Origin of the sequence: Exiguobacterium sp. s145, from assembly GCF_018618835.1 — a bacterium.
In the GTDB taxonomy this organism is placed as follows: domain Bacteria; phylum Bacillota; class Bacilli; order Exiguobacteriales; family Exiguobacteriaceae; genus Exiguobacterium_A; species Exiguobacterium_A artemiae.
Window position 1 is genome coordinate 115344 of sequence record NZ_JACSMV010000003.1, and the last position, 41700, is coordinate 157043.

A 41700-nucleotide genomic window follows, 5' to 3' on the forward strand; every position below is an offset into this window, starting at 1 on the left:
TCGGTAAATGCCGGAATACAGATCAAATCCATGCCTGCCGGTGCGACAAACCCTCTTGCGATTGCCACCGCTTTAACGGATTGATTGAGAGCACCTGCTCCGATTGCCTGAATCTCGACAGAACCTTTCTCTCGAAGTACACCTGCGAGCGCTCCTGCGACCGCATTCGGATTCGATTTAGCTGATACTTTCAGGACGTCCATGCATGTACCTCCCAATCAAAAATCAAAGCTCAATCAAAGAAAATCGATTGATCCGTCAAATGGATGCGTTCAATCTTCGTTGCTTTTTTTGATACATCATTAATATGAATCAAGACTCCATTTAATTGTTCCCGTCCTTCAGCAACTTCAAACCGGGTTGGGAGCTGTGTTTTAAATTTTCGTAACACATCTTCTTTACGCATACCGAGAACACCGTCGAGCGGTCCTGTCATGCCGACGTCGGTGATGTAAGCCGTTCCGCCTTCAAGAATCCGTTCGTCCGCTGTCTGGACGTGGGTATGCGTTCCGACGACTGCTTGGACACGTCCTGCCAAGTGGTAACCCATCGCGATTTTTTCACTCGTCGCTTCTGCGTGGACGTCAACGAAAATCGCATCGACTTCCCCTTCGACTTCCGCAATCAGCTCATCGACTGTCCGGAACGGATCGCCGAGCGGCGGCAGGAAGACGGTCCCTTGCACGTTGATGACGGCAATTTTTTTGTTGCCGACTTTTAACACCATCATGCCGCGGCCGGGTGTTCCTTCCGGATAGTTCGCCGGGCGGACGATCCGGTCCGCATCGTCGATCCAATCAAAGATATCCCGGTTGTCAAACGTATGATTCCCCATCGTCACGCCGTGGAATCCGAGTTCAAGCAATTGATGGTAGATGGATTTCGTGATTCCCCGGCCATGTGCGGCATTCTCGCCGTTGACGAGCATGACCGTCGGATTATATTTCGATTTAATACGTGCCGTGAATTGCTGTAAGATATGACGTCCTGGTGCCCCGACGACATCTCCGATAAATAAGATCTTCATGAAACATTCCTCCAGTAATTAAAAAAAGTGGCGGTCGCCCGCCACTTTGCTTATTTTGCGTATTCGACTGCTCGTGTTTCCCGAATGACCGTAACTTTGATATGACCCGGATAATCGAGTTCTTCTTCGATTTTTTTCCGGATATCGCTTGCCATCTTATGGGCAAGGACATCGTCGACGACATCAGGACGAACGATGATCCGGACTTCGCGACCTGCTTGAATCGCAAATGACTTCTCAACACCGTCGAATGATTCCGAGATTTCTTCCAGGCGTTCAAGACGCCGGATATAACTCTCGAGTGTTTCTTGACGTGCACCCGGACGAGCGGCTGATAAAGCATCCGCTGCCGCAACCAGGACGGAAATGACAGATGTCGCTTCCGTATCCCCGTGGTGGGAAGCAATCGCATTGATGACGGTTGGATGTTCTTTGTACTTCGTACCAAGTTCCACTCCGATTTCAACGTGACTTCCTTCCACTTCGTGGTCAATCGCTTTCCCGATATCGTGGAGGAGACCGGCGCGTTTCGCAAGTGTTACATCTTCACCGAGCTCTGCTGCCATCATACCGGCAAGATGAGCGACTTCGAGTGAGTGGAACAATACGTTTTGACCGTAACTTGTCCGATACTTCAAGCGGCCGAGAATTTTGACGAGATCCGGATGAATCCCGTGAATCCCGACATCATATGTCGCTTCTTCACCGATTTCACGAATCCGTTCGTCGACTTCCCGACGTGATTTGTCGACCATCTCTTCAATTCGTGCCGGGTGAATCCGGCCATCTTGAACGAGTTTTTCAAGGGCCATCTTCGCCACTTCGCGGCGAATCGGATCAAATCCGGACAAGATGACCGCTTCCGGTGTGTCATCGATGATTAAATCGATACCCGTTAACGTTTCGAGGGTCCGGATGTTACGACCTTCACGACCGATGATCCGGCCTTTCATCTCGTCATTCGGCAAGTTGACGACCGAAACCGTCGTCTCTGCGATATGTTCCGCGGCGAACCGTTGAATCGCAAGTGAAAGGATGTTGCGTGCTTTTTTGTCTGCTTCTTCTTTTGCTTTTTGTTCGATTTCTTTTTGAAGAATGGCTGCATCGTGCATGGCAGCTTGTTTCGTCTCATCCATGATGATAGCTCTAGCTTCGTCTTGCGAAAGATTCGCAACACGTACGAGCTCTTGGCGTCCCTGTTCATACAGGTCCTCTACTTTGCGTTCTAACTCTTCAGCTTGATGCTTCCGTTTTGCGATCTCTGCATCACGCGTATTGATTTGTTCTTCCTTGCGGTCGATGGAATCAACACGGCGATCGAGTGTCTCTTCTTTTTGGAGCAATCGTCCTTCTTGTTTCGTTAACTCTTGACGACGTTCACGAAGCTCTTTTTCGACTTCATTCCGAAGTTTAAAGGCTTCATCTTTCGCTTCGAGCAATGCTTCTTTTTTCGTTGCTTCCGCTGATACTTGTGCACGTTCCACGATTTTCGTCGCTTCTGTTTCCGCGCCTTGAATCTTTGCTTCTGCAATCGATTTCCGCAAGAAGTAGCCTACGATGAATGCGATCAGTATTGCGAGGAGAAGTATGACAATCCAAGTTGTTGTACCCATGGGTTCACCTCCCCTTTACAAGGTGTTTCTTAGTTCATTTCGGTTATTCATCGAAGCTGTCTAAAAAACGTACATCTATATTGTAAGGATAGCACTCGTTCATTGTCAACGAACGGGCGGGAAAGAATTCCTATGTTTTCCTCTTTTCAACAAAAAAAGAGCAGAATCTGAATCGATTCCACTCTCTTTCGACTTATTCTGCAAACAGATCTTCGTCTTGACCTTCTTCAAAGTCAACCGGTTCTTTCCGGTCGACGAGACCGTGATGTTCACGAATCAATCGTTCGACCTCATCCGCAACATCCGGATGTTCGATCATGTATTGTTTCGCATTTTCACGTCCTTGACCAAGACGCTCTGAATTGTATGAATACCAAGCACCACTTTTTTGGACGATATCGAGATCTGTTCCAAGATCAATCAGCTCGCCGAATTTAGAGATTCCTTGTCCGTACATGATGTCGACTTCCGCTTGTTTGAATGGCGGAGCGATCTTGTTTTTAACGACTTTCAGTTTCGTCCGGTTTCCGACGATGTCTGTTCCGTTTTTAAGTGCTTCTGCACGACGGACTTCAAGACGGACCGATGAATAGAATTTCAAGGCACGTCCACCTGGAGTCGTTTCCGGGTTACCGAACATGACACCGATTTTTTCACGAATCTGGTTGATGAAGATGACGATTGTTTTGGATTTGTTTGTCGCACCGGACAATTTACGCAACGCCTGACTCATCAAACGAGCCTGGAGACCCATGTGCGAGTCACCCATTTCGCCTTCGATCTCGGCTTTCGGGACAAGTGCCGCTACTGAGTCGACGACGAGGATATCAACAGCACCAGAACGGACTAATGCCTCTGCGATTTCAAGCGCCTGCTCCCCTGTATCCGGTTGTGATAACAGTAATTCATCGATGTTGACACCGAGTTTGCTGGCATAAGCCGGATCAAGTGCGTGCTCGGCATCGATGAATGCCGCCTGTCCGCCTTGTTTTTGGACTTCAGCAATCGCATGAAGCGAAACTGTCGTTTTACCGGAAGATTCCGGCCCATAGACTTCGATTACCCGTCCACGTGGATATCCACCTGCACCGAGTGCTATATCTAATGTGATAGATCCAGAAGAGATTACGGATACTCTCTGATCTGCACTTTCACCTAGTTTCATGATTGAACCTTTACCAAATTGTTTCTCAATCTGACGTAATGCCATTTCAAGTGCTGCTTTACGATCACTCACGTAGCAGGCCTCCTTTTATTTATCTTACTGAGATTATTGTACTTCTTTTGAGACCGAATAACAAGCATTTTACGAACATTTATTCGCATAGTTGAAAGAAATCATTTTTTGTTCATTTCGTCCGCCAGGCTGATATTTTGAAGGAGCATGAAGTAAGCATCCTTGACGGAACGCAATCTAATCATACCACGGTCGAAGGCCGGATACGTCAGCTCAAGTACTTCCGTACCGCCTGAATGTGCTAACGCACAGTAGACCGTTCCGACCGCTTGACCACTGTTACTCGTGGGACCAGCTTCACCGGTCAGGGCGATGGCAAGATCCGTCTGATAGAGTTTGCGTGCTCCTTCCGCCATGGCAACGGCAACGTCCCCGCTGACGGCAGTCTGTTCGTCAAGCAATGTCTGCGGTACTCCGAGGACGTTCACTTTTGCTGCATCCGCGTAAACGACAGCGCTGCCTCGGAAGACGTCACTCGCGCCTTGAATGTCGGTCAGACCGCTTGCAAAGGCTCCTCCGGTCAACGACTCCGCTGCTGACAACGTCAAACCGGCTTCCCGGCACCGGTCGAGGACGACTTCGGGTAAACTCGTTTCGCCATAACCGTAAAAATGGCTGCCGACTTCGGCAAGGACTTGTTGTTCCAGCGCATCGAGCATGTCGAGGGCGACTTGTTCGTCAAGCGCCTTCGCCGTCAGACGAAGACGGACTTCCGCCAATTCGGCGTACGGGGCGACGGAAGGATTGCGGGCTGTCCGGATGAGATCCGCCAACCGGTCGTTTAATGCCGACTCTCCGATGCCGAAGAAACGTAATGTTCTGGATTTAATCGTTTCCTTGCCTAACAAGTGATCGAAGTGGTCGGCAATGATTCGCTTCATTTCCCGGGGGACACCCGGCAACAGGATGTATTGATGATCCGGCGTCTGAACGGACATACCCGGTGCAAGTCCGGCCTGATTCGTCAGCACATCGGCTTGATCGATGACAAGGGCCTGTTTTCTTTCATTCTCCGTCATTGTACGTCCCCGTGTTTTTAAAAATGCCTCAATCCGGTCGTAAGCCGGCTGATCCACATGAAGCGTCCGGCCGAGCAGTTCCGCTACGACCTCTTTCGTCAAGTCATCTTCCGTCGGTCCAAGTCCTCCGGTAATGACAATCAGTTCCGCCCGCTCCTGAGCCCGCGTAACAACTTCGACCATCCGTTCCCGGTTATCTCCGACGACCGTATGATAATGCACGTCAATACCACATGTCGCAAGCCACTCTGATAAATACTGGGCATTCGTGTTGGCAATTTCCCCTAACAACAATTCACTTCCGACAGCAATGATTTCTGCTTTCATTTTACATCCCCGCTTTCTTGACTATACGAAAAGACTGTTCGGGTTGACGAACAGTCTTGTTTGATCCAATTTACATGGATTTCGTAATTAACTTAATATTTTTTGAGAAATACTCGACTCCTGAATAAATTGTTAAGACCAACGCCAACCACATCGTGATTTCCGCAAAAGGAATGTTCAGTAAGGCAAATCCGATGTCATGCAGTAAAAAGGCGATGATTGATGTCAACTGGACCCAGGTCTTTGCTTTGCCGGAATTTCCGGCGGCCAGGACAATCCCCTCATCTGAAGCGACGAGACGGAGACCTGTCACGGCGAATTCACGGCATAAGATGATGACGACGACCCAAGCGGCGACGAATTCAAGTTCGACTAAATAGACGAGTGCTGCAGCGACAAGCATCTTGTCGGCGAGTGGATCCATGAATTTACCGAAGTTCGTGACCAGTTTGTTTTTCCGGGCAATATACCCGTCGAGCCAATCGGTGATGGCGGCGACGGAAAAGATCATCGCGGCGACGAAGTGGGAAACCGGCAGTTCTGCTCCTAAGACATCCCACTGTCCCCAGTCTGGATTGATGGCTAAGACGGCAACGAACACGGGAATTAGTAACACGCGTAAGACCGTCAATTGATTGGGCAAGTTCATTCTCGTATCCCTCCTTTTCGGGTTATGTATGCCAGCAGGGCTGACATGAAGAAGACACGCCTTATGGCGTGGCCACTTTCTTCAGATAAATATTTTGAACGAGGAGGGAGCGGTTAAGCTTAAGCTCCTGATTGTTGACGAGAATCCGGTCGATTCCTTTGATGGAACCGATCCGAATCCGAATCACGTCCGTTTTGGCATTTTTGACGACGATAGGATTTGGGTCTGACGCATTGATATGGTCAGGCGCGAGTGCTTGTCCTTCTAAAGACGTGTCCCGTACACCCACAAACGGTGACGGCGAAGCATCTTTTTTAATCCGGATCGATACACTCATTGTACCATCTGCCGGTACTTCATAGGTGATGTCTTGACCGACTGTCGTTTTGACAGCCAACGGTTTCTTCGTTTCTTTTTTAACAGGTTCTTCTTTTTTCGCCGGTTCTTCTTTCGGCTCTTCCGCTGCCGGTGCATCGGCTTCCTCACTTGGTGCGTCACCTTCGTCAATCGTGACCTCACTTTGTTTCGGCGTCGCCGTTTTTGTCCCGTCACCGTCCTGGAATGCCTGGAATCCGTAATACAAGGCAACCCCGATTGCAAAAATCAAGGCAATGATGATGATATTCGGAATCCAGCGTTTGGCGACACTTTTCTTCGGTGCCGTTGATTTGGAATACGTGGCCCGGCGAGACAGCTCAACAACAGGTTGTGCTTCCGGTTCCGGGAGGTCACGTTTGTAGGTCGCAAATACTTCGTCGACATCAAGACCAAGTGCTTCTGCATACGTCTTAATGAAGGCACGGGCGTAAAATGCGCCCGGTAATTGTTTGTAATCGCCTTCTTCAATGGCGAGAATATAACGTTTTTGAATTTTTGTCGTGCTTTGAATTTGTTCGAGCGAGATGCCTAACGTTTCCCGCTGCTCCTTTAAGTAGGTTCCGAGCTCAGTCATCGGTAACACACCTTCCATTTTCAATACTTATTCGAAATTGAACCAGTCGTTCCCGCCATGGGCACGAGGTGGTTCGGTGACAATGATTTCTTCTGTCGAGTTGCGTAATTCAATGATGTAATCAAAATCATCCCACGTGTATTCGCTCGATTTAACAAAAGCATCTGGGTGTTCGACGATTTTCGTAGCCGGAAGTCGCATGACTTCACGTAAAATCTGCCAATGCCGTTCGTCGAAATGGCGCTGTGAGACGAGCGCATCGATGATATAAACATAATCGCCTGTCCGTTCATCATCGAACAATGAAGTCCGGACGGTTTGTTTGATTAACGTCGATGAAAGAAATAACCATTTTTTATTGGCACTTACACTCGCCGCTACGATGGATTCGGTTTTCCCGACACGCGGCATGCCGCGAACACCAATCAACAGGTGTCCGTCTTGTTTACAGAGTTCAGCCATGAAATCGACGAGAATCCCTAAATCCTCGCGGACAAAACGAAACGTCTTGATCTCACCGCTGCTGTGGTCGATATAACGACCGTGTCGGATGGCGATCCGGTCACGAAGCTTCGGTTTACGAAGCTTAATCACATCGATAGTCGTCATCGTCTTTAAGATGGCGGCAAGCCGCGGGATTTGATCCGGTTGCTTCGTTTGAAGCAACATGCCCCGACGCTGGTGATCGACACCGTTAATCGTGACAATCGAAATATGTAGCATCCCCATGAGTGACGCGATGTCCCCTAATATCCCGGGACGGTTGACGTTCAGTTCGTACTCCAGATACCACTGTTCGAATTCACTCACGCGCCCAGCCTCCTCTTCAAATCGATTATCCATCCCTCATGTTAAATGATTTTTTGAAAAATGAAAAGCATTCCCCTAAGCAAATTTCACCGGACTACATCCAGCCGCCGTCAATTTTAAGAACGGCACCGTTCATATATGCTGCGTCCTGCCCCATTAAATAGGTGATGGCGGATGCGACTTCCTCGACTCGTCCGAAACGGCCGGCCGGAATTTCAGCCAATGCCAAGTCCCGGTCTTCCGCCGAAAAGACGGCATTCATCGGGGTCTCGATCCAGCCCGGAGTCACCGCATTCACGCGTCCGTTCATCGCACCAAGCTCTTTGCTGAACGACTTGACGAACCCGAGCTGTGCCGCCTTGCAGGTCGAATAGACGACTTCACCGGCCGCACCAAATTCACCTAACACACTGCTGACGACAACGATCGAAAGCGATGCTGAAAAAGCTTTTCGGCTCGTTAAGGTCTGGGCAATCCGGATCAGGGATTCGACATGCAACGTCATCATCGATTCCACCGAGGAACGGGATTGATCGACGAGCAGCCCGCTGAAGCTGGTCCCGGCGATATGAACAAATCCTTCCACGGACGGTAATCTCTCACAGAATGCCGTCAAGTTCTCCCGGTCAGACAGATTGCCTGTGACGATCTCCGTCGTCACAGGCAACTGTCGTATCATCTGTTCGAGCTCATGCTGTTTCCGGTGGGTGTGAAGGATCAAATCGTGTCCTTCAGCCGCCAATCGTAAGACCGTTGCCCAGCCGATTGCTCCGCTGGCTCCCGTAATTAAAATCCGCATCGGTCAAGCGTACGGTTTAACGATTGAAATCGCACGATTTTCAAGCGCAAACAATTCATCGAACCGGGCTTCGATTTCTTCTTTGGTGATCGAGGCAATCAATGTCGGTAACGTAAACAGATTCGTCCCGGCAAGAGCGTGGCGTGAGAATTGATTGGCGATGAATTCCGGCGAGTTCAGCGACCGCAGGAATTTTCCTTGCATCATGTTGCGTTTGCGGACGACTTCCGTTTCCTCGAACTCGGGCCGGACCGCTAATAATTTTTCGTAGGCCGCGATAAAGCGGTCCGGATCTTCCGTTTCCATTCCGAACGTCGCGAACGCAAATTCTTCCTCACTCGAGTAATCGAAGCTGAACGTATCGTCAATCAAGCCGTCTTCATACAGTTCGAGATACGTGGAGGACGTTTGGTCGAACAACAGATGCAACAGCAGTTCACTTGTCAGTTCGCGGCGCAGCTGTTCCTGTCCGCCGAGGGAACTGTCTTTATAACCGATCAGGACTTTTGGTGTCTTGACGTCGAGTTCGAGTTCAACCCGTTTTTTTGCGACTTCTTGCGGTTCCGTACCGTAATCACGTTCGATGGCCGGACGATCCGTATAATCTTTTTTCGCTTGGTTCGCTTTGATCAAGGCCAGCGTCTCGGCCGGATCGATATTCCCGACGACGAACAGGACCATATTCGATGGATGATAGAACGTCCGGTAACACGTATACAGGTCGTCCGCCGTAATTTGATCAATCGATTCCGGAGTACCGGCAATATCGATCCGGACCGGATGTTTCGCGTACATCGATTCAATCAAACCGAAGAATAAACGCCATCCCGGATTATCCTGATACATCTGGATTTCCTGTGTGATGATGCCTTTTTCTTTTTCGACACTCTCTTCCGTGAAATACGGATCCTGGACGAAGTCAATCAGCGTCTCAAGATTTTGTTCAATCAACGAAGTCGCCGAGAACAAATAAGCGGTCCGAGAGAACGATGTGAACGCATTTGCCGAGGCACCGAGGCGCCCGAACTCCTGGAAGACATCCCCTTGCTCCGACTCAAACATCTTGTGCTCAAGGAAATGGGCGATACCGTCCGGGACATTGACCCATTGGCCATCCTTTTTAAAACGGTTATCGATTGATCCGTAACGCGTCGTAAAAGTCGCATATGTTTTTTCATACCCTTTTTTCTGAAGCAAATACACCGCAAGCCCGTTATCGAGCTGTTCAAAAAATACGGTTTCGTCTGTATCGTGATACGTCAACTGTTCCATTATTCTTCACCTCGCAATAGATAAACTGCCTCGAGTTCAATAGTTGCTGCCAAGCGGACGACGTCCTCACGCGTTGCCGTCTCAATGATGTGAATCTCATCCTCAAGCGTCAATCCGCGCATCTTCGATCCATTTAACCAGCCGATCAATTGTCCCGGCTGATCAAGGATTTGCCGGCGGGCATTGATGAGCATCGCTTTCGTCTGCGTCAGTTCCTCATCCGTGAACTGTCCGGCTTTAAGATCCCTTAATTGTTCGCCGATAATCGTCTCGGCACGTTCCGCCTGCTTCGTTTCGACCCCGGCATAAACGTAAAGCGCACTGTTCAGGGCCGCATAACGTGATGCTGCATAGTAGGCAAGACTCTCTTTCTCACGGACATTCATGAACAGTTTCGAATGCGGGAATCCGCCGAACAGACCGTTGACGATTTGCAGCCGAATCGAATCGACGGACGTCGGATCGACACTGACCCGGTAACCTAAATGCAATTTTCCTTGTTTGATCGGTTGCGTCTCGGACGAACGTTTGACGCCCGCGACCTGTTTTTGGGCCGGAATATAGTGACTGGCTTTTTCATCATGGGAAGGTAAGAACGACAAGGCATCTTCCATCTCATCTTGCGTGACATGACCGACGACAAAGACATCGATCCGGTCCTGTTCGACCATCGAACGATATGTATCACGTAAGGAAACCGGTGTGATTTGTTCGAGTGCTTCGAGTGTACCGAGTGAGGATAACGATACCGCTTCTCCCGGTGCCATCAGTTCGAGCAACCGTTGCTGGGCAAAACGCATTTTGTCATCGTATAACGAACTGATCCGCAACGCATGCAACCGTTTTTCTTGTTTGACGAATTGTTCCCGGAATCCGCCCTCTGTCAAATCCGGATAAAAAATCATCTGTTCCAGTAAATCGAGCGCTTCCTCGAGCAACGTCTCATGACGTACTAGATCCCCGCGGACGACATCCAACTGGAACGAGATGACGTGTTCTTCCCCGAATTTCGAGGCATCGGCGTACAGACCTGCATCATATAAGGTTTCAAGCGGTTCACGCAACGCTTTCATCGACGGATAGGCCGCTGTCGACTTCTCCATGATATACGGTAACAGAGCACGGCTCGTCAGCGTTTTTTCTTCGAGTGGTGCTGAAAACGTCACGAGGACCGTCGTCGTCTTGAATTTATCGGTCGGAACGAGATGAAAAGTCGTTCCTTGTTTGTTCCACGTTTGAAATGACTGACTCATGCTTCTTCATCCTTTCGTTTAAACACATGGGCACTGCGTAAATATTCGATATCCGCTTTTTCATTGACCGCATTTTCGTAACGGGCCGCCGTAAAGAAGAAATCACTTAGACGGTTGATGAATGGTAACAAATGATGTGCCTGTTCGACATCAATCATCGCCCGTTCGACACGCCGGCAGACCGTCCGCGCCACGTGCAGGCAGGCTGCGGCTTCCGTGCCACCCGGTAAGATGAATTTATCGAGCGGCGGAGACAGTTCCGTCAGACTGTCAATCCAACTTTCCAAATCTTCCGTCGCCGTTAGGCTCAGACGGGATGCTTTCGGTTCAACATACATCAAGTCACTCCCGCAATCGAACAAAACGTGCTGAATGACCGTCAATTGTTCCTTAACCTCGATGGATGTCGCTTTTGTGCGGGCCAGTCCGACAAAACTGTTCAGTTCGTCAAGCTCCCCCATCAGCGTAATCCGGACATCATTTTTTTTGACGCGTCCCCCGACGAGCGACGTGTCTCCCTCATCACCTGATTTAGTATAGATTTTCAATCGACTCACTCCTATAGCGAAAGGAAGCGAATCATAAAGTTCGCTTCCTTTGTTTTTTTGGTAATTGAATTCGGAAAACGGATCCTTTGCCCAGCTCACTTTCGACCTGAACTTCCCCATCATGCGACCGAACGACGTTTGCGACAATCGCAAGACCGATTCCGGTTCCCGTCTTGCCGCGTGTCCGGGCCTTGTCCGCCTTGTAAAAACGGTCAAAGACGAACGGGACATCTTCTTCCGGAATACCGTCCCCTGAATCAATTACAGATAAAGATATAGTTTCCCTATCTTCCGTGATTTCAATCTTGATTTTCCCATCTTCTGTATACCGCAACGCATTTCCAAGCAGGTTCGTCATCACCTGATCCATTTGGTCTGGATCAGCTTCAAACTGAACGTCGGGACCGGTTACTTCAAACGAAACCCGCTTTTCAAGCCCCATCTGCTTAAACTTCTTGACCATCCGTTTAGCGAACGGAACGGCATCGATCGGTTCAATCCGCTTTTCCTGATACCCGGCTTCCATCCGTGCCAGATCCAGTAAATCGTTGACAAGACGGGATAGGCGTTGCGACTCGTCATAAATGATTGACGCAAACTCTTTTGTCGCCTCGTCACTTTCCGTCATGCCGTCGACGATCGCTTCCGAATAACCTTGCAGCATGACGAGCGGCGTCCGCAGTTCATGACTAACGTTTGCGACGAAGTCAGCCCGCATCTTCTCCAGTTGCTGGGCTTCCGTCATATCGCGCAGGACAGCAACGGCTCCGATTTGTTCTTCCTGCTCAAGTAGCGGACTGACGATGATGATGTAAAAGCGGCCTTCCCGTTCAAAGGAAACCGTCATTTCTTTTTCTTTACGCATGACCGTCTGGAATAATTCAATCAACTCGTCCGGAACTGGACCACCCGCAAGGAACGCTTCCGCCGGCGGATTGGTCGCCAGTAACTCCCCTGATTCCGAGAAGGTCAAGACACCGTCCGCCATACATCTTAGGATGGACGACAGCAAATGACGTTCCTTATCAAGATCCGTGACATACTGATTGAGTTGACTGCTCATTTCGTTAAATGCCAGCGCCAAATCACCAATTTCATCGCGCGAACGCTGGGTCAGGCTTTGATCAAACTTTCCTTCCCCCGCTTCGACGACCGCCTGGCGAATCGTCCGGAGCGGTGCCGTAATACGGGTCGACAGGAAGAATGCAAAAACGGTCGTTCCGATGATCGCGAGCAACACACACAGCTGAATGATTTGTCGTGCCCCTTCATTCGCCTGTTCGATGTTCGTCAATTGTTCAATCAAATACATCGTCCCGCTACCGCTTTCCGTAATGAACGGAGCACGGTAAGCAAGTGCCGCTTTCCCGTTAAACGTTTCATAGTTCCCAATCGCCGTTTCCCCTTCTTCGCCGTCAACGGCTTTCCAGTTTTGACGTTCGAGCTCCTTGATGATCCGCTTGGCTTTTGCTTCCGAGATATTCGTCTCGACCGTATTGTCCTTCGACGTCGCAATCAAGGTCGCGCCGTAAATATCGGTAATCTCGATCGCGGTCGCCGATCCTTCTTCCAGTCCGCTGTGGGCTTGAAAGACGGTTTCGACCTGCTGACCGAGTTTCGCAAGATGACCGCGTTCCTGTTCGATATGAAACGAATTGAAAAATTCGAGTAATAAAATCGTCAAGGCAATCAAGACGACGGAAACGAGCAATAAAATCGTCCCCCACAATTTAATGACGACGCTCTGTAACCATTTCATCGTCAGGCGGGATTATTCTCGAACTTGTATCCGACACCCCAAACCGTCGTGATCATTTGGGCAGCATTCGGAGACAGACGGTTCAGTTTTTCACGCAGTCGCTTGACATGCGTATCGACCGTCCGTAAATCGCCGAAAAATTCATAGTTCCAGACTTCTTTTAATAACTGTTCCCGCGAAAAGACTTTATCTGTCTGCTTGGCAAGGAAATACAGCAATTCATACTCTTTTGGTGTCAGATTGACTTCCTGCGATTCAACCGTGACGCGGTGGGCATCATTGTCGATCGTCAAGTGCGGGAAGACGATGACATCTTTTGTTTTCGCATCCGTGTGCAGGAATTTCGTAGCACTTGCCCGTCGCAGAATGGCTTTGACGCGGAGCACGACTTCCCGCGGACTGAACGGTTTGACGATATAATCGTCCGCGCCCATTTCAAAACCGTGGACCCGGTTCGTCTCTTCCCCTTTTGCCGTCAGCATGACGATCGGTGTCGCTTTCGTTTTACGCAGTTCTTCACAGACCTGCATGCCATCAAGCTTCGGCATCATCAAATCAAGTAGAATCACATCATATTCTGTTTCAAGTGCCATCTCGAGAGCCGTCTCTCCGTTGTCGGCTTCTTCAATCGTAAAGTTCTCACGTTCGAGATACATTTTTAATAAACGCCGAATCCGTTCTTCATCATCGACGACTAAAATACGCGCTTCTTCTGACATCAGTTGATTCCTCCCATGAACTAATCTGTCTGACTCTATCCTACTACTCTCCTAGTATACTATGAAACAAAAGAAATAGCGTCTCTGACCGCGGAAATCGGTCGCGTCTGCTGAAAAAAGGATGGACAACGGAATTCATCTTCCGTCGTCCATCCTTAAATGATTATTCTACTATTCGGTTTCGTTGCTTACGCGTAAGAGTGAAGTCCGGCAACGACCAAGTTGACGAAGACGAGGTTGAACATGATGACGGCAAATCCGCCGACACATAACCACGCTGATTTTTTACCGATCCAGCCGCGCTGAATCCGCATGTGGAGATAGAAAACGTAAAACAGCATCGTGATCAAAGCCCATACTTCTTTCGGGTCCCAACCCCAGTAACGGCTCCAGGCCATCTGTGCCCAGATCATCGCGAAGATCAATCCACCGAGAATGAAGACCGGCAACCCGATTGCAATCGCACGGTAGCTGATTTCATCCGCCGTCTCAAGATCAATTTTACGGGCAATCGGTTTGAGGCTTTCAGCCAACCGTTTCCGGAGAATGACGAAGCGGAGCAGAATGTACAGCACCAATCCACCGATCAACGACCATAAGACCGTATTGACTTTGTTGGCATTAAGGAAGTTCGGTAATTCAATGACAGCACCTGAGCCGGAAATGATTTTTCCGTTTTCAGGACCGGTCAGAACCGGCATCGTATACTCATGTTGCATCGTCGCTCCGTTTTTCGCGACGTATTCAATCGTCGAGTTCGTTCCGAGTCCGTTGAACAACAATCCGACCAGGATATAACCGACGACACAGACGAGTGAGAACATGACGACTTCAAGCCACGTCCGTGTTTTCGATTCTTTGTTGAAGTCGGTCGCATGGATCAGGTACAACAGTCCGGTCGCAAAGCTGACCGCAAGGATTCCTTCTCCGAGCGCTGCCGTCGTCACGTGGATTTTCAACCAGACACTTTGAAGTGCCGGAATCAACGGTTGGACTTCGTCCGGGAACATCGACGCATAGGCGATGACAAGCAAGGCAACCGGCATCGCCACAAGTCCGAGGACGTTGTTGCGGTAAATACCATAAACGATCAGGAAGCCAAGTACCATCATCATTCCAAAGAATGTCGTGTACTCATATAAATTCGACACCGGTACGTGCCCGGCACCAGCCCAGCGTGTGAAGAAGTAGCCGAGTTGCGCTGCAAATCCGACGATGGCGAGTGAAAAGGCAATTTTCCCGGAACGGCTTGGTCCCTTTTTACCGCTTGTTGCGACGGCAAAGAACCCGGTACTGATCAGATATAAGATAAAAGACGTCAGCAGTAAATTACCGCTTAAACTAAGCAGGTTCATTTCATTTCCCCCTCTTCCCGCAACTTCTGGCGGTCTTCCAGTTGCGGAAGTCCCACTTCAGTCAAGGCGAGATTGACTTCTTTTTGAAGTCCAAGTGCATTTTTATTCGTAAATCCGGCAATGTTAATCTGCCCGTTCCGTTCTTTTAACCAAAGTCTGCGGTGCGGCCAGTACATACCGAGTAACAGCCCGACCATGAAGATCATACCGCCGGCAAACAGGAATGGAAGCGTCAAATCTTTTTTGATCCGGACGCCGGAAATGTTCGACAGTTCTGTACCGGCGAAGCCCATCTTGTATTGGTTCTCATCGCCGCCGACATTCAGTTTAATCCCGATCAGACTGCGCTCACCTTTCGGATGTTCCGGTGATTTGATCGTAAAGACAAATGCCGGATTGACCGGACGCGACGAGTTCGTCGTCGGTTTTCCGTCTTTAACGACAAAGTCCGGCAGGAAGTCTTTTAGTTCGACATCATACCCGTTCTTTAATTTGTAAGTTTCCTGCGGGTTACGCAAGTCGACTTTAATCGTATCGACGACTTTGCCTGTTTTTTGATTCTCGATATTAAAGGACATCGTCTTGAACTCCGGATCCGCTGCATATTGTTCCTGGAAAACTTGATAGTTTCCGAACTCGAACGGCTGGTTGACGGCGGTCTCACCGGATTTAACTTTTTCAAGTTTCGGTTTGAAGTCTTCCGTCATTCCGGTTTTTTTATACAACGTCATCTGGGTATCATAGTTTTTCGGAACACTTCCGCCGGCGCGTTTCAACGCTTCTCTGAATTTCTCAGGCTCTTTTGCCGGATCGTAAAACTCAATGTTAAACGAGTTGTTTTCGAGATAATACTTGTTGTCCGTCGCTTCGACCGGCAGCGTTTCGCCTTCACGAATCCACATCAGCTCGTCTTCGTGCATCCCAGGAACAATCCGTAGCATCGCTCCACCAAAGAACAAGACAAGCCCGATATGATTGATGTATGGACCCCAGCGGCCGAAACGTTGTTTCTCCGCAAGCAGTGCGCCGTCTTGTCGGCGGATCTTATACCCTTTTTTCTTCAGCAACGGTTCAATGGCATCAATCTGTTTAACCGTCCCAGTCGCTTCAGCGCCAAATCGCTGACCGCCCATAAAACGGTCGGACTGGATGACCGGTTGTTTCTTCAGCGCGCGATACAGCGGGAAGAAACGGTCGATCGATACGATGATGATGGATAACAGTAATAATGTGATTAAGCCGATATACCACCAGGATTCAAATAAATTATGGAAACCGAGGGCATAATAAATTTCACCGGCCGTTCCATATTCCTTCCCGTAAAACTCTTCCGGCGGAACTGCTTGCGGAATGTACATTTCCTGCGGGAAGATGGTTCCGACGCCGCTTGCGATGATGATTAAGCCGATCAGCCATAAGCCGACTTTGACGGATGAAAAGAACGTCCATGTCCGGTCGATCCACGATTGATTTTTTCGTTTTGAACGAAGCTCGGCTTCCTCATAACGCATATCCAGTTGCTTATACTCCTGCTGCATCATAAATTCCCCCTCGATGCGTTACTCGTTTGCTTTTTTAATCATTTCTTCTAACTTCGCCTGGTCAATCTCACCTTCATACTTTTCAACGACCTTACCTTCTTTGTTGATGATGAATGTCACCGGCAGGTTGTAGATTCCGTATGCTTTCTCAACGGCACTGTTCGTGTCCATCAAGACCGGATAATCGGTTCCCCCGATTTCCTTGATGAAACTCGATACGCGGACCGGCGTCTCACCGACGTTGACGGCTGCAAAATTAACACCTTCTTTTTGCATCATCTTGTAGTTGTCGTTGATCAACGGCATTTCTTTTTTACACGGTTCACAGAATGTACCCCAAAAATTGAGTAAAAGTCCTTTGCCTTTGTACTCGTCCATCGTATGTTGTTTTTCTCCATACAAATCAACAAGTGCAAATTCCGGCGCATCATCTCCGGCCAGGACTCGACCGTCCTTATCGCGTGTCGCCTGATCGACAAACTGCATGATGACGACCGCACCGGCGAATAATACCATCGTCATGATCATTAACCGCCAAAATGAACGTTTTTTCTTCTTTTGCTTCGCGGCTGCTAGCCGCTCATCCGGGTTCTGATTCGTTTTTTTCATGTTGCACCGCCTCCAACCATATTGTACTTGAAATCGCTTAATTGTTGACAGAATGTGAAATACGTTAATCGTTTTGTCACAAACAAAGAAAACTCAACCCGCAGGCTGAGCTTCTCGCTTTACAAATTAACGTTTTTTTGTGTTCTTACGTCTTTTCGTAGGGGCAGCTACCGGATCCGCCAGCTCACGCAATTGATTGACTTCTTTTTTCGAAAGTTCACGCCAGTCGCCTGATGTTAATCCAGCAAGCGTCAGGAAACCAAACTGTTCCCGCTTCAACTTGATGACCTCTGCGCCGAGTGTTTCGACCATTTGTCGGACTTGGCGGTTATGGCCTTCATAGATGACCATTTCTAAAATTGCCGTATTCTTTTTCTTATCGATATCACGCATCTCGACGCGTGCTTTACCGGTTTTGAATCCGTCCGGTAAGACAACACCTTTTTCGAGACCTTTGACATGATAGTAATCCGGCACGCCTTTGATTTTGACGATATAACGTTTCGGTACTTTGTATTTCGGGTGAAGCAAGAGATTCGAAAACTCACCGTCGTTCGTCAGGAGCAGCAAACCGCTTGTGTTGTAATCGAGACGGCCGACCGGGAATACACGGTGACCCGGTGGGACGAGATCAACGACCGTTTTACGGCCTTTGTCATCTTCCACCGTCGAAACGACACCTGTTGGTTTATACAGCATGTAGTAGACGTGTTCTTCCCGTTCGAGTTTGACGCCGTCGACTTCAACTTCCGCACGTCCGCCGACTTTCGTCCCAAGTTCCGTGATGACTTTCCCGTTGACTTTGACGCGTCCTTCTGTGATCAGTTCTTCTGCCTTGCGTCGCGATGCGACACCGGCTTGGGCAATAATTTTTTGTAGACGTTCCATTAATTTATTCTCTCCTCTAATGACGGTTCATTCCGGAAAAACAAATCCCCATCCGCTTCGAGTGTTTCTTCAAACTCGAGCGGCGGCAACTCTTCGATACTGTTCAGTCCGAAGTGATCCAAAAAATGATCCGTCGTTTTATACAATTTAGCACGCCCGACGCCTTTCGCGCGTCCGGCTTCATCAATTAATCCTTTTGCACTTAACGTGTGGATGACACGCTCCGTCTTGACACCGCGAATGACTTCGATGTCCGCCCGGGTAACCGGCTGTTTATAGGCGATGATGACGAGTGTTTCCATCGCTGCGCGTGACAGGCTGTCTTCTGCCAGCGATCCAGCATATGCCTGCACATACGGCGACATCTCTTTGCGGGTGACCATTTTGAACACACCACCGGATTCGACGATTTGCAACACCCGTTCCTCCGCTTCAAATGTCGTCTGGAGTGCATGTAACTGTTCCCGGGCCGCTGCCTCACTGATTTCAAGAACTTGACTCAGACCACGCGGATCGATTCCATCGTCTCCGACGACGAATAATAAACTTTCAATGATTCGCTCATACGCCAATCTGATTCTCCTCCTTCACTAAGGCACGCAACAGGATATCGTCGCTCATTTGCTCACAGGCGACGACACGTTGTTTGACAAGTTCAAGTACAGCCAGGAAACTAACGACCAATTCTTCGACGGTCGGTTGTTCCGTGAAGAAACCAAAAAATGTCGTCCCTTCATTGGCAAAAACATATTCCGAAACATGAATCATCTGTTGTTCAAGCGTCCGTTCTTCCCGTTTAACGGTTTTCGAACGCCGTACTTTCCAGGCGACGCGTTGACGCATTTTCTCATAGGCACGCAACAAGTCGCTAAAAGACAAGTTCCCGCTAAAATCTTGATTGTCCGGATCGAGATACGTCATCAAGTCTTCCGGCTGTTTTGAAAACAGTTCCAGCCGTGCTTCTTCCTTTTCTTTTAAAACAAGCGCCGCTTCTTTGTATGCTTTATATTCAATCAGTTGCTGAATCAACCCTTCACGTGTCGGATCCTCTTCAAAATCCGGAACGTCTTCGAAATCCGTCTGTTCGACAGGTAACAGTTGTTTACTTTTTAATTGCAGGAGCGTCGCTGCCATGACCAGATATTCACTCGCCACATCAAGTTCGAGATGTTGCATGGCCCGGATATAGGACACATACTGATCCGTCACGATCGAAACGGAAATGTCATACAAATCAATCTCCAGCTTACCAATCAAATGCAACAACAAATCCAACGGGCCTTCAAACGCATCCATCTTTACACTGTATGATTCCATGATTCTCCCTGCCCATCAACGTTTTTTGCGCCTTAGTATACCACACATCACCTGATTTCGACTATGCTATATTAAAAGGAAAGGAGATCAATCCATGCATCCGATTGAACAATTTGCATTTGAATTCAATGTCCAACAAGACTATTTCGAATGCCACGAAGTACTCGAAGAACTGTGGCAGGCCGGTCAACGACAAGATGAATCCCTCGTCGCATTGATTCAGCTCGCCGTTGCCCGCTACCATCATCGCCGGGGAAATGTATCCGGGGCGATGCGGACCTATCCGAAAGCTTTCCGAAAACTCGAACGCCATGCCGGATCACTCGCCGGTCAAGGAATCGATATCCCACGCCTGCTCGCTTTACAACCATTGTTCATGCAACCCGACTATACGCATATTCCGTTGCCGCTCGCAGATGGTCTCGAACAACGGGTCAACAGTCTGCCGATTGAACCGGTGCAGGATTTATCGTTCTTGCGGCATAAACATCTGTTGCGCGACCGTCAGGATGTCATCACGGCACGACAGACGGCTCTTGCGGCACGCCAAAAAAAATGAAAAACCGGTCCGTAACTTACATGGACCGGTTTTTATTGATTTTTCCACTTTTCAACAAGTCGACTCGTTTCGTCCGTTGCACCCGTAATTTCCATCCGCAGCATTTTTTCGGCTGCATCCAGTAAGATATACGACATCCGTTCTCCGCGGAACGATGGCGACAAGGCGATATGTTTCAATTCAGCGTGGCCATCCACTAATTGAAATCCGATAATGCCGATAAAATCTTCATCCTGCTTATAGAGATACAACTGTTGATTTTCATCTTGTTCATAGGTTTGAACCGTTTCAAGCAAATACTTCGGATCCTTCACTTCACACGAAAAAGCGATTAACCCCATCGCGGTCCGTTCATTCAACTTTTTATATTTTACTAGCATCTGATTCTACACCTTCCTAGTTTCAACAACTCTCAGGAACATGATCAACTGAGACTTGTTTATTCTACACCTTCTCGGCTCGAATTGCTTCATTTTTCGTGAAATCAAGTAAAAAGACGGCTTGATCCATTTGAAATCCCACCGTCTTTCCCTTACTTCGCAAACGCGACCCCCCTGTCACGAAACAGGGAGGCGGGCTCTGACATTATGCGCTTTTACCGACTGTCTGATTACTTCGATCCTTCGAGGACGCGGATGAATTCCCGCATGTAATCTGGCAAATCGGGCGGACGGCGGCTCGAGATAATATGTCCGTCGACGACGACGGGTTCATCATGCCACGTTGCGCCGGCATTCGTCATATCGTCCTTGATTCCCGGTGTGCTTGTGACGTTGATGCCTTTTAAGACACCGGCTGAAATCAAGACCCATCCGGCATGACAGATTTGACCGATCGGCTGTTTCGTTTCGTTAAAATGACGGACCATCGTGAGGACCGAGTCAAACCGGCGCAGTAAATCCGGTGACCAGCCGCCCGGAACAAGAATCGCATCGTAATCGGCCGGATTGATTTCGTCAAACGTTTTATCCGACACAATCGGAACACCGTATTTTCCGATGTATTTTTCACCGGCTTTCTCGCCGACAATGTCGACCGTCGCCCCTTCTTCGCGTAACCGGTGGACCGGGTACCACAGTTCTAAATCCTCAAAGTCGTTACTGACGAGTTGAATAATCTTTTTTCCTGCTAACCGCATCATAAATCGCTCCTTCATTTTTCAGTTCTTGTTGTCAATTCCCGTATTGGGCGAAAAAAAAACTTCCCTTCTTTAATCAAAGAAGGGAAGAAATCACTTACGCTTCAACGCGAATTTCTTTAATGCCAGCGCCTTGTTTCATTTTTGTCGCATGTTCAAGACCTGATGTCACTTGTCCGAAGACTGTGTGAACGCCGTCGAGATGCGGTTGCGGCTCGTGAACGACGAAGAATTGGCTTGACCCTGTGTTACGACCTGCGTGCGCCATTGAAAGCGAACCGGCTTTATGCTTGTGCGGGTAAGATGTTGATGTTTCACACGGAATTGTTTCACCTGATCCGCCTGTACCGTTTCCGATCGGGCATCCGCCTTGTGAGACGAAACCAGGAATGACACGGTGGAAGTTCAATCCATCGTAGAAGTTCGAGTTCGCAAGGTTCTCGAAGTTTTCTGTTGTGATCGGTGCATCGTCGTTAAACAATTCGAACTCAATTTTATTACCGTCTTCCAGTAAGATATATCCTGTTTTTTGCATGTGTATACCAACCTTTCGCGCTTTTCAGCTGTGGTGTTCGCCGCGGCATCCGCGGCTCCGTTACCTAGTGTATCAAATCTTCGTAAAAAACGCAGGTTTTTTACTCACTTCACTGCGGATTCGAGAATTTCAATCACGACACTTTCACCCGCACTGACCGCTGCCTGAATCCCGTTCGGTAACGGGAAGACCGGATCGGTATGCCCGAAGTCCGCATTAAGCACAATCGGGAAGTCATAACCGCGGGTCGCCCGCAACAGAATGTCCTTCAGCGGGAATTCCGGATCAAACTCGACTTTACTGTGAAAACGTCCGACGACGATCCCAGAAATCTTGTCATACGCTCCGAGATGACGGAGTTGCGTAAAGTACCGGTCAATCGTCTCCGGCGTTTCACTTTCGTCGTCTTCAAGCATCAGAACCGCCCCGTCAAGCGACGGCATGTACGGTGTCCCGGCAAGCAGCAGCAGTGTCCCGAGATTGCCGGCAACGATTGGTCCCGTCCCTTCACCTGTACGGGCAACGACATAGCCGTCATTCGCGACGTGTGTTCGTCTCCGGTCATCATTGACGTCCCAACGCAGACCTTCATCCGTCCATTCATCCGACGCTTCGATTGGACCGATCGGATCCGTCTGCATCAACGTTCTTTCAAACCATTCTTTTGTATAGTCATCGAGACCATGCAGTTGGCCAAATTGCGGTAAAATCGCCGGTCCGACAAATGTCGTCAAACCGGTTTTCGTCTGGATGCCGGACAACAGAGCCGTAATATCGCTGTATCCCATAAAAATTTTCGGATTAGCTCGAATCAAATCGTAATCGAGTTCATCAAGCAGTTGATGCGAGTTGAAGCCGCCGATGGTCGCAAAAATCGCTTTGACATCCGGATTTTTGAATGCCATATGCAGGTCTTGAAGCCGTTCCCCGATCGTACCCGCCGTATGACTGTGAACCGCTGTCGCATTCGGCATTAAAAGGACCTTAAAACCCATCCGTTCCAGTGTTTCAATCCCCCGTTGCAGACGACGCGGTACATAAGCTGCGACCGCAGAAGCCGGCGAAACAATCGCAATCGTATCGCCGACTTTTAATTGAGCTAGTTTCATCTGTGTTCCCCCCTTACATTCTTCATTTCACTATAACAAAAAACAACCGACTGGGAAAGGAACCCAGACGGTTGTAAGAAAAAACCTTATTGAATGACAGCGTGGACAAGCGGACGTGCTTCCGGTTTTGTCTCGCTGATGTGATACGCGTGATCCATTTTCTCGATGGCTTGATCGAGTGTTTCTTTGTTCGAACGGAGTGTCGCGATGACATCACCGACTTCGACTTTATCGCCGACTTTTTTGAACAGGGTAACACTTGCTGCGTGATCGATGACATCGGTCTTCGTTGCACGACCGGCACCGAGGATCATGGCTGCGACACCGACTTCATCCGCGATGATTTCCGAAACGTATCCTGCTTTCGATGCGACGAAATCTTTTTCGAATTTCGTTTCGAGTGCTTTTGTCATATCGTCGACGAGTGACGCATCGCCGCCTTGTGCCGCGATGAATTTCTTGAATACGTCAAGTGCTGCTCCGTTCGCGAGACGTGTCTCGAGATCCGCGTACGCTTCGTCAAACGTCGGGTAGAATTCCCCGAGGACTGCCATGTGTGACGCAATCGTCAAGGCGATGACTTTCAAGTCACGGACATCTTTTCCTTGCAGGACTTCAATCGCTTCCTTGACTTCGTTCGCATTTCCGATTTCATTTCCGAGCGGCTGATCCATGTCCGTAATGACGGCAATCGTCTTCCGGTTCACACTTTTACCGATCGACACCATTTCTGTCGCGAGTGCTTTCGCGTCTTCAAATGATTTCATGAACGCGCCTGAACCTGTTTTCACGTCGAGGACGATACTGTCAGCACCGGCTGCGATTTTTTTCGACATGATTGAGCTTGCAATCAACGGAATCGAGTTGACCGTTGCTGTCACATCACGTAATGCGTAGAGTTTTTTGTCGGCAGGTGTCAGGTTGCCTGTCTGACCGATGATGGCCATCTTGATGTCGTTGACTTGAGAAACGAATGCTTCTTCCGACAATTCCACATCAAATCCAGGGAACGCTTCGAGCTTGTCGATCGTTCCGCCTGTGTGACCAAGACCGCGTCCGCTCATTTTCGCGACAGGAATTCCGATTGACGCGACGAGTGGTGCAACGATCAGACTGATTTTATCGCCGACGCCGCCTGTTGAGTGTTTGTCGACTTTTTTACCGTGGATACGGGACAAGTCGATGACGTCACCCGACTCGACCATCGCCATCGTTAAATCCGCGATTTCACGGTCTGACATGCCTTGATAGAAAATCGCCATCGACATTGCTGACATCTGATAATCTGGAATATCGCCGTTCGTGAAGCCTTCAACCATTGCTTTAATATCAGCAGTCTGTAATTCGCCGCCGTCTCGTTTTGTTGCAATCAAATCTACCATACGCATAATAAGTTCCTCCTCATGGGGTCGTTCGTATTTTTCATCAGTTTTTGATGCTTACATTTTTTTAATCGAACCACGGACAAGTGACAGGAAGTGGGCGCGGACGCGTTCCGTCGTCTCGATGACTTCATCGTGATGAAGCGGTTGATCGAGAATTCCGGCTGCCATGTTCGAGACGCACGAAATTCCGAGCACGCGCATATCTGAGTGACGGGCCACGATGACTTCAGGCACTGTCGACATCCCGACGACGTCTCCGCCGAGTAAACGGGCAAGTTTCACTTCTGCCGGTGTTTCGTATGTCGGACCTGTATTGCCGAAGTAGACGCCTTGACGGACGTTGATGCCGAGTTCGTCAGCCGTTTCCTGTGCAAGACGCAGCAATTCCGCGTCATACGGTTTTGACATATCCGGGAAACGCGGACCCATCTCATCGACATTTTTGCCGATCAGCGGGTTTGTCCCGAAGAAGTTGATGTGATCCGTGATCAACATCAGATCCCCCGGCTCAAATGCTTCGTTACAAGCACCGGCTGCGTTTGTGACGATCAGTGTTTCGACACCGATTGCTTTCATGACTCGGACCGGGAATGTCACCATCTCCATCGAGTAGCCTTCATAGAAGTGGAAACGTCCTTGCATCGCAACAACCTGTTTGCCTTCCAGCGTACCGAAGACGAGTTGTCCGGCATGGCCTTCCACTGTCGAGACCGGGAAGTTCGGGATATCACTGTATGGAATCGCAATCGGATTTTCGATGTCGTCAGCGAGGACACCGAGTCCAGAACCGAGAATCAAACCGATTTCTGGTTTCGCCTGCATTTTGCTTTCTAAATACGTACGTGTTTCATTCCAGTTGACTGTCATCTGAATCGCTCCCTTAAAATTAAAGTTCTGACAAGAAACTCTTTCCGTGTGCCGGCATCTTCACGTTGAAGTTATCGGCAACCGTCGCTCCGAGATCGGCAAACGTTGAACGGATACCGAGATCTTTCGCAGCTCCGCTTTTCGAATAGACCAACAGCGGGACGTATTCACGCGTATGATCAGTTCCAGGATGGACCGGATCATTTCCGTGGTCTGCCGTGATGATCAACAGATCATCCTCTTGCAGGCGTTCAAAGACTTCCAGCAAGCGGGCATCGAATTCTTCCAGCGCCTGACCGTATCCTTGAGGATCACGACGGTGACCGAACAACGCATCGAAATCGACGAGGTTCAGGAAGCAGAGTCCTGTAAAGTCACGATCGAGTTGCTTCACGAGTTGATCCATACCGTCCATGTTTGATTTTGTCCGAATCGCGTCTGTCACACCCTCACCATCGAAGATATCCGCAATTTTACCGAGCGAGATGACATCGAGTCCGGCTGTTTCCAGTTCGTTCATGACAGTCCGGTCAAACGGTTTCAGCGCATAGTCGTGACGGTTCGACGTCCGGACCCATGCTCCTTGCTCGCCGAGGAACGGACGGGCGATGATCCGGCCGAGCATGTAAGGGTCGTCGCGGGTAATATCACGTGCATATTCACAAATCCGGTACAGTTCTTCGAGCGGCACGACTTCTTCGTGTGCAGCGATTTGCAGAACCGAGTCAGCAGATGTATAGACGATCAATGCGCCGGTATCGACGTGTTCCTGTCCGAGTTCATCGAGGATTTCTGTTCCGGATGCCGGTTTGTTCCCGATGATTTTCCGTCCCGAGAATGTTTCCAGGCGACCAATCAAATCTTCCGGGAATTTCTCAAACACGCGGAACGGCGTATCAATCCGCAAACCCATGATTTCCCAGTGGCCTGTCATCGTATCTTTACCGGCCGAGACTTCTTCCATCTTCCCGAAAGAAGCAATCGGTGCAGCATCTGCAGATACACCTTGAACCGGTTCGATATGCGACAAACCAAGCTGAGCGAGATGCGGCATATTCAGACCATTCCGCTGTTCTGCGATATGTCCCAGTGTATGCGCACCAAGATCACCGAATTGTTCTGCATCCGGTGCTTCTCCGATTCCTACAGAATCCATGACGACTAAAAATACACGTTTGAATGATTGAGCCATATTAAAATTCCTCCTATATGCTTATTGCTTATTACTAAAATAAATCCCGTTTGAATTTTCCCGTAAACGGACTAGACAAAACACCCTATTTGTCTGAAGTCAGACCTTTTGATGTTAAAACCATCACGCACGTGGATGATGGTTCTTATAGACATCATGTAGTCTGGCTTTATTGACATGGGTATACATTTGCGTCGTCGATAAATCGGCATGTCCCAACATTTCCTGAACGACACGTAAATCGGCTCCGTTCTCGAGAAGGTGGGTCGCAAACGAATGACGCAAGACGTGGGGCGTGATGTCTTTTTCAATTCCCGCTTCTTTCGCCCGGCGTTTGATCATCTTCCAGAAACCCTGACGCGATAACCGATCGCCGCGACTGTTGAGGAACACATAATCCGTTTGCCGTCCTCCGAGACTGTTCCGGGCCAGCTCAAGATAAACCGAGACGCTGTCGATCGCCGTCTGACTGATCGGAATAATCCGGGTTTTGTTACCCTTTCCAAGACAGGACAAGTAACCGAGTTCAAGTTGCAAATCACTCAGCGTCAGTTGTAACAATTCACTGACACGCATACCGGTTCCGTACAGCAATTCAAGCATCGCTGCATCACGCCGGACGAGCGGGTCATTTCCGACGACTGAGTCAAGCAGTCGGACGATATCGGTTTGACTCCAAACCACCGGCAGTTTTTTATCCGGCTTCGGTAAATCAAGATGACGCGACGGGTCGTGACGGACGATTTGACGTTCCACCAAAAACTGATGAAACGATCGAATCGAGCTCGTCGACCGCCGAACCGTCGACCGTGATTTTTGCGCCTGTAACAAGGATTCAATATGAAGGACGATCTGGTGGCGGGTGACTTCTTCCGCTGACGAAATCCCCTGCTGTTCAAGCGTCGTCAAATACTGGTTTAAATCATTTCGATAAGCAGCTGCCGTGTTCGCTGACATCTGCCGTTCAATTACTAAATAGTCGATAAATGTCTCCAGTTGTTGCCTCACTGAACTCATCCTCTATCATTAAGAAATCGCTTACTTTCCCATCATATCAAAGGTGTAAACCGTTGTGAAGAGGTCTGACCTATATTTTTCAAAAAGAAAAACCGCCCTCTTTTAGATGAGGACAGTCAGACGGTTTGTGTTTGTGATTGCTCCAGTGCTTCACGTGCATGCCGCTCCTGGCATACCCGGCATACACCATGGAACGTCAAACGGTGATCCTTGATTTTAAATTGGAAACGCGTGACGACTTCTTTTTCGACTTCTTCTAACATATCATCCAAAATTTCCTCGACGGATCCGCATTCGATACAGACGAGATGATGATGCGAGTGACTCGCACCTTCCTGCCGTAAATCAAATCGGGATACGCCGTCTCCGAAGTTGACTTTATCAACGACTTCAAGCTCCGTTAATAATTCAAGTGTCCGGTAGACCGTTGCAAGTCCGATGTCTGAGTTTTTTTCTTTGACCAATAAAAAGACATTTTCCGCACTTAAATGGTCCGACTCATGTTCCAGTAAGATCCGTACGGTCGCTTCACGTTGGGGAGTCAGCTTATATCCTTTACCGCTCAGCTGTTTTTTAATGCGTTCAACACGACTTTCCATCATAGCGCCCCCTTTGGTCGAAACTGATGGTTTTATCATAGCCGATAATCTGTGGTTTTTCAAATTAAAATGATTATCAACTGAAAATCATTCGCTTTAGAATGATTTTAATGTACGAATGTGCCAATGCTGAATCGCCATGATCGTTTTCGCATCGACAATCGTCCCATTCGCTACAAGTTCAAGCGCCCGTTCAAGTGTCAACGTCTGGTTTTCCAAAAACTCATCTGCATCCAGCTGACGCTCTCCCGCAGTCAAACCGCCTGCTTCATAAATATGTACGCGTTCGCTGCAAAAACCAGGAGCTCCGTAAAAATCAAACACGTGGTTCAGCTCAGTTGCCGTGTATCCCGTTTCTTCTTTCAGTTCACGCCCTGCGCACTCTTCCGGATTTTCCCCTTTTTCCAACTTTCCGGCCGGGATTTCAATTGACAATTGCTCGAACGCTTTCCGGTATTGCTCAACGACCAACAAATCTCCTTTTTCATCAAACGCGATGATGGCGACTGCACCGTTGTGATAGACCAGTTCGCGAATCGACGTATTACCGTTCGGCAGACTGACGACATGTTTCTCAACGTTAAATACTTTTCCTTCATAAATAACTTCGCGCTCTAGTGTTTTTTCTTCCATCCTGAACACCTCTTCTAATCGGATTTCTTCTCTTTCACAGTATGCCTGTTTTTTGATTCTTGATGCAAGTCTGTTTCTTTTCTATTGCAATGCCCATTCCGTACAAATCCACCCGGGAACATCGTGGATCAAATATGCTAAACTGATACACAGTAGCACCAGTCGAAAGAAATGAGGGATTGATATGACATTAGGTTTAGGTACGATGACGATTTTAAAACGCGGTCAAGAGGAAGCAGCCGAAATTCTCCGGACAGCGCTCGACGAAGGAATCGTTCACTTCGATACGGCGGATGTCTATGCCAACGGCGCAGTCGAGTCATTGATTGGACAGACATTTTCACCGGAAGACCGCAGCCGGATCTTTTTAGCTTCAAAAGGCGGCAACCGGATGAATGACACCGGGACAGGCTGGACGTGGGACCCGAGTTACGACTACCTGAAAAAAGCATGTTTTGAGAGTCTGAACCGTCTCGAAACACCGTATCTCGATCTCTATTATGTCCATGGCGGAACGATGGAAGACGATCTGGATGCCTCGATTCGTGCCATGAAAGACTTGCGGGAAGAAGGACGCATTAAAGAATATGGAATTTCGTCCCTCCGTCCGAACGTCATCAATTATTGGCTTGACCACAGTGACTTCAGTTATTTGATGACACCGTATTCGCTGCTCGACCGCCGGATCGAGGAGTTATTGCCGCGGCTGCAAGAACGTAACATCAAACTCGTCGCCCGCGGACCGCTCGCGAAAGGTCTTCTGACGACGGAAAGCATGTCACGTCTTCAATCGGTTGACCGGTTTGAACAATATGACAAGGAGCAGCTGGAACACGTCCTGTCGACGTTACAGGATTATCCGCTCCCTGCAATGGCTCTGCAGGCCGTTGATCAACAAGCCGATATCGTGTTGCCCGGCGCATCGAGCGTGTCGCAACTGCAGGCGAATCTGCAGGCGATGCGGGAACCGTTGACTGCTGAACAGATCGCACATGTTTTGTCGCTTCTGCCGATTCATACGTACACAGAACACCGGTGAGGTTTGAATATTTTATCGGAAGGGAAACTTCTTCTTTGTAACGTTATTACAGAGGAGGAGTTTTTATCATGTCAAAAATTTTAATCGTATCTACAAGTGCTGACGATATGAACGGTCACAAAACCGGTTTATGGTTCGAGGAGTTTGCTGCTCCATACAACCTGTTTAAAGAAGCCGGTCATGATGTCACGGTCGTTTCGGTCAAAGGCGGCGACGTACCGATTGATAAAGCTTCAATGGTTAAAGAAATCCTGCCTAAATTCCAGGAAGCACGCCGTGCCCTGCACGATACGACGCCACTCGCAGACGTCGATCCTGCTTCATTTGACGCTGTTTACTTCCCGGGCGGCCACGGAGCAGTCGTCGACTTCCCGAACAACCCGCTCGTTGCCGGTGCCATCGAAGCGATGGTCCGAAAAGACGGCGTCGTCGCGTCAGTCTGCCACGGACCTGCTGCCTTTGCGCATGTCACGATTGACGGTAAACCGTTCGTATCAGGTCGTCAAATCAACGGCTTCACGGACGAAGAAGAAAAATCAACAGGACTCGAAGACAAAGTTCCGTTCTTGCTTGAAACTACATTACGCGGTGAAGGGGCAACCTTCCTGACTTCAGATGCCGGAAAAGAATTCGCTGTCATCGATGGTAATGTTGTCACAGGTCAAAACCCTGCTTCAAGTGAAGCCGTCGCTAAGCTTGTCATTGCTAAGCTCGCAATCGTCTAACTTAATCCTGCAAGCAACAAACCCCTTTTCGGTACAGATACCGAAAAGGGGTTTTTGTTGTTTTCACTTTACGGTAAAACCCGTTCATACGCTGCGATTTCACGACTCAGTTCTTCAAGCTTCTGTTTTTGTGTTTCGTACTGTGGCGAAAGCTTGAGATGCTCCTGCTCTAAACTCGTTTGTTCCGCCGGAGTGAAGGCACGGGGAACAATCCGTTCCCGACGGTACCACCGTTTCGGAATAATCGTCGGTTGCGGACCCGATTTCAAAAGCTGATCGACTTGATCGTAGGCTGAACGAACTTCTTCAAACTGATCTTTGACAGACGGATGTTCCTGACGCAATTGTTCGAGACGTGTCGCGACGAACGGTTGCGACTTCAACACCAGCTGTTGTTTAATCGATTGTTTCAGAATCTGTTTGACTTGTGACCGTTGCACATCTGATTCAGCTTCGTCTGCTACGATTTCAAGGTTCAACTCTCCCGCTTCATCTAAAATCTGTTCCATTTCCTCAAACGACAACCAGACCAACTGTTGCGTGACAAACCGGTCAATTACTCCGGATTCTTCATAGTAGTCACCGATTTCTCCGCCTAATTTTAATTCTGCGACAGCGTAATGGACTTGATGTTCAATCATCTCATCCGTGACTTCATCCAACCATTCTTCATAATCCGTAAATACACTCACGTTCGTAGTCCTCCTCTAATCCCGTTACAATTCATTTACTGTACCATATCGTCTGTCTCAAATGCTCTTTTGACGACGCAAAAAAACAATCCCCTGTTTTGACAAAGGATTGATGATATCACCGTATGGTTCAGACATTCGCCTGACTTTTCTTTATTTCTTCCATCGCCCAGTCACACCAGTCGAGATAATTCAGCATCATGCGTAAGCCGTATTCACTCGTCAAGGTTTCCCCGAGCGTTGCCCCGTTTTCTAAATGATCTTTCCGCCAGACCTTCATCATATCGACGGCAAACTGGTGATGCCGCTTCGATTCTTCCAAATACAAAATCGCTTCATCCGGCGGCAACAGATGCAGCAAGGACACCCGCATCAAGTTTTCATCTTTCATCTTCGGCTTGAACTCACTTGGCGCACGCAACCAGGCGACAAGTGCCGTTTGACCTTCTTCCGTAATCGAATAAACCTTTTTATCGGGTAAGTCTTCTTGGACGATGTACACACTGGTCACAAGCTGATCTTCTTCCATTTTCAACAATTCACGGTAAATTTGTGTATGATGCGCCGTCCAAAAATGGGTCATCTGCTTTTTGAACGTCGTACTTAAATCATATCCGGTCGCTTCTCCCTGAGTTAGCAGTCCGAGCAATGCAAATCGTAACGCCACTGGCTGCACCTTCTTTCATCAAATGTATATATTGTTAATTATCTCAAAGAAATGCCCATTATGCTACTTTTTGCCTAGCTTTACCGTAAAAAAACGAAAGGACCGTCGCATAAAAATGCATGACAGCCCTTTCGTTATGTCTGTTGGACACGATATGCTTGAATTCCTTCATTCACACGTCTAAAGTAGGCAGACGGATGCGGGACGAATTGATCGCGGCGGATGATTTCTTGATCCACGGTCTGAAACGTTTCTGCTGTCTCGTCTGCCAGCCGGGCAAACTCGGAAAATGGTAAGGCAATCAATCGACTGACTTCTTCTGTTTGCAACACGTAACGTTCGAGCGGCATCGATTCATCCGTCAGGAACAGATGGACACGTTCACGATCTTTTAAGTCCCCGAGTATCAACTCTTCCAAGAAGACGCCCAGTGGAAACAGTTGCTCAAACTGCCGGACGAGACCGATCTCTTCTTCGAGTTCGCGGATTCCGTCCCTCGGCGTCTCACCTGCGAGCAAATGTCCGGCAGCCGTGATATCAATCAGCCCCGGGAAATCTTTTTTCTGTTTCGCCCGTTGTTGTAAGATCACGTGGCCTTCCTCATGATTGATGACAAAACAATGAAACGTCTCATGCCACAATCCCTCTTGGTGGATTTTCTTACGGGTTGCCGGATACAGCGGTTGACCGGTGGAATCAACGACCATCAACTGTTCTGATTCGCTCATCGCAACACCTTCGAAGCTTGATAAAACCGCTCGCCGACCGTATACAATTCAGCAATCAAAAAGAGGATCGCAATCCAGATGATGGCGCTTGGAAACAGTAACATCGCAGTCAAAAAAAGAAATCCTTCCGTCCGTTCGACAAGACCCGGTTGATACTGGAATGACTTAAATCCATAATTTTCGCTGACCGCTCCAATCGCAAGAAACATCGTCATACCAATTACGAATGAGGCGACGAGTAATAAAATGACGACTTGCGTCTCCGGAAAACGTAAGGCAATTCCGATCAGAACGGATAATTCCACAATCCGGTCGAGCACTAAATCGAGAATCGTCCCGATCGGTGTCGTTTTTTCCCGGCGTGCCATCGTTCCATCGACGACATCGAGTGCTCCGGACAGCCATAATAATAAAATTGCAATTCCCGTCATATCGTTATACACAAAGAAACCGGTCGAGGCACCGATGATGCCGGAAATGATGGTGACCTGGTTGGCGGAAAGCCCCATCTTCTTTAATAAGGTCGCCATCTGCTCAAAAAGGGGCTGGACGACTCTTCTCGCGCGTGTATCTAACATGCTACCCCTCCTTCCTCACAAGATAAGCTGTCACGTTTTCGAGGAACGTCTCTATCGTTTGAACAACAAGACGCTCACCTGTCTCGCGTTCGACTTCATAAAAACGAACACCGTACTGCGTCAGCTCTTTCGTAATCGTAACATGTTCCTGTAATCCATTCGTCGGTCTTAAGACCAACTTCACTTCCGATAAAGGATACCAATCACCGTCCAGGTACACGCCGTCTCCGAAAAACGGACTTTTTTCCGCCAATTTAACCGGATGTCCCTGATCAATGATTTGTCCTTGTTCCATTACGTAGACATAATCCGCCATCGCCATCGCTTCCTCACGGTCGTGCGTCACAAGTAACGTCGTCACGCCTTCGGCGACCGTCAAGCGCCGGATTAGCGTCCGCAGTTCGCGGCGGCGTGGTAAATCGAGACTCGAGAACGGTTCGTCGAGCAACAGAAAATTCGGACCGCTGGCCAACGCCCGGGCAAGGCTGGCCCGTTGTTGTTCTCCACCGGACAGTTCATGGACAAAAGCATCTGCCCGTCCGGCTAATCCGACTTTCTCCAACCATTGTTGCAAATCCCCATGATGACCTTTTGCCATACCAAGACGGATATTTTGACCGACCGTCAAATGAGGAAACAGTAACGGACGTTGAAACAACATTGTCACACCCCGTTGATTCGGAGCGGCATGTGTCATATCGATCTCTCCGAAACGGATGGTTCCGTCCGATACTTTCTCAAGACCTGCAATCAATCGCAGCAGTGTTGTTTTCCCGCTTCCGCTCGGACCGACCAAAGCGACACATTGCCCCGACGTAATGCGTAAATCAACGCCCTGCAAGACTTGTTTCTGACCAAATCGTTTATTGACGTGCTGAATCGTAACGTCCATCTAACAGCCTCCGAACTAATCGCACCCATGCTTCGAGCAGCATGAGTTGCACAAAATAAATCAAAAACGGTAAAACAAGCAGCCAGATCGTCGCTTCTTTCGCTGCAATCAAAGAATTTCCGGAATACAGCGGAAACGCTTCAAGCGCAATCATTTGAACGACACCGCCTCCGATCAGGGTGACGAGTGCATATTGGCTCAAGGCAATGACCGTTACGAGCAGAGTGACGGATTGGATGGCAGAACGCATCATCGGGCCTGTCAAAAAAACAAATCGTTTTATACGGCTCGGTTCAATCAACACCATCTGTTCCATCATCTGTTCCCCCAGTGCCTGAAACGCATTCGTATAGATCCGAATCGTATACGGTAACGTTGGCAGCAGTAAAACCAGCAACACTCCGACAAATTGATCGGCAAGTCCTAACCGGATCCAGGTCAGATAAAGACCAAACGACAATAACAAAACCGGTAAAAAGAGCGGTAAACTGATCAATAGTTCCATCGAGCGGATGAGTAGTCCCGCGCGAAACGCAATTGCCTTTCCAGTAATATAGCCGATCGAATGATTGAGCAGCGTCAAGGCAACAATCATCGAAATCGTCGTTGCCAAGGTTTCAAACAACCGCGGATTCCAAGTCCAGGTGGACGGAATCAATCCGAACAACGGAACGAGGATCAGGAATCCTGTCACTCCTGTTATGATCCGTCTCCTCATTCGATCCGCCCCTTACTGATCCGTTCCGTTAACGGACGAATCATTCGTGTGAACAGCAATAACAGCAAAAACAGAAGGCCGGTCAAGAGGACACTGATGGCAAAGGCTTCCGGTTGACGCGACAAATCGCCCTGCGTATACAAATCAAACGTATAGACACCAATCAGCTTCGGATACGTCACACCGAGCAATGCCGGGACTTCGTAAGCAAACAAGGTGAAGGCAAAAACGATAAAGGCTGCTTCCAGAACAGGAAACAGTAAAAATACCCCTTTTCCGTGCCAAAACCGTTTTATCCGTGACAAACCGAGCATCAATCCCAGTTCTTCATAGCGATGGTCGAGACGCCGATAGACCGGCAGTAAATAGAAAAAGACAAACGGTATTTCCTTGTAGAGATACGTCAAGATGATACTAAATTGATTCACCTCGTGCGGACCAATGACCGGGAAATCACTCAGGTAAAGAATGGCTAGATAGGCTGCACCAAGATGGGGCAAAAATAACGGGACGGCCAGAATTTGCGCAGCCCATCCCGTCTGTTTCGCAAAAAATCCGGCCAATCCTGCCCCGATCAATACAGCCAGTGCGGTACTGCTGACTGCGACATAGAGACTGATGCCGACACTTTCCAAAAATACCGGATCTGCGGACAATTGCTTGTAATCTCCCCAAGTCGTCATCGAAAGACTGATGAACAGACCGTATCCGACCATGCCGACAATCAGCAGCGTTGCAGGCCAGGCATTACCGCGCCACACGTTCCGGCCAGTCTTTCCGAATCATATCAAAGATGGCCGGATCCAGTTCAGCACGGACTTTCCCCTCAAATGCCGCCGGTTTCGGCGTCGATTCCGCTGCCGGAACCTCTTCAAACGCCTGCTGTTCCTTCTGGCTTACCATCGTCAAATCGAGGCTCGTCCCGTCTCCCCAGTAAGTGCCGTCGAATTTCTTAAGTTGGGCGTCCGGTGACAATAACGTGTTAATCGTAACGAGTGCTCCATTCGGATTCGGTGCGTTAAACGGAATCGACAGGAAGTGGGTCGATGCGATGGAACCGTCTTTTAAGATCAGCGGACGTGTTTCTTTCGGGAATGTCCCTGACTTCACTTCCTGTTCCGCCCGTCGTTCGTTAAAGCCCATCGTGAAGGCGACACTTCCTTTGGCATACAGTTGGTCCAGCTGAGCGAGCGTCTTCGGATACGTTTTGCCTTCTTTCCATAAATAAGGCTTCAATTCGTTTAAATACGCCCATGTTTTCTTAAAGTCCGCTTTCGGGTCCTTTAACGTCTCTTTTGACTCGAGCCCATACATGACGTGGCGGACAAACGCATTCCCCGTAAAGTCCGTCACTTCCGGATACGTGAATTTGCCGGGATTTTCTTTGACCCAGCTTTTGAGTTCCTGCAAGTCTTGGGGCGGATTTTTGACACTGGCTTGATCGTAGTGGAACGTGTATTGAACTTTTCCCCACGCGGCTTCGAGATGATCCGTCGGTGTTCCGCTGTCCGATCCTTGCGCCTGCGGATCGACGTATTTCATGTTCGGCAACACTTTTGTGATTTCACCGTATAACAAGCCGTCCTTTTTGGCGTTCCGGAAGTTGTCGCCGTTAATCCAGACGACATCGATGACACCCGTTTCTTTCCCGGCTTTCTTTTCCGCCCGCAGTTTTTGAATCAAATCGGCTGTTTCAATCGGAACCCGCTTCAATGTAATCTTGTGCTCTTTTTTTAATTTTGGCGCCACGTATTCATCGATATAGGCGTTGATCCCCTCATCGCCGCCCCACATATACATCCGGACAGTCGTCGCATTAGCGTCTTTCGCAATCGACGTATAGGACGATCCTAATACTTTTTCCTGAACCGGCGCTGCCGGAGAGGCACATCCGGCAAGGAGCAGTCCTGTTGCTGCGATGGCAGTCATCTGTTTTATCATGTGTGAAAATCCCCTTTATTTTTTATCGAAGCCTGACTTCCCGAGCCATTCAATGACCCGCGGAAACAATCCATAGGCCTTTGCCGAACCTTCCATCCAAAACGGCGCATTCACCTCGCGTTTTTCCCGGACCATGGCCCGCGTCACCGTTCGTGCTAATTTTTCTTTTGACAGGACGATGTTCGCAACGTTTTTTTCGTATTTCCGGCTGAGATCCGCCCGGACAAAAAATTCCGTCGCAATCGGTCCCGGATTGACCGTCATGACATGAAGACCCTGCGGCTTCAGTTCGAGACGCAATGCATTTGAAAACTGATATAACGCTGCTTTCGTCATGCAATAAATGCTCGATTTCGGTGTAGGTAACTTTCCGGCCTGACTTGCCACGTTGACAATCATGCCGTGCGGACGAAACAGCGGAAGACAGGCTTTCGTCAACCGGATCGGAGCCAAAACGTTGACCCGGTTCATCGATTCAATGGTTTCAATCGTCGTGTCCTTCAAAAAACTGAACTCCCCAAACCCGGCATTGTTGATCAGTACATCAATCATGCCATACCGGTCGGCGATTTGATCAGCCAGACGCTCCGGTGAATGTTCTAAATCGTAAACGATGTATTCCGCCTGAAGGGTTTTCGCCATCTGTTGGAGCCGATCTTCCCGCCGGGCGACTAAAATCAAATTTGCCCCGTGCCGGTTCAGCTCGTAAGCGAGTGCTTCCCCAAGACCGCTCGAGGCACCGGTCAAGACGACCGTCTTATTGATGAGATTCATGCGCACTGCCCTTTCTCGTATACCGTAAAATTCCGTCTTGTTTTTCGACAACGATCTGTCCGCTGGCTACAAGGTAGTCGAGACGAGCTTTCATCTCACTCATGACAAGCGGGAACGATTTCTTCAACCGGTTCCCGTACGTCACTTGCGCAAGCTCAAACAGCGTTTTTGAACCTGTGATATGCTTCAGCAACTGTTCACCGCGCGCTTTCCGTTGTAACAGACGTTCTTCGATTAAAGACGGAACATCGCGAATCGGTTCGCCGTGCCCTGTATAGGCAATCTGAATCTGTTCGCCCTGCAGTTTACGGAGGGAGCGCATGTACGCGAGGACCGGTCGTTTCATATCCGATTGATCTCCCGGCTGCGGCTGCTCCAGCAACGGATTCGGTTCGACGCGCGCCAACAGATGATCGGCTGCAAACAGAACACCCGATTGACTGAGAATGCCGATTTGATCGCTCGCATGCCCCGGCAGTTCAATGATCCGATACGCGCCTGACGCCGTAATCGCATCCCCTTCCTGCAGGACATAATCGAGTTGTCCTTTGCCAAGCCATTTTAATGCCGATAAGTAACTCGGTAAAAGTGCCCGTATGTCGTCCGGTACTCCGAACGACAAGGCCAGCCGCTGCAGGAAGTCATCCCCTCTGCTCAAAAAGGCTTGGTCTTGTTCTAAGTAGGGACGCAGTCGCGCATGTCCATAAATCGGAATCCCCTGTTCAGAAAAACGGTAGGCAAGCCCCGCGTGATCCGCATGGTGGTGAGTCACGATCACTTTATCAAGCATCGAAACCGTCAATCCGATTTTTTGAAGACCGTCCTGCATCGCTTGCCAGGCTTGTTCCGTATCCGGACCACAATCAATTAAAATATTTTCCGAATCGGTCCGTAACACATAACAATTGATATCTCCGACCGGGAATGGTGTCGGAATCGGTAAAGTAAAGATTTCATCCTCTTGTCGCATCGGTAAACCCCTCTTCTCTCTGGATGGTTTCCTTCATTATAGAGAGAAAGAAGCGGCAGCGGCAAACTTTGTCGCCCTCAAACCGTTAAACCTTTAAAAAGAATACGCAGGATACTGTCCGTTGGATGCAAAAAAGCGACCTTTCCGCAGATTGAAAGGTCGCTTTGATCAAACTATCTTATTTTAAGTTAAGAACTGTTAATTTATCACGTGTCATTGAAGCGAGGCTTCGTCCGACACCTTGAACGCCAAGACCCGATGATTTAACGCCGATGAACGGGAAGTGATCGGGACCACGTTCCGTCCGACCATTAATTTGGACAGAACCTGTTTCAAGCGCATCCGCGACACTGAATGCTGCATCGATGTTTTCCGTGAAGACACTTGCTTGAAGACCGTATTCCGATTCGTTCGCATACGCGATCATTTCTTCAACCGAGTTGACACGAATGACAGGTAAGACCGGTCCGAACGGTTCTTCCCATGCAATTTGCATATCGCGTGTCACATGGTCAAATAATGTCGGCTCAATCAAGTTAGCGGTCCGGTTGCCGCCTGTGACGAGTGTTGCGCCTTTTTCTTTCGCATCTGTAATCAAACCTTCAACGAAGTCAGCTGATTTTGTATCAATCAACGGCACGACAACACTTTCGTCTTCCGGTGAACCGACTGTCAGTTTCGCGATCCGGGCTGACAATTCTTCCACCAACGCATCCGCCTGTGGTTCAAGAACGAATACCCGTTTGATGGCTGTACAGCGTTGACCGGAGTACGAGAACGCACCGCTGATGATGTGATCTGCCGCTAATGATAAATCGGCATCCTCAAGAACGAGCGCCGGATCTTTTCCGCCGAGTTCGAGGACGAGCGGAATCATCGCCGACTGACGTGACAAGTGTTGCCCTGTCGCTGTCCCGCCTGTGAACGTAATCATGTTAATTCCCGGATGCGCTGTCAAATAATCGCCGATGACCGAACCGCGTCCTGTCACGAGATTAACGAGACCTGACGGTAATCCTGCTGCGACAAGCGCTTCAACCATCAACGTCCCACTGATCGAACCTTGTGTTGCCGGTTTGAAGACGACGGCATTTCCTGTCATCAAGGCAGGGGCCAGTTTCGCAGCTGCCAGATTGACCGGGTAGTTAAACGGCGAAATCGCAAGTACGACGCCGAGCGGCGCTTTTTTGATGATAGCGATTTTTTTCGCACTTCCGCCCGGGAACGAGTCCCCTTGCATCATTTGACCGTCAAAACGAAGACCTTCTTCTGCTGTGTAACGGATGATTTCTGCCGTCCGTTTGACTTCTTTAATTCCGTCAGCAAGTCCTTTACCGACTTCACGCATGATGACTTCGCCAATCTCGTTCGCACGCTTTTCAAGTTCTGTTGCCCAAGCATGGAGCAATTCAGCGCGTTTATTGGCAGGGACTTTCGCCCATTCTGCCTGTGCTGCCTTAGCAGATGCGATTGCACGATCTACTTCTGTTTTTGTCATCGCTTGAACACGACCGACTGTATCTTCTTTATAAGGCGAAGAAATTTCAATGGTTTCATTGGATTCACTTTCCTGCCATTGCCCGTCTAATAAGTATGTGTATGTTGTTGCTGTAGTCATTCCACTCGACCTCCATTTATTTTTTCTCTCTCACTTCAGTGTGTGGCTGCATAGCCTATTGTAATCAATTGGTCAGACAAATGCCAAACTTTTTGCTTAACATAAAATGAAAGCGATTTCAACAACTTTTTTATTCTTTTTACGGTGGAAGAATTGCTTTTTTCTGCCGATAACTAGTCAGAAGTGTAGTGCAGGATGGAAAGGGGCTCGATTACGTGTACAATCAACACGATATTTTATTAGAAGCTGGAACAAATGAGTTGGAAATCGTTATTTTTCATTGCGGACCTTACACGTTCGGCATCAATGTCATGAAAGTCCGTGAAATCATCGTTCCGTTACCGATGACACCACTCCCCGGCACACCGGATGCCGTCAAAGGTCTGATTGAACTACGCGGTGAAGTCATGACGGTCATCGACTTACCGACGGTCATCGGTGTCGCCCATGAGGAAACGACAGATGACCGGTTGATCATCTGTGAGTTTAACGGTGAAAAAAGTGTCCTCCGCGTCGATTCTGTAACGGAAATCCGCCGTATTTCGTGGGAACAGATTGATACGCCGAATGAACTCGCCCGAGGCATCGAAGGATTAACGAATGGTGTCGTTAAGACGGGAGATAAGATGATCATCTTGCTCGATTACGAGAAAATTGCGCTCGAGCTGTCACGCAAGGATATCTTCGCCCGCGAAGAAGGCCGTCGTGTTTCGCCCCGCAACCGCTCCAATAAAACCATTTGGATTGCGGAAGATTCGGAAATGCTCCGGACGTTAATCATCGAAACGCTGGAAGAAGCCGGTTATGACGGCTTGAAGTGGTTTATCAACGGCAAGGATGCGTTCGATGCGTTTGAGGCAGGCAGCAACTGTGATCTCTTGATCACCGATATCGAGATGCCGAAAATGGATGGACTGCACTTGACGAAACGATTACGTGAAGATGACCGTTACACGGATTTACCGATCGTTGTCTTCTCGTCCTTGATTTCGGATGACCTCCGCCATAAAGGCGAGTCTGTTGGTGTCAACGCCCAGATTACAAAGCCGGAAATCGGTCGATTGATCGAAACCGTCGATACATACGTCCTGTAATCACTATTTTCCTAAACAAAAAAACCGTCTCCTGTCTGATCAGGAAACGGTTTTTTTAAATCTCTTTTATTTTAAACAAAATCACTGTTTTTTTTCGAGAAATACATTCAGCCAAGTTTTTCTGAACCCTGTCATGCAGTCTTCAATCCGGGTTAAAACACCGGCCGCATTCTCGACTGAGCCTGTCTCAGCCTCTTTTTCCAGCAATTCAAAGTCATCCGCTAAGTCATCCGCCGCAACGGAATAGGAGGCACCCTTAAGTAAATGAGCTAATTTTTCTGTCTGTTCGGCATCTTTTGCTTCGACCGCTTCCTTTAATTCCGGAAATTTCCGATCAAACTGGGCAATATACGTCTCACCGATTTTTTGCAAGAATACGTCATCGCCGCCGGCAATCAAACGCAGTTCCGCTAACTTCTTTTCATTAAAAAAAGGCATCTTTTCCCCTGGGCTAACCTAAAATTTTGAGACAATATAAAACACCTTCGGAGTGGTACACTTTTAAAAAGTACTAATATCGGAGGTGTTTTTGCATG

General features: G+C 48.8%; 46 protein-coding genes (1 of these 46 cut by a window edge). 4 read left to right on the forward strand and 42 right to left on the reverse strand.

The annotated features are described in order from the left end of the window. The 20 genes from KNQ07_RS05580 to KNQ07_RS05675 form a co-directional block, all read right to left on the reverse strand. Positions 1-203, reverse strand: the 5' portion of a protein-coding gene (locus KNQ07_RS05580) for a stage V sporulation protein S (protein ID WP_012369932.1). The gene continues 58 nt to the left of window position 1, outside the view; the window shows 203 of its 261 coding nt (coding positions 1-203); the start codon lies at positions 201-203; its stop codon lies beyond the left edge, outside the window. A gap of 29 nt (positions 204-232) precedes the next feature. Next, positions 233-1027 carry a TIGR00282 family metallophosphoesterase gene (locus tag KNQ07_RS05585; RefSeq protein WP_188005295.1) on the reverse strand — a complete coding sequence of 265 codons (795 nt, stop codon included), beginning with the start codon at positions 1025-1027 and terminating at the stop codon, positions 233-235. A gap of 50 nt (positions 1028-1077) precedes the next feature. After that, positions 1078-2640 carry a ribonuclease Y gene (rny, locus tag KNQ07_RS05590; protein WP_012369930.1) on the reverse strand — a complete coding sequence of 521 codons (1563 nt, stop codon included), beginning with the start codon at positions 2638-2640 and terminating at the stop codon, positions 1078-1080. 193 nt (positions 2641-2833) lie between these two features. After that, a complete protein-coding gene (recA, locus tag KNQ07_RS05595) occupies positions 2834-3877 on the reverse strand; it encodes a recombinase RecA (RefSeq protein ID WP_012369929.1) in 1044 nt (347 codons plus the stop codon). 101 nt (positions 3878-3978) lie between these two features. Further along, entirely contained in the window at positions 3979-5223 is a 1245-nt protein-coding gene (locus tag KNQ07_RS05600; protein WP_214765308.1) for a competence/damage-inducible protein A, read from the reverse strand. A gap of 70 nt (positions 5224-5293) precedes the next feature. Further along, entirely contained in the window at positions 5294-5872 is a 579-nt protein-coding gene (gene pgsA, locus KNQ07_RS05605) for a CDP-diacylglycerol--glycerol-3-phosphate 3-phosphatidyltransferase (protein WP_214765310.1), read from the reverse strand. A 61-nt stretch (positions 5873-5933) separates the two neighbouring features. Further along, a complete protein-coding gene (locus KNQ07_RS05610; RefSeq protein ID WP_012369926.1) occupies positions 5934-6824 on the reverse strand; it encodes a helix-turn-helix domain-containing protein in 891 nt (296 codons plus the stop codon). Positions 6825-6851: 27 nt separating this feature from the next. After that, positions 6852-7634 (reverse strand): DUF3388 domain-containing protein, encoded by a 783-nt coding sequence (locus tag KNQ07_RS05615; protein WP_012369925.1) that lies wholly within the window; start codon positions 7632-7634, stop codon positions 6852-6854. A gap of 94 nt (positions 7635-7728) precedes the next feature. Continuing rightward, a complete protein-coding gene (gene ymfI / locus KNQ07_RS05620) occupies positions 7729-8433 on the reverse strand; it encodes an elongation factor P 5-aminopentanone reductase (RefSeq protein ID WP_214765311.1) in 705 nt (234 codons plus the stop codon). 3 nt (positions 8434-8436) lie between these two features. Next, positions 8437-9705 carry an EF-P 5-aminopentanol modification-associated protein YfmH gene (gene yfmH, locus KNQ07_RS05625; RefSeq protein ID WP_214765322.1) on the reverse strand — a complete coding sequence of 423 codons (1269 nt, stop codon included), beginning with the start codon at positions 9703-9705 and terminating at the stop codon, positions 8437-8439. Next, positions 9705-10958, reverse strand: coding sequence for an EF-P 5-aminopentanol modification-associated protein YfmF (gene yfmF, locus KNQ07_RS05630; RefSeq protein WP_012369922.1), 1254 nt, complete (start codon positions 10956-10958; stop codon positions 9705-9707). The genes yfmH and yfmF overlap by 1 nt, the downstream gene beginning before the upstream one ends. After that, positions 10955-11506, reverse strand: a complete 552-nt coding sequence (locus tag KNQ07_RS05635) for a cob(I)yrinic acid a,c-diamide adenosyltransferase (RefSeq protein ID WP_012369921.1) — start codon at positions 11504-11506, stop codon at positions 10955-10957. The genes yfmF and KNQ07_RS05635 overlap by 4 nt, the downstream gene beginning before the upstream one ends. 31 nt (positions 11507-11537) lie before the next feature. Then, positions 11538-13265, reverse strand: coding sequence for a sensor histidine kinase (locus KNQ07_RS05640; protein ID WP_214765324.1), 1728 nt, complete (start codon positions 13263-13265; stop codon positions 11538-11540). Between the two features lie 2 nt (positions 13266-13267). Then, a complete protein-coding gene (locus KNQ07_RS05645; protein ID WP_012369919.1) occupies positions 13268-13984 on the reverse strand; it encodes a response regulator transcription factor in 717 nt (238 codons plus the stop codon). Between the two features lie 188 nt (positions 13985-14172). Further along, positions 14173-15339 carry a c-type cytochrome biogenesis protein CcsB gene (gene ccsB, locus KNQ07_RS05650; protein ID WP_012369918.1) on the reverse strand — a complete coding sequence of 389 codons (1167 nt, stop codon included), beginning with the start codon at positions 15337-15339 and terminating at the stop codon, positions 14173-14175. Beyond that, the gene (gene resB / locus KNQ07_RS05655) at positions 15336-16877 is read right to left on the reverse strand and encodes a cytochrome c biogenesis protein ResB (protein ID WP_234944581.1); all 1542 of its coding nucleotides are present in this window, start codon (positions 16875-16877) and stop codon (positions 15336-15338) included. The genes ccsB and resB overlap by 4 nt, the downstream gene beginning before the upstream one ends. Positions 16878-16898: 21 nt before the next feature. Continuing rightward, positions 16899-17489 (reverse strand): redoxin domain-containing protein, encoded by a 591-nt coding sequence (locus KNQ07_RS05660; protein WP_012369916.1) that lies wholly within the window; start codon positions 17487-17489, stop codon positions 16899-16901. A gap of 126 nt (positions 17490-17615) precedes the next feature. Beyond that, complete coding sequence (locus KNQ07_RS05665) at positions 17616-18377, reverse strand: pseudouridine synthase (RefSeq protein WP_012369915.1); 762 nt, start codon at positions 18375-18377, stop codon at positions 17616-17618. Further along, positions 18377-18949, reverse strand: coding sequence for an SMC-Scp complex subunit ScpB (scpB, locus tag KNQ07_RS05670; protein WP_012369914.1), 573 nt, complete (start codon positions 18947-18949; stop codon positions 18377-18379). The genes KNQ07_RS05665 and scpB overlap by 1 nt, the downstream gene beginning before the upstream one ends. Then, a complete protein-coding gene (locus KNQ07_RS05675) occupies positions 18939-19694 on the reverse strand; it encodes a segregation/condensation protein A (RefSeq protein ID WP_214765326.1) in 756 nt (251 codons plus the stop codon). The genes scpB and KNQ07_RS05675 overlap by 11 nt, the downstream gene beginning before the upstream one ends. A 94-nt stretch (positions 19695-19788) precedes the next feature. On the opposite strand from KNQ07_RS05675, the gene KNQ07_RS05680 reads away from it, so the two are divergent. Further along, positions 19789-20253 (forward strand): DUF309 domain-containing protein, encoded by a 465-nt coding sequence (locus KNQ07_RS05680; RefSeq protein ID WP_012369912.1) that lies wholly within the window; start codon positions 19789-19791, stop codon positions 20251-20253. Between the two features lie 32 nt (positions 20254-20285). Here the strand turns inward: KNQ07_RS05680 and KNQ07_RS05685 are convergent, their stop codons facing one another. The 10 genes from KNQ07_RS05685 to KNQ07_RS05730 all read right to left on the reverse strand — a co-directional run bounded on the left by KNQ07_RS05685 (position 20286) and on the right by KNQ07_RS05730 (position 28728). Further along, positions 20286-20633 carry a GNAT family N-acetyltransferase gene (locus tag KNQ07_RS05685; RefSeq protein ID WP_012369911.1) on the reverse strand — a complete coding sequence of 116 codons (348 nt, stop codon included), beginning with the start codon at positions 20631-20633 and terminating at the stop codon, positions 20286-20288. Between the two features lie 230 nt (positions 20634-20863). After that, positions 20864-21391 (reverse strand): type 1 glutamine amidotransferase domain-containing protein, encoded by a 528-nt coding sequence (locus tag KNQ07_RS05690; protein WP_041261530.1) that lies wholly within the window; start codon positions 21389-21391, stop codon positions 20864-20866. A gap of 97 nt (positions 21392-21488) precedes the next feature. Then, positions 21489-21926 (reverse strand): peptidylprolyl isomerase, encoded by a 438-nt coding sequence (locus KNQ07_RS05695; RefSeq protein WP_214765328.1) that lies wholly within the window; start codon positions 21924-21926, stop codon positions 21489-21491. Between the two features lie 104 nt (positions 21927-22030). Further along, positions 22031-23035: a S66 family peptidase gene (locus KNQ07_RS05700; protein WP_214765330.1), complete on the reverse strand. Its 1005-nt coding sequence runs from the start codon at positions 23033-23035 to the stop codon at positions 22031-22033. Positions 23036-23121: 86 nt separating this feature from the next. Then, the gene (locus tag KNQ07_RS05705; RefSeq protein ID WP_012369907.1) at positions 23122-24423 is read right to left on the reverse strand and encodes a pyrimidine-nucleoside phosphorylase; all 1302 of its coding nucleotides are present in this window, start codon (positions 24421-24423) and stop codon (positions 23122-23124) included. Positions 24424-24474: 51 nt separating this feature from the next. Further along, entirely contained in the window at positions 24475-25287 is an 813-nt protein-coding gene (locus tag KNQ07_RS05710) for a purine-nucleoside phosphorylase (RefSeq protein WP_012369906.1), read from the reverse strand. A 19-nt stretch (positions 25288-25306) separates the two neighbouring features. Then, positions 25307-26479 carry a phosphopentomutase gene (deoB, locus tag KNQ07_RS05715; protein WP_012369905.1) on the reverse strand — a complete coding sequence of 391 codons (1173 nt, stop codon included), beginning with the start codon at positions 26477-26479 and terminating at the stop codon, positions 25307-25309. Positions 26480-26602: 123 nt separating this feature from the next. After that, complete coding sequence (xerD, locus tag KNQ07_RS05720) at positions 26603-27487, reverse strand: site-specific tyrosine recombinase XerD (RefSeq protein WP_214765332.1); 885 nt, start codon at positions 27485-27487, stop codon at positions 26603-26605. Between the two features lie 125 nt (positions 27488-27612). Beyond that, a complete protein-coding gene (gene fur / locus KNQ07_RS05725; protein ID WP_214765334.1) occupies positions 27613-28095 on the reverse strand; it encodes a ferric iron uptake transcriptional regulator in 483 nt (160 codons plus the stop codon). Positions 28096-28191: 96 nt separating this feature from the next. Continuing rightward, positions 28192-28728, reverse strand: coding sequence for an NUDIX domain-containing protein (locus tag KNQ07_RS05730; RefSeq protein ID WP_012369902.1), 537 nt, complete (start codon positions 28726-28728; stop codon positions 28192-28194). Positions 28729-28912: 184 nt separating this feature from the next. Between KNQ07_RS05730 and KNQ07_RS05735 the strand changes: the two genes are divergently transcribed. Together KNQ07_RS05735 and KNQ07_RS05740 are read left to right on the forward strand one after the other, a co-directional pair. Further along, positions 28913-29767, forward strand: coding sequence for an aldo/keto reductase (locus tag KNQ07_RS05735; RefSeq protein ID WP_214765336.1), 855 nt, complete (start codon positions 28913-28915; stop codon positions 29765-29767). Between the two features lie 68 nt (positions 29768-29835). Then, complete coding sequence (locus KNQ07_RS05740; protein ID WP_012369900.1) at positions 29836-30492, forward strand: type 1 glutamine amidotransferase domain-containing protein; 657 nt, start codon at positions 29836-29838, stop codon at positions 30490-30492. Between the two features lie 68 nt (positions 30493-30560). Here the strand turns inward: KNQ07_RS05740 and KNQ07_RS05745 are convergent, their stop codons facing one another. The 11 genes from KNQ07_RS05745 to KNQ07_RS05795 form a co-directional block, all read right to left on the reverse strand. Continuing rightward, positions 30561-31184 (reverse strand): hypothetical protein, encoded by a 624-nt coding sequence (locus KNQ07_RS05745; RefSeq protein WP_012369899.1) that lies wholly within the window; start codon positions 31182-31184, stop codon positions 30561-30563. A gap of 130 nt (positions 31185-31314) precedes the next feature. Next, a complete protein-coding gene (locus KNQ07_RS05750) occupies positions 31315-31851 on the reverse strand; it encodes a PadR family transcriptional regulator (RefSeq protein ID WP_114596260.1) in 537 nt (178 codons plus the stop codon). A 134-nt stretch (positions 31852-31985) separates the two neighbouring features. Further along, positions 31986-32579 (reverse strand): NUDIX hydrolase, encoded by a 594-nt coding sequence (locus KNQ07_RS05755; protein WP_214765338.1) that lies wholly within the window; start codon positions 32577-32579, stop codon positions 31986-31988. Then, positions 32576-33157: a CDP-alcohol phosphatidyltransferase family protein gene (locus KNQ07_RS05760; RefSeq protein ID WP_012369896.1), complete on the reverse strand. Its 582-nt coding sequence runs from the start codon at positions 33155-33157 to the stop codon at positions 32576-32578. The genes KNQ07_RS05755 and KNQ07_RS05760 overlap by 4 nt, the downstream gene beginning before the upstream one ends. A gap of 1 nt (position 33158) precedes the next feature. Beyond that, positions 33159-34049: an ABC transporter ATP-binding protein gene (locus KNQ07_RS05765; protein ID WP_214765340.1), complete on the reverse strand. Its 891-nt coding sequence runs from the start codon at positions 34047-34049 to the stop codon at positions 33159-33161. Next, entirely contained in the window at positions 34021-34767 is a 747-nt protein-coding gene (locus KNQ07_RS05770) for an ABC transporter permease (RefSeq protein ID WP_214765342.1), read from the reverse strand. The genes KNQ07_RS05765 and KNQ07_RS05770 overlap by 29 nt, the downstream gene beginning before the upstream one ends. After that, the gene (locus KNQ07_RS05775; RefSeq protein ID WP_214765344.1) at positions 34764-35528 is read right to left on the reverse strand and encodes an ABC transporter permease family protein; all 765 of its coding nucleotides are present in this window, start codon (positions 35526-35528) and stop codon (positions 34764-34766) included. The genes KNQ07_RS05770 and KNQ07_RS05775 overlap by 4 nt, the downstream gene beginning before the upstream one ends. Next, on the reverse strand, positions 35515-36708 hold the full coding sequence (locus tag KNQ07_RS05780; protein ID WP_214765346.1) for an ABC transporter substrate-binding protein: 1194 nt from the start codon (positions 36706-36708) through the stop codon (positions 35515-35517). The genes KNQ07_RS05775 and KNQ07_RS05780 overlap by 14 nt, the downstream gene beginning before the upstream one ends. A gap of 15 nt (positions 36709-36723) precedes the next feature. Further along, positions 36724-37482 carry an SDR family NAD(P)-dependent oxidoreductase gene (locus KNQ07_RS05785; protein WP_214765348.1) on the reverse strand — a complete coding sequence of 253 codons (759 nt, stop codon included), beginning with the start codon at positions 37480-37482 and terminating at the stop codon, positions 36724-36726. Next, a complete protein-coding gene (locus tag KNQ07_RS05790) occupies positions 37466-38452 on the reverse strand; it encodes an MBL fold metallo-hydrolase (RefSeq protein WP_012369890.1) in 987 nt (328 codons plus the stop codon). The genes KNQ07_RS05785 and KNQ07_RS05790 overlap by 17 nt, the downstream gene beginning before the upstream one ends. 178 nt (positions 38453-38630) lie before the next feature. Beyond that, complete coding sequence (locus KNQ07_RS05795) at positions 38631-40070, reverse strand: NADP-dependent glyceraldehyde-3-phosphate dehydrogenase (RefSeq protein WP_214765350.1); 1440 nt, start codon at positions 40068-40070, stop codon at positions 38631-38633. 215 nt (positions 40071-40285) lie between these two features. On the opposite strand from KNQ07_RS05795, the gene KNQ07_RS05800 reads away from it, so the two are divergent. After that, entirely contained in the window at positions 40286-41164 is an 879-nt protein-coding gene (locus tag KNQ07_RS05800; RefSeq protein ID WP_214765352.1) for a chemotaxis protein CheV, read from the forward strand. A gap of 81 nt (positions 41165-41245) precedes the next feature. Here KNQ07_RS05800 and KNQ07_RS05805 read toward each other — a convergent pair whose 3' ends face one another. Beyond that, complete coding sequence (locus KNQ07_RS05805; RefSeq protein ID WP_012369887.1) at positions 41246-41602, reverse strand: Hpt domain-containing protein; 357 nt, start codon at positions 41600-41602, stop codon at positions 41246-41248. Positions 41603-41700 lie beyond the last annotated feature (98 nt).

What these genes read in the sequence shown, in the direction of transcription:
- KNQ07_RS05805 (WP_012369887.1), bottom strand. Translation starts at nt 41,602, where the DNA reads ATGCCTTTTTTTAATGAAAAGAAGTTAGCGGAACTGCGTTTGATTGCC.
- KNQ07_RS05690 (WP_041261530.1), bottom strand. Translation starts at nt 21,391, where the DNA reads ATGCGGTTAGCAGGAAAAAAGATTATTCAACTCGTCAGTAACGACTTT.
- ymfI (WP_214765311.1), bottom strand. Translation starts at nt 8,433, where the DNA reads ATGCGGATTTTAATTACGGGAGCCAGCGGAGCAATCGGCTGGGCAACG.
- resB (WP_234944581.1), bottom strand. Translation starts at nt 16,877, where the DNA reads ATGCAGCAGGAGTATAAGCAACTGGATATGCGTTATGAGGAAGCCGAG.
- KNQ07_RS05735 (WP_214765336.1), top strand. Translation starts at nt 28,913, where the DNA reads ATGACATTAGGTTTAGGTACGATGACGATTTTAAAACGCGGTCAAGAG.
- yfmH (WP_214765322.1), bottom strand. Translation starts at nt 9,705, where the DNA reads ATGGAACAGTTGACGTATCACGATACAGACGAAACCGTATTTTTTGAA.
- KNQ07_RS05680 (WP_012369912.1), top strand. Translation starts at nt 19,789, where the DNA reads ATGCATCCGATTGAACAATTTGCATTTGAATTCAATGTCCAACAAGAC.
- KNQ07_RS05780 (WP_214765346.1), bottom strand. Translation starts at nt 36,708, where the DNA reads ATGATAAAACAGATGACTGCCATCGCAGCAACAGGACTGCTCCTTGCC.
- pgsA (WP_214765310.1), bottom strand. Translation starts at nt 5,872, where the DNA reads ATGAACTTGCCCAATCAATTGACGGTCTTACGCGTGTTACTAATTCCC.
- KNQ07_RS05645 (WP_012369919.1), bottom strand. Translation starts at nt 13,984, where the DNA reads ATGTCAGAAGAAGCGCGTATTTTAGTCGTCGATGATGAAGAACGGATT.
- KNQ07_RS05765 (WP_214765340.1), bottom strand. Translation starts at nt 34,049, where the DNA reads ATGGACGTTACGATTCAGCACGTCAATAAACGATTTGGTCAGAAACAA.
- KNQ07_RS05665 (WP_012369915.1), bottom strand. Translation starts at nt 18,377, where the DNA reads ATGGAACGTCTACAAAAAATTATTGCCCAAGCCGGTGTCGCATCGCGA.
- KNQ07_RS05710 (WP_012369906.1), bottom strand. Translation starts at nt 25,287, where the DNA reads ATGACAGTCAACTGGAATGAAACACGTACGTATTTAGAAAGCAAAATG.
- KNQ07_RS05660 (WP_012369916.1), bottom strand. Translation starts at nt 17,489, where the DNA reads ATGAAAAAAACGAATCAGAACCCGGATGAGCGGCTAGCAGCCGCGAAG.
- KNQ07_RS05755 (WP_214765338.1), bottom strand. Translation starts at nt 32,579, where the DNA reads ATGAGCGAATCAGAACAGTTGATGGTCGTTGATTCCACCGGTCAACCG.
- KNQ07_RS05585 (WP_188005295.1), bottom strand. Translation starts at nt 1,027, where the DNA reads ATGAAGATCTTATTTATCGGAGATGTCGTCGGGGCACCAGGACGTCAT.
- KNQ07_RS05695 (WP_214765328.1), bottom strand. Translation starts at nt 21,926, where the DNA reads ATGCAAAAAACAGGATATATCTTACTGGAAGACGGTAATAAAATTGAG.
- KNQ07_RS05610 (WP_012369926.1), bottom strand. Translation starts at nt 6,824, where the DNA reads ATGACTGAGCTCGGAACCTACTTAAAGGAGCAGCGGGAAACGTTAGGC.
- KNQ07_RS05785 (WP_214765348.1), bottom strand. Translation starts at nt 37,482, where the DNA reads ATGAATCTCATCAATAAGACGGTCGTCTTGACCGGTGCCTCGAGCGGT.
- fur (WP_214765334.1), bottom strand. Translation starts at nt 28,095, where the DNA reads ATGGAAAGTCGTGTTGAACGCATTAAAAAACAGCTGAGCGGTAAAGGA.
- KNQ07_RS05640 (WP_214765324.1), bottom strand. Translation starts at nt 13,265, where the DNA reads ATGAAATGGTTACAGAGCGTCGTCATTAAATTGTGGGGGACGATTTTA.
- yfmF (WP_012369922.1), bottom strand. Translation starts at nt 10,958, where the DNA reads ATGAGTCAGTCATTTCAAACGTGGAACAAACAAGGAACGACTTTTCAT.
- ccsB (WP_012369918.1), bottom strand. Translation starts at nt 15,339, where the DNA reads ATGAACCTGCTTAGTTTAAGCGGTAATTTACTGCTGACGTCTTTTATC.
- KNQ07_RS05760 (WP_012369896.1), bottom strand. Translation starts at nt 33,157, where the DNA reads ATGTTAGATACACGCGCGAGAAGAGTCGTCCAGCCCCTTTTTGAGCAG.
- KNQ07_RS05600 (WP_214765308.1), bottom strand. Translation starts at nt 5,223, where the DNA reads ATGAAAGCAGAAATCATTGCTGTCGGAAGTGAATTGTTGTTAGGGGAA.
- KNQ07_RS05795 (WP_214765350.1), bottom strand. Translation starts at nt 40,070, where the DNA reads ATGACTACAGCAACAACATACACATACTTATTAGACGGGCAATGGCAG.
- KNQ07_RS05770 (WP_214765342.1), bottom strand. Translation starts at nt 34,767, where the DNA reads ATGAGGAGACGGATCATAACAGGAGTGACAGGATTCCTGATCCTCGTT.
- rny (WP_012369930.1), bottom strand. Translation starts at nt 2,640, where the DNA reads ATGGGTACAACAACTTGGATTGTCATACTTCTCCTCGCAATACTGATC.
- KNQ07_RS05675 (WP_214765326.1), bottom strand. Translation starts at nt 19,694, where the DNA reads ATGGAATCATACAGTGTAAAGATGGATGCGTTTGAAGGCCCGTTGGAT.
- KNQ07_RS05730 (WP_012369902.1), bottom strand. Translation starts at nt 28,728, where the DNA reads ATGGAAGAAAAAACACTAGAGCGCGAAGTTATTTATGAAGGAAAAGTA.
- KNQ07_RS05790 (WP_012369890.1), bottom strand. Translation starts at nt 38,452, where the DNA reads ATGCGACAAGAGGATGAAATCTTTACTTTACCGATTCCGACACCATTC.
- deoB (WP_012369905.1), bottom strand. Translation starts at nt 26,479, where the DNA reads ATGGCTCAATCATTCAAACGTGTATTTTTAGTCGTCATGGATTCTGTA.
- KNQ07_RS05705 (WP_012369907.1), bottom strand. Translation starts at nt 24,423, where the DNA reads ATGCGTATGGTAGATTTGATTGCAACAAAACGAGACGGCGGCGAATTA.
- KNQ07_RS05700 (WP_214765330.1), bottom strand. Translation starts at nt 23,035, where the DNA reads ATGAAACTAGCTCAATTAAAAGTCGGCGATACGATTGCGATTGTTTCG.
- KNQ07_RS05685 (WP_012369911.1), bottom strand. Translation starts at nt 20,633, where the DNA reads ATGCTAGTAAAATATAAAAAGTTGAATGAACGGACCGCGATGGGGTTA.
- KNQ07_RS05740 (WP_012369900.1), top strand. Translation starts at nt 29,836, where the DNA reads ATGTCAAAAATTTTAATCGTATCTACAAGTGCTGACGATATGAACGGT.